General features: G+C 37.4%; 54 protein-coding genes, 9 tRNA genes, 3 rRNA genes and 2 riboswitches (2 of these 68 cut by a window edge). Of the genes, 12 read left to right on the top strand and 54 right to left on the bottom strand.

Annotated elements, in window-relative coordinates; all coding sequences use genetic code 11:
- From MKZ17_RS01765 to MKZ17_RS01750, 4 genes are all read left to right on the top strand, one after another.
- Positions 1–96, top strand: partial view of a hypothetical protein gene (locus tag MKZ17_RS01765; protein WP_340722099.1) — the 3' end only. It extends 219 nt beyond the left edge of the window; 96 of the gene's 315 nt are visible here — the last part of the coding sequence; its start codon lies beyond the left edge, outside the window; the stop codon is at positions 94–96.
- A 156-nt stretch (positions 97–252) separates the two neighbouring features.
- Complete coding sequence (locus MKZ17_RS01760) at positions 253–2,721, top strand: hypothetical protein (protein ID WP_340722098.1); 2,469 nt, start codon at positions 253–255, stop codon at positions 2,719–2,721.
- Positions 2,721–3,587 (top strand): ABC transporter ATP-binding protein, encoded by an 867-nt coding sequence (locus MKZ17_RS01755; protein WP_340722097.1) that lies wholly within the window; start codon positions 2,721–2,723, stop codon positions 3,585–3,587. The genes MKZ17_RS01760 and MKZ17_RS01755 overlap by 1 nt, the downstream gene beginning before the upstream one ends.
- A 96-nt stretch (positions 3,588–3,683) precedes the next feature.
- A riboswitch (TPP riboswitch) is annotated at positions 3,684–3,781 on the top strand.
- A 61-nt stretch (positions 3,782–3,842) separates the two neighbouring features.
- Positions 3,843–3,941: riboswitch (TPP riboswitch) on the top strand.
- Positions 3,942–4,100: 159 nt separating this feature from the next.
- Positions 4,101–4,862 (top strand): 3-oxoacyl-ACP reductase, encoded by a 762-nt coding sequence (locus MKZ17_RS01750; protein ID WP_340722096.1) that lies wholly within the window; start codon positions 4,101–4,103, stop codon positions 4,860–4,862.
- Positions 4,863–5,253: 391 nt separating this feature from the next.
- Here the strand turns inward: MKZ17_RS01750 and MKZ17_RS01745 are convergent, their stop codons facing one another.
- The 3 genes from MKZ17_RS01745 to groES form a co-directional block, all read right to left on the bottom strand.
- Positions 5,254–5,403: a hypothetical protein gene (locus MKZ17_RS01745; RefSeq protein ID WP_340722095.1), complete on the bottom strand. Its 150-nt coding sequence runs from the start codon at positions 5,401–5,403 to the stop codon at positions 5,254–5,256.
- Between the two features lie 297 nt (positions 5,404–5,700).
- Positions 5,701–7,332 (bottom strand): chaperonin GroEL, encoded by a 1,632-nt coding sequence (gene groL / locus MKZ17_RS01740; RefSeq protein WP_340722094.1) that lies wholly within the window; start codon positions 7,330–7,332, stop codon positions 5,701–5,703.
- A 116-nt stretch (positions 7,333–7,448) separates the two neighbouring features.
- A complete protein-coding gene (gene groES / locus MKZ17_RS01735) occupies positions 7,449–7,733 on the bottom strand; it encodes a co-chaperone GroES (RefSeq protein WP_340722093.1) in 285 nt (94 codons plus the stop codon).
- A gap of 190 nt (positions 7,734–7,923) precedes the next feature.
- On the opposite strand from groES, the gene MKZ17_RS01730 reads away from it, so the two are divergent.
- A complete protein-coding gene (locus tag MKZ17_RS01730; RefSeq protein ID WP_340722092.1) occupies positions 7,924–8,649 on the top strand; it encodes a CPBP family intramembrane glutamic endopeptidase in 726 nt (241 codons plus the stop codon).
- A 48-nt stretch (positions 8,650–8,697) separates the two neighbouring features.
- On the opposite strand, the gene tatC is transcribed toward MKZ17_RS01730, so the two are convergent.
- The 3 genes from tatC to MKZ17_RS01715 form a co-directional block, all read right to left on the bottom strand.
- Complete coding sequence (gene tatC, locus MKZ17_RS01725) at positions 8,698–9,519, bottom strand: twin-arginine translocase subunit TatC (RefSeq protein ID WP_340722091.1); 822 nt, start codon at positions 9,517–9,519, stop codon at positions 8,698–8,700.
- 17 nt (positions 9,520–9,536) lie between these two features.
- Complete coding sequence (gene tatA / locus MKZ17_RS01720) at positions 9,537–9,758, bottom strand: twin-arginine translocase TatA/TatE family subunit (RefSeq protein ID WP_340722090.1); 222 nt, start codon at positions 9,756–9,758, stop codon at positions 9,537–9,539.
- An 83-nt stretch (positions 9,759–9,841) separates the two neighbouring features.
- Positions 9,842–10,474 carry a redox-sensing transcriptional repressor Rex gene (locus MKZ17_RS01715; protein WP_340722089.1) on the bottom strand — a complete coding sequence of 211 codons (633 nt, stop codon included), beginning with the start codon at positions 10,472–10,474 and terminating at the stop codon, positions 9,842–9,844.
- Positions 10,475–10,603: 129 nt separating this feature from the next.
- Here MKZ17_RS01715 and MKZ17_RS01710 point away from each other — a divergent pair, with 129 nt between their 5' ends.
- Positions 10,604–12,541 (top strand): ABC-F family ATP-binding cassette domain-containing protein, encoded by a 1,938-nt coding sequence (locus MKZ17_RS01710; RefSeq protein WP_340722088.1) that lies wholly within the window; start codon positions 10,604–10,606, stop codon positions 12,539–12,541.
- Positions 12,542–12,584: 43 nt separating this feature from the next.
- On the opposite strand, the gene MKZ17_RS01705 is transcribed toward MKZ17_RS01710, so the two are convergent.
- The 30 genes from MKZ17_RS01705 to acpS all read right to left on the bottom strand — a co-directional run bounded on the left by MKZ17_RS01705 (position 12,585) and on the right by acpS (position 32,884).
- On the bottom strand, positions 12,585–12,965 hold the full coding sequence (locus tag MKZ17_RS01705; protein ID WP_340722087.1) for a hypothetical protein: 381 nt from the start codon (positions 12,963–12,965) through the stop codon (positions 12,585–12,587).
- 556 nt (positions 12,966–13,521) lie between these two features.
- Positions 13,522–14,535, bottom strand: coding sequence for a tRNA (adenosine(37)-N6)-threonylcarbamoyltransferase complex transferase subunit TsaD (gene tsaD / locus MKZ17_RS01700; protein ID WP_340722086.1), 1,014 nt, complete (start codon positions 14,533–14,535; stop codon positions 13,522–13,524).
- The gene (rimI, locus tag MKZ17_RS01695; protein WP_340722085.1) at positions 14,535–14,978 is read right to left on the bottom strand and encodes a ribosomal protein S18-alanine N-acetyltransferase; all 444 of its coding nucleotides are present in this window, start codon (positions 14,976–14,978) and stop codon (positions 14,535–14,537) included. Before rimI ends, tsaD begins: the two co-directional genes overlap by 1 nt.
- Positions 14,978–15,682 (bottom strand): tRNA (adenosine(37)-N6)-threonylcarbamoyltransferase complex dimerization subunit type 1 TsaB, encoded by a 705-nt coding sequence (gene tsaB / locus MKZ17_RS01690; RefSeq protein ID WP_340722084.1) that lies wholly within the window; start codon positions 15,680–15,682, stop codon positions 14,978–14,980. The genes rimI and tsaB overlap by 1 nt, the downstream gene beginning before the upstream one ends.
- On the bottom strand, positions 15,679–16,131 hold the full coding sequence (tsaE, locus tag MKZ17_RS01685) for a tRNA (adenosine(37)-N6)-threonylcarbamoyltransferase complex ATPase subunit type 1 TsaE (RefSeq protein ID WP_340722083.1): 453 nt from the start codon (positions 16,129–16,131) through the stop codon (positions 15,679–15,681). The genes tsaB and tsaE overlap by 4 nt, the downstream gene beginning before the upstream one ends.
- Positions 16,132–16,307: 176 nt before the next feature.
- A complete protein-coding gene (locus MKZ17_RS01680; protein WP_340722082.1) occupies positions 16,308–16,646 on the bottom strand; it encodes a hypothetical protein in 339 nt (112 codons plus the stop codon).
- A gap of 175 nt (positions 16,647–16,821) precedes the next feature.
- Positions 16,822–16,897: transfer RNA gene (locus MKZ17_RS01675), tRNA-Asp, on the bottom strand.
- Positions 16,898–17,159: 262 nt separating this feature from the next.
- A 5S ribosomal RNA gene (gene rrf / locus MKZ17_RS01670) occupies positions 17,160–17,275 on the bottom strand.
- 59 nt (positions 17,276–17,334) lie between these two features.
- Positions 17,335–20,262 (bottom strand): 23S ribosomal RNA (locus MKZ17_RS01665).
- Between the two features lie 349 nt (positions 20,263–20,611).
- A 16S ribosomal RNA gene (locus tag MKZ17_RS01660) occupies positions 20,612–22,163 on the bottom strand.
- The 16S, 23S and 5S rRNA genes sit together here with 9 tRNA genes alongside, the layout of an rRNA operon.
- Positions 22,164–22,358: 195 nt before the next feature.
- Positions 22,359–22,432, bottom strand: a tRNA-Gly gene (locus tag MKZ17_RS01655).
- A gap of 20 nt (positions 22,433–22,452) precedes the next feature.
- Positions 22,453–22,529 (bottom strand) — tRNA-Arg (locus MKZ17_RS01650).
- 13 nt (positions 22,530–22,542) lie between these two features.
- Positions 22,543–22,628, bottom strand: a tRNA-Leu gene (locus MKZ17_RS01645).
- Positions 22,629–22,681: 53 nt separating this feature from the next.
- A tRNA-Lys gene (locus MKZ17_RS01640) sits at positions 22,682–22,757 on the bottom strand.
- A gap of 5 nt (positions 22,758–22,762) precedes the next feature.
- Positions 22,763–22,837: transfer RNA gene (locus tag MKZ17_RS01635), tRNA-Gln, on the bottom strand.
- Positions 22,838–22,841: 4 nt separating this feature from the next.
- Positions 22,842–22,917 (bottom strand) — tRNA-Asp (locus MKZ17_RS01630).
- 32 nt (positions 22,918–22,949) lie between these two features.
- Positions 22,950–23,024: transfer RNA gene (locus MKZ17_RS01625), tRNA-Glu, on the bottom strand.
- Between the two features lie 2 nt (positions 23,025–23,026).
- Positions 23,027–23,101, bottom strand: a tRNA-Asn gene (locus MKZ17_RS01620).
- Between the two features lie 148 nt (positions 23,102–23,249).
- Complete coding sequence (locus MKZ17_RS01615; RefSeq protein WP_340722081.1) at positions 23,250–23,720, bottom strand: SprT family protein; 471 nt, start codon at positions 23,718–23,720, stop codon at positions 23,250–23,252.
- Positions 23,721–23,813: 93 nt separating this feature from the next.
- Positions 23,814–25,985, bottom strand: coding sequence for a Tex family protein (locus MKZ17_RS01610; RefSeq protein WP_340722080.1), 2,172 nt, complete (start codon positions 25,983–25,985; stop codon positions 23,814–23,816).
- 123 nt (positions 25,986–26,108) lie between these two features.
- On the bottom strand, positions 26,109–26,894 hold the full coding sequence (sigB, locus tag MKZ17_RS01605) for an RNA polymerase sigma factor SigB (RefSeq protein WP_340722079.1): 786 nt from the start codon (positions 26,892–26,894) through the stop codon (positions 26,109–26,111).
- Positions 26,872–27,342, bottom strand: a complete 471-nt coding sequence (rsbW, locus tag MKZ17_RS01600; protein ID WP_340722078.1) for an anti-sigma B factor RsbW — start codon at positions 27,340–27,342, stop codon at positions 26,872–26,874. Before rsbW ends, sigB begins: the two co-directional genes overlap by 23 nt.
- Positions 27,342–27,674, bottom strand: a complete 333-nt coding sequence (locus MKZ17_RS01595) for an STAS domain-containing protein (protein WP_340722077.1) — start codon at positions 27,672–27,674, stop codon at positions 27,342–27,344. The genes rsbW and MKZ17_RS01595 overlap by 1 nt, the downstream gene beginning before the upstream one ends.
- A gap of 70 nt (positions 27,675–27,744) precedes the next feature.
- Complete coding sequence (locus MKZ17_RS01590) at positions 27,745–28,740, bottom strand: PP2C family protein-serine/threonine phosphatase (protein ID WP_340722076.1); 996 nt, start codon at positions 28,738–28,740, stop codon at positions 27,745–27,747.
- A 15-nt stretch (positions 28,741–28,755) separates the two neighbouring features.
- Positions 28,756–29,154, bottom strand: coding sequence for an anti-sigma regulatory factor (locus tag MKZ17_RS01585; protein ID WP_340722075.1), 399 nt, complete (start codon positions 29,152–29,154; stop codon positions 28,756–28,758).
- Between the two features lie 324 nt (positions 29,155–29,478).
- A complete protein-coding gene (locus tag MKZ17_RS01580; RefSeq protein ID WP_340722074.1) occupies positions 29,479–29,829 on the bottom strand; it encodes a type II toxin-antitoxin system PemK/MazF family toxin in 351 nt (116 codons plus the stop codon).
- A 4-nt stretch (positions 29,830–29,833) separates the two neighbouring features.
- The gene (locus MKZ17_RS01575) at positions 29,834–30,121 is read right to left on the bottom strand and encodes a transcriptional regulator (protein ID WP_340722073.1); all 288 of its coding nucleotides are present in this window, start codon (positions 30,119–30,121) and stop codon (positions 29,834–29,836) included.
- Between the two features lie 172 nt (positions 30,122–30,293).
- Positions 30,294–31,415, bottom strand: a complete 1,122-nt coding sequence (alr, locus tag MKZ17_RS01570) for an alanine racemase (protein ID WP_340722072.1) — start codon at positions 31,413–31,415, stop codon at positions 30,294–30,296.
- Between the two features lie 46 nt (positions 31,416–31,461).
- A complete protein-coding gene (locus MKZ17_RS01565) occupies positions 31,462–32,460 on the bottom strand; it encodes a LolA family protein (RefSeq protein ID WP_340722071.1) in 999 nt (332 codons plus the stop codon).
- 70 nt (positions 32,461–32,530) lie between these two features.
- Entirely contained in the window at positions 32,531–32,884 is a 354-nt protein-coding gene (gene acpS / locus MKZ17_RS01560; protein ID WP_340722070.1) for a holo-ACP synthase, read from the bottom strand.
- Between the two features lie 95 nt (positions 32,885–32,979).
- On the opposite strand from acpS, the gene MKZ17_RS01555 reads away from it, so the two are divergent.
- Positions 32,980–33,603: a rhomboid family intramembrane serine protease gene (locus MKZ17_RS01555; RefSeq protein WP_340722069.1), complete on the top strand. Its 624-nt coding sequence runs from the start codon at positions 32,980–32,982 to the stop codon at positions 33,601–33,603.
- 64 nt (positions 33,604–33,667) lie between these two features.
- On the opposite strand, the gene MKZ17_RS01550 is transcribed toward MKZ17_RS01555, so the two are convergent.
- The 7 genes from MKZ17_RS01550 to MKZ17_RS01520 form a co-directional block, all read right to left on the bottom strand.
- The gene (locus tag MKZ17_RS01550; protein ID WP_340722068.1) at positions 33,668–35,152 is read right to left on the bottom strand and encodes a PH domain-containing protein; all 1,485 of its coding nucleotides are present in this window, start codon (positions 35,150–35,152) and stop codon (positions 33,668–33,670) included.
- Positions 35,145–35,624, bottom strand: a complete 480-nt coding sequence (locus tag MKZ17_RS01545) for a PH domain-containing protein (RefSeq protein ID WP_340722067.1) — start codon at positions 35,622–35,624, stop codon at positions 35,145–35,147. The genes MKZ17_RS01550 and MKZ17_RS01545 overlap by 8 nt, the downstream gene beginning before the upstream one ends.
- 130 nt (positions 35,625–35,754) lie before the next feature.
- Positions 35,755–37,296, bottom strand: a complete 1,542-nt coding sequence (locus tag MKZ17_RS01540) for a DEAD/DEAH box helicase (protein WP_340722066.1) — start codon at positions 37,294–37,296, stop codon at positions 35,755–35,757.
- A gap of 358 nt (positions 37,297–37,654) precedes the next feature.
- Complete coding sequence (locus MKZ17_RS01535; protein ID WP_340722065.1) at positions 37,655–38,353, bottom strand: alpha/beta hydrolase; 699 nt, start codon at positions 38,351–38,353, stop codon at positions 37,655–37,657.
- Between the two features lie 60 nt (positions 38,354–38,413).
- Positions 38,414–39,784 (bottom strand): UDP-N-acetylmuramoyl-tripeptide--D-alanyl-D-alanine ligase, encoded by a 1,371-nt coding sequence (locus MKZ17_RS01530; protein ID WP_340722064.1) that lies wholly within the window; start codon positions 39,782–39,784, stop codon positions 38,414–38,416.
- 12 nt (positions 39,785–39,796) lie between these two features.
- Positions 39,797–40,870 carry a D-alanine--D-alanine ligase gene (locus tag MKZ17_RS01525; protein WP_340722063.1) on the bottom strand — a complete coding sequence of 358 codons (1,074 nt, stop codon included), beginning with the start codon at positions 40,868–40,870 and terminating at the stop codon, positions 39,797–39,799.
- 137 nt (positions 40,871–41,007) lie between these two features.
- Positions 41,008–41,757, bottom strand: coding sequence for a hypothetical protein (locus tag MKZ17_RS01520; protein ID WP_340722062.1), 750 nt, complete (start codon positions 41,755–41,757; stop codon positions 41,008–41,010).
- Positions 41,758–41,972: 215 nt separating this feature from the next.
- On the opposite strand from MKZ17_RS01520, the gene MKZ17_RS01515 reads away from it, so the two are divergent.
- Positions 41,973–43,163, top strand: coding sequence for an FtsW/RodA/SpoVE family cell cycle protein (locus MKZ17_RS01515; RefSeq protein WP_340722061.1), 1,191 nt, complete (start codon positions 41,973–41,975; stop codon positions 43,161–43,163).
- Between the two features lie 47 nt (positions 43,164–43,210).
- On the opposite strand, the gene MKZ17_RS01510 is transcribed toward MKZ17_RS01515, so the two are convergent.
- The gene (locus MKZ17_RS01510; RefSeq protein ID WP_176141992.1) at positions 43,211–43,348 is read right to left on the bottom strand and encodes an Lmo0850 family protein; all 138 of its coding nucleotides are present in this window, start codon (positions 43,346–43,348) and stop codon (positions 43,211–43,213) included.
- 487 nt (positions 43,349–43,835) lie between these two features.
- On the opposite strand from MKZ17_RS01510, the gene MKZ17_RS01505 reads away from it, so the two are divergent.
- Both MKZ17_RS01505 and cls read left to right on the top strand, forming a co-directional pair.
- Positions 43,836–44,636 carry a YwqG family protein gene (locus tag MKZ17_RS01505; RefSeq protein WP_340722060.1) on the top strand — a complete coding sequence of 267 codons (801 nt, stop codon included), beginning with the start codon at positions 43,836–43,838 and terminating at the stop codon, positions 44,634–44,636.
- A gap of 88 nt (positions 44,637–44,724) precedes the next feature.
- A complete protein-coding gene (gene cls / locus MKZ17_RS01500; protein WP_340722059.1) occupies positions 44,725–46,191 on the top strand; it encodes a cardiolipin synthase in 1,467 nt (488 codons plus the stop codon).
- Between the two features lie 254 nt (positions 46,192–46,445).
- Here cls and MKZ17_RS01495 read toward each other — a convergent pair whose 3' ends face one another.
- The 3 genes from MKZ17_RS01495 to MKZ17_RS01485 all read right to left on the bottom strand — a co-directional run bounded on the left by MKZ17_RS01495 (position 46,446) and on the right by MKZ17_RS01485 (position 48,619).
- The gene (locus MKZ17_RS01495; RefSeq protein WP_340722058.1) at positions 46,446–47,261 is read right to left on the bottom strand and encodes a M15 family metallopeptidase; all 816 of its coding nucleotides are present in this window, start codon (positions 47,259–47,261) and stop codon (positions 46,446–46,448) included.
- Between the two features lie 47 nt (positions 47,262–47,308).
- Positions 47,309–47,563, bottom strand: coding sequence for a hypothetical protein (locus MKZ17_RS01490; protein ID WP_340722057.1), 255 nt, complete (start codon positions 47,561–47,563; stop codon positions 47,309–47,311).
- Between the two features lie 261 nt (positions 47,564–47,824).
- Complete coding sequence (locus MKZ17_RS01485; RefSeq protein WP_340722056.1) at positions 47,825–48,619, bottom strand: helix-turn-helix transcriptional regulator; 795 nt, start codon at positions 48,617–48,619, stop codon at positions 47,825–47,827.
- A 550-nt stretch (positions 48,620–49,169) separates the two neighbouring features.
- On the opposite strand from MKZ17_RS01485, the gene MKZ17_RS01480 reads away from it, so the two are divergent.
- Positions 49,170–49,820 (top strand): LytTR family DNA-binding domain-containing protein, encoded by a 651-nt coding sequence (locus MKZ17_RS01480; protein WP_340722055.1) that lies wholly within the window; start codon positions 49,170–49,172, stop codon positions 49,818–49,820.
- A gap of 341 nt (positions 49,821–50,161) precedes the next feature.
- Entirely contained in the window at positions 50,162–51,682 is a 1,521-nt protein-coding gene (locus tag MKZ17_RS01475; RefSeq protein ID WP_340722054.1) for a succinate CoA transferase, read from the top strand.
- A 56-nt stretch (positions 51,683–51,738) separates the two neighbouring features.
- On the opposite strand, the gene MKZ17_RS01470 is transcribed toward MKZ17_RS01475, so the two are convergent.
- The 7 genes from MKZ17_RS01470 to MKZ17_RS01440 form a co-directional block, all read right to left on the bottom strand.
- Positions 51,739–52,065, bottom strand: coding sequence for a 3-oxoacyl-ACP reductase (locus tag MKZ17_RS01470; protein ID WP_340722053.1), 327 nt, complete (start codon positions 52,063–52,065; stop codon positions 51,739–51,741).
- Between the two features lie 325 nt (positions 52,066–52,390).
- A complete protein-coding gene (locus MKZ17_RS01465) occupies positions 52,391–52,672 on the bottom strand; it encodes a GNAT family N-acetyltransferase (RefSeq protein WP_340722052.1) in 282 nt (93 codons plus the stop codon).
- A 92-nt stretch (positions 52,673–52,764) separates the two neighbouring features.
- Positions 52,765–53,685 carry a DUF1002 domain-containing protein gene (locus tag MKZ17_RS01460; RefSeq protein WP_340722051.1) on the bottom strand — a complete coding sequence of 307 codons (921 nt, stop codon included), beginning with the start codon at positions 53,683–53,685 and terminating at the stop codon, positions 52,765–52,767.
- Between the two features lie 159 nt (positions 53,686–53,844).
- Entirely contained in the window at positions 53,845–54,702 is an 858-nt protein-coding gene (locus MKZ17_RS01455) for a CvfB family protein (RefSeq protein ID WP_340722050.1), read from the bottom strand.
- A 26-nt stretch (positions 54,703–54,728) separates the two neighbouring features.
- Positions 54,729–55,148: a transcriptional regulator MntR gene (gene mntR / locus MKZ17_RS01450; RefSeq protein ID WP_340722049.1), complete on the bottom strand. Its 420-nt coding sequence runs from the start codon at positions 55,146–55,148 to the stop codon at positions 54,729–54,731.
- A gap of 184 nt (positions 55,149–55,332) precedes the next feature.
- Positions 55,333–55,611 carry a late competence development ComFB family protein gene (locus MKZ17_RS01445; protein WP_340722048.1) on the bottom strand — a complete coding sequence of 93 codons (279 nt, stop codon included), beginning with the start codon at positions 55,609–55,611 and terminating at the stop codon, positions 55,333–55,335.
- A 161-nt stretch (positions 55,612–55,772) separates the two neighbouring features.
- Positions 55,773–57,671 carry the 3' portion of a heavy metal translocating P-type ATPase gene (locus MKZ17_RS01440; protein WP_340722047.1) on the bottom strand. Its footprint extends 219 nt past the window's final position, so the window shows 1,899 of its 2,118 coding nt (coding positions 220–2,118); its start codon lies off the right edge, out of view; the stop codon is at positions 55,773–55,775.

Raw genomic sequence — 57,671 nt, 5'->3', positions numbered from 1 at the left:
AATCGCGGTTTTGGTGTTGATAATGTAAATTACTCTTTCTTCTCTGGCACTCTTAGAGTAGGCCCGTATGCCCCAACTAATGTTGAGCACGAATAATTTATAAATTGCAAATCGAATAATTTATAACGCCTCTTTGAGTAGACTGTGAATTTCATAGTGTCGTAAAAATCTACTCAAAGAGGCGCTTATGACAATATTGCACCATCTAATAAAGCGCTTTACTAAACATCCTAACGTATTGGAGGGAAACGATTGAAGGAAGTTATCCGTTTTCTTATGAAGGGTTGGTTAAAAAGTAAATATATTTTATTAGTACCGTTTGTGCTCATTCTTCTCGTTGTCACCCTGCTAATCATTAATAGCACACAATCTGGCGCTACACAACAAGAGCTACAGGAAACATTCGATAATCGAAAAGAAACCGTTCAACTTTTAATTGATCGGTATTTAATTAGAGAACAAATGATTGGCCTTTCACCTGAAGAACGACAAGCATTGGAAAGCCTTTTATTAAAGGAACAATACGTTAAAGAAATTTTAAAAAAATTAAATGATGGAAATTTACAGATAGCAGCTGAAAAGCTTGCCTATCTAAAGGAATACGAAAAATTTATAACTTTCGTTCCTATTCCTTATCTTGGTAAAAATACAGTAAACATTGAGAAACATAAAGCGGAAGCGCTCCTCGAACATAATTTATCTTTTTCAGAACAAATCACACCTTATAAAACTGCCTTATTTACAAAGCAATTATTCCAACTATTATTCAATCCAATTACTGCATTTCTCATGTTACTTATTTTTTGCTATAAGTATATATCAGATAGGGAAAATCGAACATTTGACTTCTTTAAAATAAATTCATTGTCAAATGGAGCAATTTATTATGGCTATATTGTTCCTTTAATATTAATAGTACTTTTATACATATTCATTGCATGCTTCTTGGCGTTATTACCTCCATTATTAACTGGGAATATCAACACAATTTTCTATCCACTGGAAGTAGCTGTGAACACCGAAATCACATTGGTGCCTGTATGGAAGTGGCTCGTCTTTATTCCGATCGGCTGGGGAATTTTTATCTCACTCCTGTTACTTTTAATCATTTGCTTATTCAAGCAGCAAGCTACTTTAGGTTTACTACTCTCACTTATTAGTACGCCAGTCTTATTTGGTTACATCATTTCATTAAAAGTTGGATTTCAAATGGCAAATCCGATTCACTTAATCTCCGCCTATGAAACCCACTTATTACCTACAAATCGTTTTGTAATTTATTTGTTCGTCATGCTATTCTTACTTATTCTTTGTTTCATCATTTCTTATATAGTCATTCGAACAAAAAGTATTAGACTCAAACTTCCTGAATTTAATACAATCAAAAAACAGTATCAATTGACAGGGAAATTAAAGCTTCTCCAGTTTGAGCATGTAAAAAAGAAGCGTAAAGGTCATATCCTTTTTACCTTCCTTCTTTTATTCGGAAGTATTGGAGGTACTGTTGCAGTAGTGAATCAACAGTTCCAAACCATTCCTACAACTGCATTAAAAATAATTGAACGTAATCAAACTACAACGCTCGAACTCCGAACACATTGGGAACTACTCGCAGCTGAATTTGAATTGGAAAAAGAATTGCAACGACTAAATGATGGGATAGAGGTAGATGATGGCAACCTTCATGCAAATACAATTAAACAATTGGACAAACGATATGATGTATTAGAAAGCTTAAAGGATGAAATTCATTCCCCAGACTTCTCTGAAACATTTAGAAAAACAATGAAGTCGTTAGAGCCCGGGTCATATAAAGAGCTGAATAGCACACTTTGGACAGTTACAGAAATGGCATCGGAAGAGCAACAAAACCTTTTAGACGACAAAGGAATCACATCATGGCCACTTGGGCATAAATTGGTTTCTAATTTTGATAACCCTAGTAATGCGATTAATAACGAGCATTATGAAATATTAAGTCTGTTCCAAGAAAGTAATACAAAATATGACAACAGCAGCTTGTTTACTATTTACAAATATTTAGATTGGAACGTAATGTTTATCGTATTACTGCTCTTTGTTTTCTTTCTATGGACAACAATATCCGAGGAGCACAGACCAACGCCAACAATAAATTTTTTAGTAACGAAGCCGATTCTTTACACATCAATTTATATAACAAAATGGGCTTATAATTTAGCGATAGCCTATAGTTTATTGCTTATAAGTGGTGGGCTCATTTTCCTTATTGCTACACTGATTGGTGGCTTAGGTGACGCGAAGTATCCGATGTTAATTTATGCAATGGATCAGCTAGAGGATCACTATTTCTTATCATCCGCCAATAATGCTTATTTTTATTTCGAAAATTTAGCAACGCTTATTGTTAAAAACGGTATTCTAATTTTCGTTCAAATTTTCTTTTTGAATAGCTTGTTTAGCTTCGTTGGGACATTTATGAAAAACCATTATGCAGCCATTGTTGTTACACTCATCATATCAATTCTTGGTTATTCTTTTGGAAACCATTTTATCGAAATCAATACTATGTATTTCAATCCATTTGTTTATTTCGATACATGGAATATTATCGATGGGTGGAAATCAGTTGAAGCAAATGATGGGAAAGTGAATTTCCTAAATGGAACTGTCATTTTATTAATTAGTGGTAGCCTATTGTTCTTTATAGGGCTTTTATTTAGAAGGAAGGTGACATCATAATGGTATTACAAGTAAATAAACTCACAAAAAGGTATAAAAATAAAGCGGTCCTTCAAAATATCTCCCTTTCTATCGATGTAGGAGAGATTATTGGTCTTGTCGGGCCAAATGGCGCTGGAAAATCGACTTTAATGCGCTCTATATTAGGGTTAGAAGAAATTGAAAGCGGCACTATTCACTTGAAGGATATTTCTCATAACGATCCTGAATTTTTTAAATATATTTCATTTTTGCCAAGTGATAATTACTTGTATATGCAGTTAACTGGTTATGATCATCTCTCCTTTGTAGCGAATATTTATAATTTATCGCTTAAAGAAATAGACGATGTTATTGATTTAATCGGTATTCGCTCGTATGTTAATCAGCCTGTTAAATCCTATTCTTACGGGATGCGCCAGCATTTATTTATTGCTTTAAGTATATTAACAAAACCACTTATCATTTTAATGGATGAACCTTTTAATGGATTAGATCCAACGAGTACCATTGAATTAAAACAATTAATTCATACGCTCCATGCGCAAGGAATTAGTATTGTTATTTCAACACATAACTTAGATATATTAGAGGATTTGACAAATACAATTTGGTTTATTAAAGACGGTACACTATTCACAAATAATCTTGTAGCAAATATGAATGTACCATATGAAATAATGTACTTCTATAATGGGGATCTCACTCAATTAATGGGTGAGAGTCATCTTCCTTTCCAAATAAACGAAAATCGTATAATTACAGAGGCAACATACGCGATCGAAAAATATCTTCAATGGTTAATAGAAAATGATGTTCAAATTCAATCAGTGAACCCTATTAAACGAAATTTAGAAGAACTATATCGTGATTTTTATAATGTGTAACATCTATGAATTAAAGAGTGATGCTAGATAGTAGTTTTTGTGAAGATTTATGAGCTTGTTAAAGTAATTTTGTTTTGTTACACTCAAGGTAATTAAATGCATTTGCAGGGGGACACATTTGTGTTGAGAAGGTAAAACCTGACCCTTAGAACCTGACCGTTAATACGGACGTAGGGAGCAAAGTACATACTTATTATTTATTTGTACTTACTAAGGCTCCACGTTTTTTTACGTGGAGCCTTTCTTATGCAAATACTTTAATTGCGGGGGGACACATTTGTGTTGAGAAGGTTAAAACCTGACCCTTAGAACCTGACAGTTAACACTGACGTAGGGAGCAATTATAGGTGTAATCTACACTTTTTTGGCGTCTCTATTTATAGGGACGTCTTTTTTTGCGCTTACGTCCACCAACAGAGGGGGACAACCTATAGGATTTTTTGAAAAAGTGGAAAGAGTAATTGAAGGTGCGGATATAAAAATAAATAAAATTGAGTGAAGGAAGTGTTGAAAATGGACTTAAGTAAACAAACCGTTTTAATTACAGGTGCAAGCAGAGGTGTAGGTTCAGAACTTGCAAAAGCATTTTCAAAAGAAGGTGCTAACGTAATTATTAATTATAATAACAGCAAAGAAAAAGCAGAAAGATTGGCTAAAGACTTGGGAAGTAATGTAATTGCTTTAAAAGCAGATGTACGTAACAAACATGAAGTCGTAGAAATGATTAAAGTAGCAAAGGATTATTTTAATACGCCCGTTACAACAGTTGTTAATAATGCATTAATAGATTTTGAGTTTAATCCACTTACTCAAAAAAATGCCTTTGAATTAAACTGGGACAGTTTTAATAAACAATTTGAAGGAACAATTAGAGGTGCATTGAATTGTATTCAATCTGTTCTTGATGATATGAAAGAATTAGAGTTTGGTCGTATTATTAATATCGGCACAAACTTATTTCAAAATCCCGTTGTAGCCTACCATGAATATACGACAGCTAAAGCAGCTTTACTTGGTTTTACTCGTAATATGGCTAAAGAACTTGGCGGGTACGGTATCACTGTGAATATGATATCCGGAGGTCTTTTAAAACAAACAGATGCTAGTAAAGTTACTACACCAGAAGTATTTCAGATTATTGAAGATTCCACACCATTAAAAAAAGTAACAACACCGAGAGAATTAGCAGATACCGCCTTATTTTTTGCTTCCCCATGGGGACGTGCAGTTACAGGACAAAATTTAGTAGTCGATGGCGGGCTTGTAATGGATTAAAAGGCGATATGTACGGAAGTATCACTTCAGGACCTTAAGCTGTAGTGGGGTCCCGGCGAGGGTTCCACCTACAGTTTTACTTATTATCATTTACTGCACAACTCCTTTCATCTTGGGAAAATTTAATGACAGACTTATAAATATTTGAGGCGAGCAAGTAGAGCACCTAAATGAATTATGATGGACTTGGCCATTCAGATGATCAAATTACTATAAATTATTATCTCCATATTACGTAAGAAGCGGAAAAAAGCGCCCATAAGTTTACATAACTCACGAGGCACTTCGCTACTTAATTAATTTGTTAGCATTTCACTATCTTCAATTGAAAAATGAACTTCGAACAAGAAAAATATAGGGTGGTTTTAGTATACCTATGTTTTCATCCATATTATTTCTCTGTTTTTTCTTGCTTCTTTTTCAAATACTCCGCACGTATTTTTTCAAGTTGCTGCTTTTTATCAAATTTGGCAGGCTTGTTTTTTTCATGATACTTTGTCACTGCTACCTTACCTTTAGTATCCAATTGATATTTTCCCACTTTGTTCACCTACTTTTTTCGTCTTAAAGAGAATCTATTCAACAAATATAATATACCTTATTTTACTGAAGTAAACCTTATTCATGTACCGCTACCTTTGCGTACATCAATAAAAACATTAAAAGCTTCGTAAAATAAATCAAAAAAACCACCTCCCAAGAAGTTACTCTTGGGAAATGGTAATTGGGTTTCATTTAAATTGTGAGTTACACCATTTCAGAAAAAGTGGCTCACAGGAACAAAGGCACCGTTCGCGGCGTCCTGTCGCAACACCTTTGCCCCACATCCTTGTGAATGTTACATCATTCCTGGCATGCCACCCATACCAGACATATCTGGCATACCGCCGCCTGCTTCTGGGATGTCTGCTACTACTGCTTCCGTTGTTAAGAATAATGAAGCAACTGATGCAGCGTTTTGTAGTGCTGAACGTGTTACTTTTGCAGGGTCAACTACACCTGATTCGATCATGTTTACCCATTCGCCTGTTGCCGCATTGAAGCCAATGCCAACATCTTCACGTTTTAAACGATCTACAATAATTGAACCTTCAAGCCCTGCATTTTCAGCAATTTGACGTACTGGCTCTTCTAATGCACGTAAGATGATGCGTACACCTGTTGCAACGTCACCTTCTACTTCTTCAAGCACTTTTTCTACTGCGCCGTAAACGTTAAGAAGTGCTGTACCACCACCTGCTACGATACCTTCTTCTACAGCCGCGCGAGTAGAGTTTAATGCATCCTCGATACGTAATTTACGCTCTTTTAATTCTGTTTCTGTTGCTGCACCGACTTTAATGACAGCAACACCACCAGCTAATTTTGCTAGGCGCTCTTGTAATTTCTCTTTATCAAACTCTGAAGTAGTTTCAGCTAGTTGAGCACGGATTTGGTTGACACGACCTGCTACTGCATCTGTATTACCTGCACCTTCAACGATTGTTGTATTGTCTTTAGATACGATTACTTTTGCAGCGCGCCCTAATGATGTTAAGTCTGCTGTTTTTAAGTCTAAACCAAGATCTTGTGTAATAACTTGTCCACCTGTAAGAATTGCAATATCTTCTAACATTGCTTTACGGCGGTCACCGAAGCCTGGCGCTTTTACAGCTACCGCATTGAATGTACCACGTAATTTGTTTACAACAAGTGTTGCAAGTGCTTCCCCTTCTACATCTTCAGCAATGATTAAGATTGGACGACCTTGTTGAACAACTTGCTCTAATACAGGTAAAATTTCTTGGATATTCGAGATTTTCTTATCTGTAATTAAAATGAATGGGTTATCCAGCACTGCTTCCATCTTGTCTGTATCTGTTACCATGTAGTGAGATGCATAACCACGGTCAAATTGCATACCTTCTACGACATCTAATTCAGTTGTGAAGCCTTTAGACTCTTCAATTGTAATAACACCGTCGTTTCCAACTCGTTCCATCGCATCTGCAATGTATTGACCGATTTCTTCATCTGCTGAAGAAATTGCTGCTACTTGTGCAATTGATTCCTTGTTTTCAACTGGACGTGAAATTGTTTGAAGCTCTGTTAAAGCAGCTGCAACTGCCTTGTCCATCCCTTTACGAATGCCTACAGGGTTTGCACCAGCTGTTACGTTTTTTAACCCTTCACGAATCATTGCTTGTGCTAAAACTGTTGCAGTTGTTGTCCCATCACCAGCGATTTCATTTGTTTTAGAAGCAACTTCTGCTACTAATTTTGCACCCATGTTTTCAAATGCGTTTTCTAATTCAATTTCTTTTGCAATGGATACACCATCATTTGTAATTAATGGTGAACCGAATTTTTTCTCAAGTACTACGTTGCGTCCTTTTGGCCCAAGCGTTACTTTTACTGCGTTTGCTAATTTATCTACACCCGCTGCCATAAGAGAGCGAGCTTCTTCTGAGAATTTAATATCTTTTGCCATACTTTATATTCCTCCTAATATTCATTAATCTATACTTTATGGGTTTATTGTTATTAGATGTGCAGCTAGCTAAGTACTCTATGTAAATACTAGCTGCAATGAATTTTCGTTTATTCTTAGCCAATAATCGCAAGTACATCACTTTCACGTAAAATTAAATATTCTACGCCGTCGTACTTCACTTCTGTACCAGAGAATTTTGAGAAGATAATTTCGTCGCCTACTTTTACGTCAAGCTCAACACGAGTGCCGTTGTCAAGAACACGACCCGTACCTACTGCCACGACTTTACCAGTTTGCGGCTTTTCCTTAGCTGAGTCAGGTAGAACAATACCGAAAGCAGTTTTCTCCTCTACCTCAACAAGTTCAATAATGATTCGATCTCCTAATGGTCTTAACAAGTGAAACAACCTCCTAAAAAATGATATCTTTTAGCACTCTATCAATAAGAGTGCTAACACAATTATTAGTTTAATGAATTCCCTATTTTTTTGCAAGTCAGAACACTAAAAAATTTTGTTTTTTAGCAAATTCATCTACAATAAAGTAAATACGTTTTTTATTGCCAATATAGAAAGAAGGTTTTTCACTTTGACATCAACTACATCGCCAAAATTTAAAACACAAAAAACCGCATTTTATGTGTTACTCACTTATATAATTTGTCAGCTTTCTGTGTTTATCCTTGTATTTATTCCAGATTTTAAAGAATACTTATTACAGTTTATTTCTGCACCATCTAAACAAGAACAATTAATTAAGCTTTCTGCCTGGTGGACGACAGTTTCTTTTGCCATTGCATTTCTCGTAAGCTTTTTCCTAATCCAACGAAATAAGCAATTTTGGAATGTCTTTAAAGGAGAAAAAGCGTCACTTGGTGTATCGATTGGCTGGGGTGTAATTGGCTTCTTCCTAGTATTTTTAGGGCAAACAATTGGGGCCTATATTGAACTTGCATTAGGAATTGAGATGGGTTCAGAAAATACGCAGCAAATTATGGATGTTACAAAAATTGCACCGATTATGATAATTGCCACAGTATTTTTAGGTCCGATTTTAGAGGAGCTTGTTTTCCGCCGTGTTATTTTCGGTTCGATTATTCAAAACTATAATTTCTGGGTTGCAAGCATTATTAGTGCGATTGTATTTGCAGCGATTCATTTAGATTTCACACATATTTTACTTTATACCATTTGCGGCATGATCTTTGCGTTTCTTTATCATCACACGAAGCGTTTAATCACACCTATTATAGCGCACGTTTTATTGAATGGATTTGTAACATTTCTACAAATGAATGCGGATAAGTTTCAGTAGTATGTTGTGACGAAAAAACGCTATCTTCCAACCGGAGATAGCGTTTTTTTATTGATTCATTTGTTCCATTTGGCGCCGTTGTTGTTCAAGTAATTCCTCTACTTGTAACTCACGCCCGCGTTCTTCCTCTTCCTTCATACGCACCGATTCGGCCTCTTCATATTTTTTATAGCCAACTCGAGAAATGACGATACTTATCTCATATAAAATAAAGAGAGGAATTGCAATTATAATGTTCGACACTAAATCTGGCGGTGCCAATAATACCGAAATGACGATTAATACAAAATACGCATATTTACGGAATTTCACCATTAAAGCTGGATTAAGAATCCCAAGGCGTGCTACAAAAAGAGTCACAACAGGGAGCTGAAACAACAACCCAAACGGAATGACTAATTTAAATAAAAATGAAAAATACTCATTTATCCCAATTGTTTGCGTAATGTTTAAGTCATCGGCTAAGCCAATCATAAAACGCATAACAAATGGAAACAAAATATAGTATGCAAAAACCATGCCACCAATACCTAGCAAAAAGGCATAGGGTATGTATTTCAACGTCGCTTTACGCTCCGCTTCATGTAAACCAGGCGTAATAAATGCCCATAATTGATAGAGTAATAACGGCGAAACAATTACAGCTGCCACAATAAATGTTACCTGTAAATAAACCGTTAACGGATCAGAAACACTAAACGCATTCATCGTAATATTTTTAGCATTATCACTAAATTGAATATGACGAATAATAGGCTTTGCTGAATAAAACCCAGCAAATAGAGCAATTACAAAGAATATTGCCACAAAAAAGAGGCGCTTTCTTAGCTCTTCCATATGTTCTACTACAGTTAATTCTCTTGGATTCATGTTAAGACATCCTTAATCTACTTAACGTCGTTTTTGTCGTTATCTTTATGCTCAATCACGTTTTTTTTAATATCCTCATCGTCATCTGTTAAGCCTTTTGTTGCACTTCGGAACTCACGTAACGTAGTCCCCATAGCACGACCTAGTGATGGCAATTTTTTAGGTCCGAAAATTAATAAGGCGATAAGTCCGATGATAATTAGGCTTGTTGGTCCTATGGCATTTAAATGCACAACCATTTCAGCCACCTCCTCTATTATTATGTACATTTTACAGTAATTAACGTAATTTTGCCATTTTTAGTAATGTGAACAATTTGTTACTAATCTGAATTTCGTACTAAATAAATAAGAGCTTGTAATTCCACTGATAAATCAATGTTCATCACCTTTAATGAATCTGGAACAGATAAACGTACAGGCGTGAAGTTTAATATGCCTTTTGCATTCATTTTTACAAGGCGATCCGTCATCATTTGTGCGGAACGAGATGGTACTGTTAAAATTGCTAGCTCCGCGCTAAAGGCCTCATACATTTCCTCTAATCGGTCCGGGTGAAATACCGGAATATCACTAATAACGGTTCCTTCAAGTGGCGCCTTCGTATCAAATGCCACAACAATGCGCGTATTGTGATTTTTTTGGAAGTTGTATTTTAATAATCCATTTCCTAAGTTTCCGACACCAATTAATGCAACATTCATCGCTTCATCCTGATCTAATGTCTGACGGAAAAATTCAAGTAAATATTGCACGTCATAGCCGTACCCTTTTTTGCCGAGTGCGCCAAAATAAGAAAAATCACGGCGAATTGTTGCGGAATCTATCTTCATTGCATCACTTAATTCTTGTGATGAAATTCGTTTTTTACCTTCATTTGCGAAGTTCTTCAAAAATCGATAATACAGAGGAAGTCTTTTCGTTGTTGCTTGTGGAATTTTTGTTTCTGGTTTCACACATTCTCCTCCTATATACAAATGGAAATCGTTTTAATCTTACTAAACAAGTAGCAACAAGTAAAGTATCCATCGTTGCGTACACCCACCCCATCCTTTAAACTGAAAGGAGGAAATTGAGGTGTAAAAATGATTGTATTACAAGTAAATCAATTATATAAATCTTTTGTTACCGATGAAATATTAAGCGGTGTTAAATTAGAAGTACAACATCGCGATCGCGTTGCATTAGTAGGGCGTAACGGTGCAGGGAAGTCAACTTTACTGAAAATAATTGCAGGTCAAATGAGTTATGATTCTGGTGAAATTATTATTCCTAAAGATATTCGCGTAGGCTATTTGGAACAACATGCTGGCATCGATTCATCTTTATCCATTTGGGACGAAATGATGACAATTTTTAGCTCGATTCAAAATCAAGAAAAAAAACTACGCTTTTTAGAACAACAAATGGCCGATCCTGAAATTTACGAAAATAGTGAGCAATACGCACGTGTGATGGCGGAATATGACCAATTACAGCATGATTTCAAAGAAGCTGGTGGTTATCAATATGAAGCAGATACACGTTCTGTATTACATGGAATGCAGTTTTTCCCTGAAGATTATACGAAGCCGATTCAATCGTTATCAGGTGGTCAGCGTACGCGCCTAGCACTAGCAAAGCTATTACTTTCGAAGCCTGATTTATTAATTTTGGACGAGCCAACCAATCATTTAGATATTGAAACACTGTCTTGGCTAGAAGGGTATTTAAAGGGCTATGAGGGCGCCATTTTAATCGTATCTCATGACCGCTACTTCTTAGATCAGATTGTTTCCATTGTTTATGAGGTTTCTCGTACGAAAGTATCAAAGTATGTGGGAAATTACAGTGCTTATTTAGATGACAAGGCGAAAAACTATGAGCGTGACTTAAAAATGTACGAGCGTCAAATGGATGAAAAAGCAAAACTCGAAACATTTATTCAAAAAAACTTAGCACGTGCATCTACTACGAAAATGGCGCAATCACGTCGTAAAGTGCTTGAAAAAACTAGTTGGATGGAATCTCCTGATGGGGACGAGAAAAGCGCAAACTTCGGCTTCACGATTGATCGTCAAAGTGGCAATGACGTACTTTCAATTGATCAGCTTACAGTTGGCTATCCTAATAAAGCTATCTCACACAATATTAACATGCGTATTTTCCGTGAAGATCGCATTGCTTTAGTTGGTCCTAATGGGGTTGGGAAATCAACACTCCTAAAAACAGTTGTAAAGGATTTAGAAGCACTTTCTGGGGATATCCGCTATGGTACAAATGTTCAGATTGGTTACTATGATCAGGAGCAAGCGAAGCTAAGTTCAAACAAGCCCGTATTAAATGAATTGTGGGATGAATGGCCCTTAATGAATGAAAAAGATATTCGAAACATTTTAGGTCGTTTCTTATTTAGTGGGGATGACGTTTCAAAAACGGTAAATTCCTTATCTGGTGGAGAAAAAGCACGGCTTGCTCTTGCTAAATTGATGATGCAAAAGTCAAATTTCCTCGTACTCGATGAGCCAACTAACCACCTAGACCTAGATAGTAAGGAAATTTTAGAAAACGCACTTATTGACTATCCGGGAACATTGTTATTTGTATCCCATGATCGTTATTTCATTAACCGTATTGCAACAAAAGTCGTGGAGCTATCTGGAACTGGCTCATTTGAGTATTTAGGCGACTACGATTACTATACAGAAAAAAAACAAGAGCTTGAGGAACTAGCTGCAATGGCCGCAGCTTCAGTGGAAGCAAAATCAGTAGAAGTTTCCCATGCAAAATCCACTTCGATGATTGACAAAGATGCGAAAAAGCGCGAGCGACAAATTCACCGAGCAATTGAAGACATTGAACAAAAAATGAACGCTTTAAATGAAACGATTGCCATATTCGAAGAACAGCTCTGTGATCCAGCAATTTTTTCAGATCATGAAAAAACTTTCAACATCCAATCGGAATTAAACGAAGCAAAGGAACAGCATGAACTCCTTGAAATGGAATGGCTTGAATTAAATGAAGAACTAGATCACCTATAATTAAAGGAGAACGTATGCAATTTGCAACGTTCTCCTTTTCTTTTTAATGAAAACTTTTTATCATTTGTAATTTTTGATAGGCCATATGCGTACCATATATCCAACCGAGGAAAATAAGTGTGAATAATGCAATGATCCAGTTGAATAGTGCAAATAGTGGTTTCCAAGGGGAATTTATCTTTTTCACTCGAAAAGGTTGACGGTCACCCATACGAATACTATGGAAAATATCTATCATTTGTCCACGTCCATACACAATAGCTAGTGGATAACAAATTAATGCAAATATAATAAACAATCCGCTAAACGATGCGAAATAATACCAACGTCCAATAGAAAAAAAGAAAAATAAAATACTGATTGTCAAAATAAGTCCCACTACTAGTAATAACAACATCTTGTTACGTTCTATTAAGTATTGCATTCATACACTCCTTCTTTGTCATTGCTACCATCCTTATGAAAAAAATTATCTATAAATTACTATTCCATAAAATCAATCCCTTTAAACGACTTTCGACTATTTTCGTCATATATATTGGTCAATATACAAATTTCACTAATAAAACTCCACAATTTTATTCACATTTAAAATGCAGTAATATCAACATATCAACAGTGTTTTCCACATTATCCACATTTAAAAATTAATTTACACACAATACTATGTGTAAAACACACTACTATATATAGATAAATCACATGTTTTCCACAGGTTATTCACAATTTGTGAATAAGTACGCATGTTCGCACATTTTTTTGTGGGCATTTCACATTTTCTGTGGATAATTTTTCAGAAAACTTTTTCTTTAAATAAAAAATTGTTATAAATAAGTTTTTTTTAATATTAAATACTTATTTCGACCTTTTTTATTATTTCAGTAAATTAATTTCATTAAGATTTAGCGGATTAATCAATTAAAAAAAACATGAATCAATGACAATACTTCCATCATTGACTCATGCTTTATATTCCAATATTATTTCCAGCTAGTAAGCTCCATGCCTGGTCGACCATTCATTGCTAAATTTCCACGTACGCCAGCCTCGTACATTTGATAAGCAGCTGCACCAATCATTGCTGCATTATCTGTACAAAGTTTGAGTGGTGGGACATAAAATGGAATGCCTTCCTCGTTAAATGCGCTCTCTAGTGATGTACGTAAACCTTTATTTGCTGATACTCCGCCTGCTGCAATGACTTGCTTCACGCCAAATTCACGTGCTGCACGAACTGTTTTTGCTGTTAATACTTCCACTACACTATCTTGGAAGCCCTTAGCCACATGCTCTGGAATAATTTCCTCACCACGTTGATCCATATTATGCTTATAGTTAATGACCGCCGATTTTAATCCACTAAAGCTAAAGTCATACGATCCTTCTTCTAACCAAACGCGTGGAAAAGATACCGCCTCTGTCGTTTCATGTGCTAGGCGATCAATATGTGGCCCACCTGGATAGGGCATATTCAATACACGTGCGACTTTATCGTACGCTTCTCCTGCTGCATCGTCACGTGTCTCCCCAATGACTTCAAATGAACCGTGCTCACGCATTAATACAAGCTCTGTATGTCCACCTGATACAACTAGCGCTAATAACGGAAACTCCATCGGCTGTACTAAGTTATTCGCATAAATATGCCCCGCGATATGATGTGTGCCAATCAAAGGTAGTCCGTGAACGAATGCAAACGCCTTCGCTGCATTAATACCGATTAATAGTGCACCTACTAACCCAGGTCCTTCTGTTACGGCAACAGCCGTTAATTCTTTTGGTGTCATATTGGCTTGCTTTAAAGCTTCTTCTAATACAATTGTCATTTGCTCAACATGATGACGAGAAGCAATTTCTGGTACTACGCCACCAAATCGTTTATGACTTTCAATTTGCGATGACACAACATTAGAAATTATTTCAGTACCATTTTTAATAATTGCTACAGCCGTTTCATCACAGCTTGTTTCAATTGCTAATATATAGTTTTCCATTATAAATTCACCCACATTACTAACGCATCTTCTTGGTTGTCCGTATAATAGCCTTTGCGAATGCCACCATCCTGGAACCCAAGTTTACGATATAAATTTTGTGCAACAGTATTTGTCACACGTACCTCCAAGCTCATAACGTCCATATTGGCTTCTTTTGAAATGCGAATCGCCTCACGCATAAGTGCTTCCCCAATACCTTGCCCACGCACAGATTCTATCACTGCAACATTGGTGATTTGCGCTGCATCAATGACAAGCCATATTCCACAAAAGCCAATTATCTTCCCACTTTCATCTTCGGCTACCAAATAATGCGAAAATTGATTTTCCGTCATTTCATAATAAAAAGAATCCAGCGTCCAAGGTGTTGGGAATGTGGCGAGCTCAATTGCATAAACAGCCTCTACATCACCGATTTCCATTTTTCGATAACGCACCATTATAATTGCCCCTTTTTTTGTTCCTTAATCCAATTCGCCTCAGCTTCTGCAATACGACGATATTGTGGAACAAAAGTATGAACAGCTTCAACTGCAGGTAAATTTCGTTCTTGTGCAATTGCAATGAGCTCTGAAGCACGTGGTAAGTCTAATGTAAATGGTGCACGTATAGCATTATCCCCTAATATTTCTTTTATTTTTTCAAAATACATTGTAACATCCGTACCAACAAATAAGATCGGTAGGTTGAAGGCTTTTAATTTTTCTAACAAGCCGTCAATATGGTCATGATAATCTTCAACTATCGTATTTAATGAACCACCTTCATACACACCTGCATATACATTTTGTCGACGCGCATCAAATAATGCGCAAATTAAGCCACTTGCCATACGTGCGTTAGCAGCAAGTGCCTTCAAACTTGAAACGCCTACTAATGGCTTTTGTAAAGACCATGCCAGTGTCTTAGCTAATGTAACACCAATACGGACACCTGTATAGGAACCAGGACCTTCTGATACGGCTACAGCATCAATTTGTGTTGCAGCAATCCCAGCCTTTTTCACTACCTCTTCTACTGCAGGCATCGCTCCTACTGAGTGTGTTAATTTAATATTTTGTACAACTTCTGCAATTACTTTGCCATCACGTACAATGGCAACTGAAAGCGGTGCATTCGCTGTTTCTATTCCTAACCAAATCATTTTAATAACTCCTCACAAAGACGGACATACTGTGTGCCCATTGGTTTTAATACAAATTTACGTGCCTGCTCATCGATTCGTGTAATTTCGATTGCCAAACGTTCTTCCGGTAAATCTTCTTCAATTAAATGTGCCCATTCTACAACTGTTACCGCATCTCCAAAAAAAATCTCTTCCCAACCTAAGTCCTCATCGCTATCTGCAAGACGATATACATCTAAGTGATTGAGAGGCAATCGTCCTTCATACTGCTTCATAATTGTAAAAGTTGGGCTATTCACAGTTCGTTGGATACCTAGCCCCTTAGCAAAGCTTTGTGTAAACGTTGTCTTCCCTGCGCCTAAATCTCCTTCAAGCGTTATCGTCATCTGAGGTTCTACAAGTTGTGCTAAATTCTGTGCCAACTCCTGTGTCTCTTGTAAAGAGAATATTTGTTTTTCAAATATCATATTGTTGCTTCCTTCCCGAAAAAAATCCATTACTTCTAGTTTACTTGAACTGAGCCAATTGTTCAAAATGTATCACTTTAAATTGAAAGAGCTATTACTTGGCACTAAAATTTCTTTACATACAAAAAGTGTTATCTCTCCAGATTGAGAAATAACACTTCTTCGTTTTAATTACTTTATCTGTTTGAATTACCTTTTTTCGTTACAACTTCTTTTTCATTTAATTGTCCCTTTTCAAAAGTAATTCGATATCCTCTAGTAAATAGTAGCTCATCATTCCACTCAAATACATTTGGAGCTACTTCCTTGCCGGCTCCTCCTGCAACACGAACAACTTCCATATATGACATTCCTATTTCTAATTGTCCATACTCTTCTTCATTCATAAATTTTTGCCAACTATACGTATTCTTTTCTTCTATTTCAAGTACTTCATCTTTACATGATGTGCTGCTCAATAAAAGGAAAACGACTAAACAAACTAAAAGATATATACTGAATGCTTTTTTGCTCATCGATATTCCCCCCCAGGAAACTTTCCCCTTCAGGAGTTTGATCAAACATTTCTGTTATCTCGAAACTTATAATATGTTGTTTTAAATTAACATATTAGTAAAAATTTTATTTTTTCATTTAAACGTAAAAAAACACAATTCGTTGATTACGAACTGCGTGAGAATTAAATTTAAATGGCGGTCCCGACCGGGATCGAACCGGCGATCTCCTGCGTGACAGGCAGGCATGTTAACCGCTACACCACGGGACCATTTATAGAATCCTTACAGGACAAATATTATTATAACTAGAGATATTAGAAATTACTAGTCTTTTTTAGAAAAAACATATATTTTTATAGAGAATTTTTATTTGAGTATATTATATTCAAAAAATAATATTATTTACTACAGCGCAGATTTGTATAGAAGATGACATAACGCTATTTGATACCAGCGGATGATGTTCGAGTAGACTTATAAATTTTCTTTAAATATTAAAAAAACCACTGAAATCTCAGTGGTTTTTACGTTGCAAAGCGACGTCCTACTCTCACAGGGGGAAGCCCCCAACTACCATCGGCGCTAAAGAGCTTAACTTCCGTGTTCGGTATGGGAACGGGTGTGACCTCTTTGCCATCATCACTTCACTATGAAAGTTTGTTCTTTCAAAACTGGATAAACGTTTCATTGAATTATGCAATAAAATGTGGTTAAGTCCTCGACCGATTAGTATTCGTCAGCTCCATACGTCACCGCACTTCCACCTCGAACCTATCTACCTGATCGTCTTTCAGGGGTCTTACTTACTTGCGTAATGGGAAATCTCATCTTGAGGGGGGCTTCATGCTTAGATGCTTTCAGCACTTATCCCGTCCACACATAGCTACCCAGCGATGCCTTTGGCAAGACAACTGGTACACCAGCGGTGTGTCCATCCCGGTCCTCTCGTACTAAGGACAGCTCCTCTCAAATTTCCTACGCCCACGACGGATAGGGACCGAACTGTCTCACGACGTTCTGAACCCAGCTCGCGTACCGCTTTAATGGGCGAACAGCCCAACCCTTGGGACCGACTACAGCCCCAGGATGCGATGAGCCGACATCGAGGTGCCAAACCTCCCCGTCGATGTGGACTCTTGGGGGAGATAAGCCTGTTATCCCCGGGGTAGCTTTTATCCGTTGAGCGATGGCCCTTCCATGCGGAACCACCGGATCACTAAGCCCGTCTTTCGACCCTGCTCGACTTGTAGGTCTCGCAGTCAAGCTCCCTTATGCCTTTACACTCTTCGAATGATTTCCAACCATTCTGAGGGAACCTTTGGGCGCCTCCGTTACCTTTTAGGAGGCGACCGCCCCAGTCAAACTGTCCGCCTGACACTGTCTCCTACCCCGCTAAGGGGCATGGGTTAGAAGTTCAATACAACCAGGGTAGTATCCCACCGACGCCTCCTTCGAAGCTGGCGCTCCGAGATCTCTGGCTCCTACCTATCCTGTACAAGTTGTACCAAAATTCAATATCAGGCTACAGTAAAGCTCCACGGGGTCTTTCCGTCCTGTCGCGGGTAACCTGCATCTTCACAGGTACTATAATTTCACCGAGTCTCTCGTTGAGACAGTGCCCAGATCGTTACGCCTTTCGTGCGGGTCGGAACTTACCCGACAAGGAATTTCGCTACCTTAGGACCGTTATAGTTACGGCCGCCGTTTACTGGGGCTTCAATTCGCAGCTTCGCTTGCGCTAACCACTCCTCTTAACCTTCCAGCACCGGGCAGGCGTCAGCCCCTATACGTCACCTTACGGTTTTGCAGAGACCTGTGTTTTTGCTAAACAGTCGCCTGGGCCTATTCACTGCGGCTCTCATGCGCTTGCACGCTCAAGAGCACCCCTTCTCCCGAAGTTACGGGGTCATTTTGCCGAGTTCCTTAACGAGAGTTCTCTCGCACACCTTAGGATTCTCTCCTCGACTACCTGTGTCGGTTTGCGGTACGGGCACCTCTCACCTCGATAGAGGCTTTTCTTGGCAGTGTGAAATCAGGAACTTCGCTCATACGAGCTCGTCATCACAGCTCAACGTTATAGTGTGCGGATTTGCCTACACACACGCCTTACTGCTTGAACAGAGACAACCAACGCTCTGCTTACCCTATCCTACTGCGTCCCCCCATTTCTCAAACGGTGAGGAGGTGGTACAGGAATATCAACCTGTTGTCCATCGCCTACGCCTATCGGCCTCGGCTTAGGTCCCGACTAACCCTGAGCGGACGAGCCTTCCTCAGGAAACCTTAGTCATACGGTGGACGGGATTCTCACCCGTCTTTCGCTACTCATACCGGCATTCTCACTTCTAAGCGCTCCACCAGTCCTTCCGGTCTGACTTCAACGCACTTAGAACGCTCTCCTACCACGCATACCAACGGTATGCATCCACAGCTTCGGTGAATCGTTTAGCCCCGATACATTTTCGGCGCAGCGTCACTCGACCAGTGAGCTATTACGCACTCTTTAAATGATGGCTGCTTCTAAGCCAACATCCTGGTTGTCTAAGCAACGCCACATCCTTTTCCACTTAACGATTACTTTGGGACCTTAGCTGGTGGTCTGGGCTGTTTCCCTTTTGACTACGGATCTTATCACTCGCAGTCTGACTCCCGTGTATAAATATCCGGCATTCGGAGTTTGTCTGAATTCGGTAAAGCGAGATGCCCCCCTAGTCCAAACAGTGCTCTACCTCCGGTATTCTCAATCACGAGGCTAGCCCTAAAGCTATTTCGGAGAGAACCAGCTATCTCCAGGTTCGATTGGAATTTCTCCGCTACCCACACCTCATCCCCGCACTTTTCAACGTGCGTGGGTTCGGGCCTCCAGTAAGTGTTACCTCACCTTCACCCTGGACATGGGTAGATCACCTGGTTTCGGGTCTACGACCACGTACTAATTCGCCCTATTCAGACTCGCTTTCGCTGCGGCTCCGTCTTCTCAACTTAACCTCGCACGTAATCGTAACTCGCCGGTTCATTCTACAAAAGGCACGCTATCACCCATTAACGGGCTCTAACTACTTGTAGGCACACGGTTTCAGGATCTATTTCACTCCCCTCCCGGGGTGCTTTTCACCTTTCCCTCACGGTACTGGTTCACTATCGGTCACTAGGTAGTATTTAGCCTTGGGAGATGGTCCTCCCGGATTCCGACGGAATTTCACGTGTTCCGCCGTACTCAGGATACACTCAAGAGGGAATGACTTTTTGACTACAGGGCTTTTACCTTGTTTCGCGGACCTTTCCAAGTCGCTTCATCTAAATCATTCTTTTGTAACTCCGTATAGAGTGTCCTACAACCCCAAAGAGCAAGCTCTTTGGTTTGGGCTCTTCCCGTTTCGCTCGCCGCTACTCAGGGAATCGAATTTTCTTTCTGTTCCTGCAGGTACTTAGATGTTTCAGTTCCCTGCGTCTGTCCTCATCACGCTATGTATTCACGTGTAGATACTATCCGATTAAAGATAGTGGGTTCCCCCATTCGGAAATCCCCGGATCAAAGCTTACTTACAGCTCCCCGAGGCATATCGGTGTTAGTGCCGTCCTTCATCGACTCCTAGTGCCAAGGCATCCACCGTGCGCCCTTATTAACTTAACCAAAAGTTAACACTTAAAGCATTCGCTTTAAGATTTGAGTTACACGTCAATGTTACTTGACTTGTTCAATATCTATAAAATAGAAATTTGATTTATTGCTTTCAATGTCGTTTTATCCAGTTTTCAAAGAACAAAGCTACTGACTTCATTCACTTCGTGAATACCTTCCCTGAATTTACTACATGCAGCTTTGCGACGAAAGCGCTAGCGACAGGAGCAAGTACAGTTTGGATTCAATTAAATAAAGCAGTAATTTGAAGTATTCCATTCATTTAAGAATGAACCTTCAAAACTGAACAGCAAACGTTAATGTTTCATTCCCCAAGGGAATGATTCCGAAAAATCCTTAGAAAGGAGGTGATCCAGCCGCACCTTCCGATACGGCTACCTTGTTACGACTTCACCCCAATCATCTATCCCACCTTCGGCGGCTGGCTCCAAAAGGTTACCTCACCGACTTCGGGTGTTACAAACTCTCGTGGTGTGACGGGCGGTGTGTACAAGGCCCGGGAACGTATTCACCGCGGCATGCTGATCCGCGATTACTAGCGATTCCGGCTTCATGTAGGCGAGTTGCAGCCTACAATCCGAACTGAGAACGGTTTTATCGGATTAGCTCCCCCTCGCGGGTTGGCAACCGTTTGTACCGTCCATTGTAGCACGTGTGTAGCCCAGGTCATAAGGGGCATGATGATTTGACGTCATCCCCACCTTCCTCCGGTTTATCACCGGCAGTCTCCTTAGAGTGCCCAACTGAATGATGGCAACTAAGAATAAGGGTTGCGCTCGTTGCGGGACTTAACCCAACATCTCACGACACGAGCTGACGACAACCATGCACCACCTGTCACCGTTGCCCCCGAAGGGGAAACTATGTCTCCATAGTGGTCACCGGGATGTCAAGACCTGGTAAGGTTCTTCGCGTTGCTTCGAATTAAACCACATGCTCCACCGCTTGTGCGGGCCCCCGTCAATTCCTTTGAGTTTCAGTCTTGCGACCGTACTCCCCAGGCGGAGTGCTTAATGCGTTAGCTGCAGCACTGAGGGGCGGAAACCCCCCAACACTTAGCACTCATCGTTTACGGCGTGGACTACCAGGGTATCTAATCCTGTTTGCTCCCCACGCTTTCGCGCCTCAGTGTCAGTTACAGACCAGAAAGTCGCCTTCGCCACTGGTGTTCCTCCAAATCTCTACGCATTTCACCGCTACACTTGGAATTCCACTTTCCTCTTCTGCACTCAAGTTCCCCAGTTTCCAATGACCCTCCACGGTTGAGCCGTGGGCTTTCACATCAGACTTAAGGAACCACCTGCGCGCGCTTTACGCCCAATAATTCCGGACAACGCTTGCCACCTACGTATTACCGCGGCTGCTGGCACGTAGTTAGCCGTGGCTTTCTAACAAGGTACCGTCAAGGTAGCGCCAGTTACTACGCTACTTGTTCTTCCCTTGCAACAGAGTTTTACGAACCGAAATCCTTCTTCACTCACGCGGCGTTGCTCCATCAGGCTTTCGCCCATTGTGGAAGATTCCCTACTGCTGCCTCCCGTAGGAGTCTGGGCCGTGTCTCAGTCCCAGTGTGGCCGATCACCCTCTCAGGTCGGCTACGCATCGTTGCCTTGGTGAGCCGTTACCTCACCAACTAGCTAATGCGCCGCGGGTCCATCTTATAGTGACAGCCGAAACCGTCTTTCAACTAACTGACATGTGTCAAAAAGTATTATTCGGTATTAGCTCCGGTTTCCCGAAGTTATCCCAATCTATAAGGCAGGTTACCCACGTGTTACTCACCCGTCCGCCGCTAACATCATTGGAGCAAGCTCCAAATCAATTCGCTCGACTTGCATGTATTAGGCACGCCGCCAGCGTTCGTCCTGAGCCAGGATCAAACTCTCCATAAAAGTAGTTTGAAAGCTCATTTGCTTTGCTAGCGATTCAACAATTAAGTTGAAATCATTTTTGCTTCATTTAAGAAGCTTGTTATCATTAACGTTGCTTGTTCAGTTTTCAAGGTTCATGTTGTTGTCGTGTTAGCGACTCTTAAAATATTACTACGTTAAGTCCGTTATGTCAACAACTTTTTTAAAATATTTTTTTGGAGCGGGTGATGAGAATCGAACTCACGACATCAGCTTGGAAGGCTGAGGTTTTACCATTAAACTACACCCGCATTATACTATTTTTAAATTGTGGCGCGCCCGACAGGAGTCGAACCCATAACCTTCTGATCCGTAGTCAGACGCTCTATCCAATTGAGCTACGGGCGCAAGGTATGTTACTTGGTGCGGCCGAGAGGACTTGAACCTCCACGGGGTTGCCCCCACTAGGCCCTCAACCTAGCGCGTCTGCCATTCCGCCACGACCGCTTCATCCGACTTTTCTCATTATACACCTTTGAGAAGAATTGTCAATATGAAACTGGTGAGCCATGAAGGACTCGAACCTTCGACCCTCTGATTAAAAGTCAGATGCTCTACCAACTGAGCTAATGGCTCGAAAATGGCTGGGGTACTAGGATTCGAACCTAGGCATGACGGAATCAAAATCCGTTGCCTTACCGCTTGGCTATACCCCAAAAATGGCGGTCCCGACCGGGATCGAACCGGCGATCTCCTGCGTGACAGGCAGGCATGTTAACCGCTACACCACGGGACCAAAGTAAACATTATTTTATTAAAAGGATTAAGTGGTGACCCGTACGGGATTCGAACCCGTGTTACCGCCGTGAAAGGGCGGTGTCTTAACCACTTGACCAACGGGCCAATGGCTCCGAAGGTAGGACTCGAACCTACGACCAACCGGTTAACAGCCGGTTGCTCTACCACTGAGCTACTTCGGAATAACATTCATTTCATCGTCAACATCTTGTCGACTTTTATTATTATAGCCACCTAATATAGGTTCGTCAACACTTTTTTATAACTTTTTTATAAAAAGTAGGATTTCCATCAAAATAATACAATGTTGCACTATTGTCCAAGTACTATTTATACTTTTCCATTATGTTTAAACGTAATTTTACCTCCACAGATACTACAGCAGTATTTTTTTTCATCCATCCGTCTTTTTCTCCTATATTCTTGCCCACAATCGATACATTGATAAACATAAATTATTTTTTTTATTTCATTTTTGATCGGTTGATCGATTCGCGCACAAAATCTAGGAGCGCCGACTTGTTTCAATAACTTTCTAAAATCAGCATCACGGTGTTTATACCCCATCCCTAATAAGTGTAGATGATAATGACAAAGCTCATGCAAAATAATGCCGCGCAATTCTTCAATACCAAAATGTTCATACAATGTTTTATTTAATTGTATATCGTGATTGTTTAGCATATAACGACCACCAGTTGTTTTTAAACGATTGTTAAAATATGCTTTATGTTGAAATGGTCGATTAAAATATTGCATTGAGAGTTCTTCTACTAATTTTTGCACTTGCTCATCTGTCATATTCATCCCACCTTTACTTAAAAACTTTCTAGTTATGTAAAAAACACATGGGCTAAGCCATGTGCTTTTTATTATAGAGGAAACCTATTTTCTTTACACGCTTTCTTGTTGCGAAGGGGGTAACATAGTTAAAGAAATACGACCTTTATTTACTTCCACCTTTTCCACCCATACTGTTACAATATCCCCTAAAGAAATCACATCAAGCGGATGCTTTACGCGACCTTTTTGTAATTTTGAAATATGCACAAGACCATCTTGCTTTACACCTATATCAACAAAGGCACCGAAGTCAACTACGTTTCGTACAGTTCCCTGCAACTCCATCCCGACTTGTAAATCTTCCATTTGTAATACATCTGTTTTTAGGAGAGGCTGTGGAAACGCATCTCGCGGGTCCCGTGAAGGCTTCATTAATGTTTCTACGATATCCTTTAATGTTACTTCTCCAACCTCTAGACTTTTACTTAAGTCTGACAAACTTAATTGGCTAATCGCCTGTTCAGCTTTTACTGTACCTACGTCTTTTTTCGTAACATGAGCAAATTCTAAAATTGCTTCTGCTAGCTTATAGCTTTCTGGGTGAATCCCTGTTGCATCTAATGGATTTTTCGCTTCGGGAATACGTAAAAATCCAATTGACTGTTCATATGTTTTTGCACCTAAGCGAGGAATTTTCTTTAATTGTGAACGTGAAGTAAATTGACCATTTTCACTACGCATTGCAACGATATTATCTGCTACAGTTTTTGATAACCCAGAAACATATTGTAATAATGACGCGGATGCTGTATTCACATTTACACCAACTTGGTTAACTGCTGTTTCAACAATGAATGTCAAAGATTCTGCTAGTTGTTTCTGTGATACATCATGTTGATATTGCCCTACACCAACTGCTTTTGGTTCTATCTTCACTAATTCCGATAGCGGGTCTTGTAATCGACGTGCAATAGAAACCGCACTTCGTTGTTCAACTTGTAAATCCGGAAATTCCGAACGAGCTGTTTCTGATGCAGAATATACAGATGCGCCTGCTTCATTCACAATAACATATGCGATTTGTTGATCAACTTCCTTTAAAAGCTCGGCGATAAACTGTTCTGTCTCACGAGAAGCTGTACCATTTCCAATCGCAATAATACTAATTGGATATTTTTTCAACAATCCTTTTACTGTTGCTTTTGCCTTTGATGTGTCTGATGTTGTATGCGGATAAATGACACCAACTTCAAGCATTTTCCCTAGCTCATCAACTACTGCCAATTTACAGCCTGTACGATATGCTGGATCCACTCCTAGTACGACTTTTCCGCGCATTGGTGGCTGTAATAATAAATTACGTAGATTTTCTGAAAAAATGTGAATCGCTTGAGTTTCAGCTTTTGCTGTTAATTCCGAACGAAGCTCATTTTCAATCGATGGCTTAATTAAGCGTTTATAGCTATCTACTATTGAAACCTTCACTTCTTCGACAGATGGTCCTACAAAATTTCTTGGAATAAAGTGATTTTCCATTAGAACTGTCGCTTTTTCCAATGGTACATCAATTGCTACCCGTAAAATATCTTCTTTTTCTCCACGGTTTACTGCCAATATACGGTGCGGTGCCATTCGATGTACCGGCTCCTCATATTCGTAATACATTTCAAACACTTGCTTTGCATCTTTTTCAGCATTTTTCACGATTGTTACAAGTTTTCCTTCTCGCCAAGAAAGTGTGCGTAGCTTTTCACGAACTGCTGCATCATCCGCAAAACGTTCGGCGATAATATCTCTTGCGCCTATCAAAGCTTCTTCAATAGTAGAAACACCTTTTTCATCATCTAAAAATGGCGTTGCTAATGATTTGATTGCTTCCTTAGTAAATTGCATAATCTGATTTGCTAACGGTTCTAACCCTCGTTCCTTTGCGATTGTGGCTTTTGTACGCCGTTTTTGCTTATATGGGCGATATAAATCTTCTAGTCGTTGCAATACTGTTGCTGCCTGGATTGCTACTGTTAGGTCTTCTGTTAGTTTCCCTTGCTCTTCAATTAAACGCAGCACTTCTTCTTTTCTTGTTTCAAGCTGCTGTATGTAATGATAGCGGTCTTCTACAGCCTTAATTTGCACTTCATCAAGTGAGCCTGTTGCTTCTTTTCGATAACGTGCAATAAATGGTACAGTATTACCCTCTTCTAAAAGTTGAATAACTGCTTCTGCTTGCTTCGGTTGTACATTCGCATCTTTTGCAATCATTTGTAGCATTTTCTTTTGTTCCATTGTGCCACTCCTTTTATTAAACTTCCTTTAGTTTACCATTTTCTATTTTGAGATTCTTTTCAAATTGTATACTTTTAAAAGACAAAAAAAGAGTCTACTTAATTTAGCAGACTCAAAAAACATTTAGAGAGATACGCCCCCGCTTGATATAATCGCTTCCTGTAATTTTTTAATTGCTTTTCGTTGAATTCGAGAAACATGCATTTGTGATATGCCGAGTCGTTCACCCGCTTCCTTCTGACTTAATTGTTCTAGATAAGTAAGATGTATAATTTGGCGCTCACGTTCATTTAATACATCCATCGCATCTGCAACAATTAGGCGACGATTCGTTACCTCATAACCATCATCTTCTCTTCCGACAACATCTAATAATGTCACAGTACTACCATCTGAATCAGACTCAATCGAATGGTCCATCGATAATGCTTGATAACTACGCCCCATCTCCATTGCTTCTAATACTTCTTCATCTTTAACTTCAAGATGACTAGCAATCTCATCAATTGAAGGAGAACGTTGTAATTCTGTCGTTAAAAATTCAACAGCAGCCTTAATTCTTGGACCTAATTCTTTTATACGTCTTGGAACATGGACATCCCAAGTTTTATCCCTTAAAAAACGCTTAATCTCACCAACAATTGTTGGAACAGCAAACGCCTCAAAGCTTCTCCCAAAAGAAGGGTCAAATCGACGAATCGCACCTAATAATCCAAGCATTCCTACTTGTACAATATCATCATAATAAGACTTACCATGAGAGTATTTCCGAGCAATAGACTCAACTAAATATTGATAGTGTAACACTAAATTAGTTTGTGCCTCTTCGCTTTCATGCTCTTGATACTCTGCGATCCAGTTTAACACTTCTTCTTTTGATGAATTTTTAGGTAGTGATTCTTTCGACATTCCCTTTCACCTGCTCTCTCGAGACATACTTTGTCATGAAAACAGTGACACCGCCCTCATTATTTAATTTCACTTCATCCATTAATGTTTCCATTAAATAAATGCCAAGTCCACCTTCCCGTAAAAGTGCCACGTTCTCGTCTTCATGGTATGGACCAATTTTGGATTTAACTTCTTCAAAATTAAAGCTTACGCCATAATCCGCTACCATTATTTCAATCTTATCTTTAAACAAAGCGCATCCAATGACCACTTCGCCATCATCATTTCCTTTATAAGCATGATGCACAACATTTGTAACTGCTTCACTCGTTGCAATTTTTAAATCTTCAATCTCATCATAAGTAAAGCCGAGTCGTACTGCTAACCCTGAAATTGTTAAACGAATTACACTTACATATTGTGGCTTTGCGGGCACTCGAATTTCAATGTAATCAAATGCTTTCATTATTTCAACTCCAACTCCTCATCGGTCTCGATACTCATTAACTCACTTAATCCTGTAATCTCAAAAAGTCTCACTAAACGATTCGATAGCCCAACTAACTTGAATGGCGCATTTTCACGTGTCACCTTCTTATAAAAGGCTACAAAAACACCTAAACCTGTACTGTCCATATAATTTACTTTCGATAAATCTAGTTCGATCAATCGTCCTGCTACAATCTGAACTGCGTCTAACTCTTCACGCAAAATTGGCGCAGTGAATGTATCGATTTCACCTTCAATATAGCCACGCAATACATTTTCGTCTTCTCTAAATTGAACATTTACATTCATTTAAGACACCTCCATCTATAAATAACTATTAATCCCCTAATATGCGGATTTTTAAACCTATTTTTAAAAATTATTTTTTAAAAACAACAACCGTAAAATCATCCTCTAAATCAAATTCAGGAAGCGCCTTTAAATTTGTATACATTTCTTCACACATTTTTTGCGCACTCAAATAACGATAGTATAATGATAGATTTTTTATAACATCGCGCGGATCTAAATTTCCTTGCTTTCGGAAATCCGTAACCCCATCTGTAATCATTAAAATAAAATCATTTTCTTGTAGCTCAATTTCATATTGAGGATATTTAACCTCTGGCATTACGCCTAAAAGTAATCCTTTAGACTCTAAATCATAAAATCTATTTTCTCTCGCACAATAATATAACGCAGGTTCATGGCCTGCAGATCCGTATGTAAACAAACTTTTAGCAATATCATACGTTCCATAGAACATGGAAACAAACATACTGTCATCCACGCTTTTTTCAATAATTCGATTCAATACTCTCAATACATAAGACGGGTTATTATTTGGGTATTCTATCGTATCTAAACCATACTTCACCATGGACATACATAGCGCTGCAGGTACCCCTTTACCAACAACATCGGTAACCGCAACACTTACATGCTGCTCTTCGTCATGTAGAAAATGTACATAATCCCCGTTCATTTTTCGAATTGGAATAGATACCATTCCGACATCAACTTGGTCTACTTCTGGTATTGCCGTTTTTAGTAACATGTTTTGAATTTTCGTTGCGACATTCATTTCAGATCGTAATTCTTCTTGTTGCTCTAATAAACATTGATGTTCTTTAACTGTCAATCCAAAATGCACCATAATTTCAATTAAAAAGTCATATCCGTATAAAATTTCTTCCGGTGCATCGGGATAAATTTGCTCTATTGCATATTTATGAATACTTATAACTTCTTCAGGTGTAACATTTTTTTGAATTAATTGACGAATAAAATTTTGACCGATATACAAATTTTTTTCAGTTTGGTTTTCTAAATAGTCGGATAAAATTTTTTTATATTGAATTTGTAGTTCTTTCAATTCTCCCACTTCCTACTAAATCCATTTTTCAACGATAACAATTGTCCCTTGTCCAACTGTGGATTGGATATCCATGTTATCCATAAGTCTCTTGACACCTGGTAAACCTGCACCAAGTCCGCCAGAAGTCGAGAACCCATCCTCCATAACTTTTTTTAAATTATCTATCCCAGGACCTTTATCTGTTGCAGTAATACGTATACCAACTTTTCCGTCTTTATAAACTCGCTCTATCGTTACTTCACCAGCCCGTGCATACAAATAAATATTTCGAGCAAGTTCACTAATTGCCGTAGTAATTCTAGCTTGATCTACTGCCCCAAAGCCAATAGCCTTCGCCTCATTACGTCCAAGTTGGCGCGCAGCAACAATATCCCATTCCGTGATAACTTCTACGGTAGATTTAGTGTTCATTAAAGCGCCCCCAATACCATCTTCAGTTCTATATAAACGACTGACCTTTATTCGCTTTTAATTTTAGTATAATCGAGTAAAACTTATCTCGAATTCGATATTTTAAATTGTCACTAAATTATAATATAAAACATGTAAAAATCTCTACAATTTGTAAATAAAATAGTTATTCAAATTAATTTTACCTTCTCCTATACTTCCCACCATAACCTACTAAATATATATTACTATACATTATTCAATTAAATTTTCAGTTCACCTCCCTATTTTTTTCTAAATACGAAAAAACACCGAAACAATTTGTTCCGATGTTTTTTCTATGTATTAAAATTTTACAAGTCCTAAACTAATGCCAAGTGCAATATCGACCTCTTGCATCAATTTATCGTCCAACTGTGTAATCCGATCTGTTAATCGTGATTTATCAATAGTACGCAATTGTTCAAGCAAAATTACCGAATCACGCTCAAATCCATATTTTTTAGCATTGATTTCGACATGAGTTGGCAACTTTGCTTTTTGTATTTGCGCAGTAATTGCAGCAATTATGACTGTCGGACTAAAACGATTTCCAATATCATTTTGAATAATAAGAACAGGTCTTGTGCCACCTTGCTCAGACCCTATTACAGGTGAAAGGTCAGCAAAGAAAACGTCTCCACGTTTTACAATCAAATTGTCATCCCCCGCTTACGAGACGCTCCACCATATGTTCCGCTTCATATTCTGCATGCAAGCACTCACTGCAAATTGTCAGATTAATTTGCGACATTTCCACATAGCCTTTTATTAAAGCTTCCCGTATTTGATTTGGTTGCATATGCTTTATATACTCACGAGTAGCTAAATACGTAATCGCTTCGTTGCTTTCTGTATTCGCCTTAAACGTTCTTTCAAACTGTGCGATTAGTTCGCTCGGTATTTCGATAATTACTTCGTCTATTTCGTCTATTTCTTTTGCGTACAATACAAGCACCTCCACGGAACATCCCATTTCCATTTCATTTTAGCATTGAAACAGTATAATGAAAAGACACGAAAGTATAAAAACTGACAATTCTCGCGATAAAATGAGAATATTGTAGGATCACTTGTAAATTTAGCAAATATTACTACATAGAAATGAACATCATGATTAATTATTTTATATATATTCTTGGAACTCTAGAAGTAATCACACAAGGTACCTCATAATTAATTGTATCTAATTTGAAAGCCCAGTCATCCAATGTAATTTGGTCTTCATGTTGTCGACCAATTAGTGTTACTCGTTCTCCTACAGTATATGCTTTCGGAAGTAAAATCATACTCTGATCCATACAAATTCTTCCGATAATTTTTGCTCGCTCTCCACCGATTAATACATCTTGACCACTCAGCTTTCGAATCATACCGTCTGCATAGCCAATTGGAATGGTGCCGATGAAACAATCATGCTCTGCAGTAAAAGCCGCACCATATCCGACAGATTGTCCAGCTTTTAATTGTTTTACATGTATTAACTCAGTTTCTAAAGCGAACGCGGGCTTTAAAGGAAACGGTAAAATTCCCTCTACATATGATGATGGTACTAACCCATACATCGATATCCCGAAACGTACGGCATCATATTGTAAGGAAGGGTCTTTTACTAATGCGGTCGCTGTATTTGCAACATGAACTAGTCTCGGCTTTTTCGGCAATACCTCTAGAAGTTCCTTGAATATATATACTTGCTTGTCAAAGTACAATGTATCTTCTTCATCCGCTGTAGCAAAATGTGTAAAAATCCCATCCACAATAAATTGATCACTATTGGATACGATTTCGGACACAGCGAGTAATTCTTCCTTACTCGCCATACCGATACGACCCATTCCCGAATCTATTTTTAGATGTATTTTTACATTTCTCGACAGCGGTATAAGTGGCTGGGCTTGTTCTAGCCACTCAGTTGAGAAAACAGTAAGAGTAATATTTCCCTCTGAAGCGTAAGGAATAAATGAAGTGGGTGTTGCTCCTAACACTAAAATGTCAATTTCTTTAAAATGTGCTCTCATATGTACAGCTTCATCTGGAGTAGCAACAGCTAGCATTGTCGCGCCTGCCTGAATAGCTGCCTTCGCTACTTCGATATCACCATGTCCATATGCATTCGCTTTTACGACTGCAATAATTGTTACGTGTGGTTGAAGATAATGTTTTAGTGAAGTGATATTATGTTTGATTGCTTGTAAATCGATTACGGCTTTAGTAGGTCGATAGTTCGTCTGATTTCCCATATTTGATATACCCTCTTCTTTAAAGTTTAAAACCTTTTTTAAAAAATTATTTCATACTTCCTTCTTTTACACTTGCAGCAACTTCAATTAGCTCTTCTCTTGTTAAATTCGTCGATGCAACAAAGAATGACATTCCATCTTGATTCCATTGAATAGAATTTTCTGTCATCGCCCCGATTGTAAATCCTAAATCAGCAGGATCTCCCGGTGAAAACACAGGTAAAGTTACATCATCATACGTAATAGGTTGTTGCATAAATGTAAATGGCTTCTCACCATCAAATGTTAAAATAACACGTGTTGTCCCATCTTCTTGTACTTCATACTCATCAATCAGTTTCGTATGTGCCCAATTAATCATCGGATAATGAACACGGAACTCTGTGTTTTCTATATCGGCATTTGTCGCTTGTTTTTCTTCACTATCAGAAAACTTTTCTACAGCGTATTCTTCTGCTTTATGTTGGACACCTAATTTAATATCCTTGAAGGTAATAATAATTTGCTCATTTAACGACTCATCTAAAACACTAACCTTTGTTGGTAACATTGTCTTTTTATTAATTGCAATTTGTTGAACTGGCAACGCTGTTCTTTCGACATTTCTTGTTGCTAATTCAAATGTGTAACTATCATCATCCTCTGACATAACCGCCGTATTATCCGCTAATAGATCCTCTGCTAATGCACCAATTAAATATGCTTGGCTATTTTGTTTTGGCCAATCACTTTGGAACTTATGTGTTTTTCGAAGAGTTGGCGTTACAACAAATACGCCTTCTTCATTGCGGACGATCATTTGTTTCTCATCATCACCTTGTGCATTCACAGTAACCCGATAATAATCAGGTTTCGTATGCCAAACATTCACATCATACATCCGTGGCTCCATTCCAGTACGTACTTCCATTGTAGCATTTAATTCGTAGCCCTTTGCCTCATTCCACTTCTTATTCACATCTTCAATGACCTCTTCTTGCGTCGCTTTTCCGCAGGCAGCTAACAAGAAACAACAAGCAACTACCGCTAAAATTCGGAATTTCAACGTTTCACCCTTTCTCCCATCTGCTCCGATAAATCAACATATGAAAGAAATTCGACATGTATGTATTGAATCAACTTATTAATATAACTTGTGCAGCTGCTGTTGTGCGAGTATGGGTAATCGAGATAAAACCATTCACAACAACACCATCGAAATAAAGTACAGGTTTTCCGTTAGCCGCTTTTAAAATTTCAATTTGATGTAATTCACAGCCTTCACCAATCCCTGTTCCATTTGCTTTAGAATAGGCCTCCTTTGCAGCGAAGCGTCCTGCCAAAAACTCTACTTTCCGTGATTCGGAAAGGGTATCGAAAATACTTAACTCCCGTTGCGTCAAAACTCGTTGCTGAAATTTTTCTGAGCGCTTCATCATCTTTTCAATTCGCTCTAATTCTACTAAATCAAGTCCAATTCCTTTAATCAATTAGTGTCTCCTCCTTTCAATTGATCATTATTCCAATGTATAATGAAATTCATACAATATACGTTTTTTTTATACTGACTTAAACGAGGTGGAGCATGTTCATTCGTAGAGAAAATTTTAAACAATACATTACTTTATATCCTGTTGTGTCGTCAATTATTGCGATTAATCTTATTATTTTTATTTTAACATTAGTGCCTGGGTTTGGAACGAAGTTGCTTTACGCCGGCATGAGTGTAAATGGCTTAATTGCGGCAGGAGAATGGTGGCGCATCGTTACATCAATGTTTATCCACGCTGGATTCACCCATGTGCTATTTAATATGTTCTCACTCTTTTTATTTGGCCCTGAATTAGAAAAAATCGCAGGGAAAATGCGCTTTTTGACAATTTACTTTTTAGCTGGTATTTTCGGCATTGCTGCCACATACATTGCTGAAGATTTAACCTATGCAAGTGTTGGCGCGAGTGGTGCAATTTATGGTATTTTCGGTGCCTTTGCTGCACTTGTTTATTACACACGTAACTTATTCCCACAGCTAAAGCAAATCATTTTACCATTAATCGTCATTAGTATAATTATGACGTTTGTCACACCAAATATAAACATCGCTGCTCATATAGGTGGGTTAGTATCCGGTTTTATTTTAGGTTTTGTTTATTTCAATCCTAAAAATATGATGCGTTGGCGCAAAAATAATATTAAACGTGTGAAATAAAAAAGGGCTGTACAATAAGTTTAAAAACTTTTTGTACAGCCTTTTTATTGCTCCCAATACTTTATTAGCTCTCATACCACGTCAAAATCTTTTCTACTTCTTCATGCTCAATATGACGAACTATTGCCGAGGCGCCTGTCATTCCAGACATAACAACAATTTTTGCTGAGCCAATACGCTTACGCTTTTGGAAATATGATTGACTACTTTCTGTTACTTGAATTCGCTTTTTCTTCGCAAAAAATGTCACACGACTAATAAAGCGCGATACAATTGTGATTTGTTGATTTCCTATCGTATATCCTGTCGTTTTAAATTGCCATCTTCCTAATATAATGATTGGAACAATAAGCAAAAGTGATAGTAAGCCATACGGGTAGAAGAAATACGATACAGCTCCAATTGTCGGTATAAGCCATAAAAAGTCTATTCGATAGAAAAATGACTGTGCTCTTTTAGGCGGTTTAACTGCTGGCCTCATCGTGAAATCATATTCCGGAAACAGCTCAAGTAATGGCTCTAATGCTTCCTTTTTTGCAATTAGTGGAAATAAGATAATTTTTTTATCCGCTTCACCACTAAATCCACCGCCAGCACTTTCAACAGCAATAGAAGCTAAACCAAGAATTTGTTGAAATGGATTTTCAACAATTTTAATTGCCTGTACACGGTTTATCGGTATTGTAACTCGCTTTTTTTCAATCAGGCCACGCGTTATTATTAGACGATTGCTTTGCTTTGTTACTGTAAAATCATAATAATTTAAAAATGTCAGACCTACTGAAATAATCCATGTTAATAATAAAGCCATGGCAATGAGGATTGCCACTGCAATAAAACTATACTTCCACAAGAAAGCTACTTCATCAAAAATAAAATCAAAAGGAATGAACTCCGCAAATTGTGAAACGACCGCAAATACCCCAGCTAATACTACACCTACTCCGCTCGAAGTGGTTGCTAATAATATTAACTCCGGAACTTTCATTTTGTGAACTATTGTCGAAGGGTCCTCCTCAACTTCAATAGAAACTTCTTGTGTCGTTTCATCTATTTCGATTAAAGTTTCCTTTTGTTTTGCACGCTTCATTCTAAGTTCAATTTCATCCGCGGCTTCTCGTGTCACTGCCGTTAGTTCTGCTTCTGGCTTCCCATTTTTACTTCCTGCTGTTTCCACTTGTACTTGAACTAACTTAAAAATGCGGTGAAAAATACCCTCTTTGTAATTTAAATTTTGAATGCGCTCAAACGGAATATATCGCTTCTTTTTTACAAGTAAACCATATTCTACACGAAGTTCACTGTCTTCAAACCAATACGTAAAAGTAGCCCACTTAATTAGCCCATTAATCATCGTCCAAACAACGATAACAACAAGGAAAATGAGCGGTACCATTTCACCAAAAAATTTTTCGTCGCGGTAATCAAAATTCAAATTAAAACCATTGGCTAATAAAATAATTGCAATCGGAATGAGTAAATCTTTAAGCGCCTTTACAACATTAATAATTGCGGTAACTGGATGAAGTTTATACTTTTCATTAGACATCTTCTTCCGCCACCCTTGCAAGTTCCGATATTTTCGTTCTTAGCATATCTGCATCCTCTACTTCTAACATTGGAATTGTATGTACAGTTGCTGCTGAGGATATAGAGATATTGGCCAGATTGTATTTTTTTAAAATTGGACCTTGCTCTGTATCTACGTGCTGAACGCGGATCATTGGAATAAGGGTACGTTTTACAACGAATAAGCCACTTTGAATTTCGATTTCTTGCTCACGTACCTCATAGCGCCAAATTTTCCAACGAATGCTTGGGAAAAGAATCGTCGAACAAGTAATTGATAGCAATACAATGATAATCGCTACCCACAAAATCCACATTGGCCAATGATACTTCCATGTTAAAAAGCCCACTCCTCCCGTTACTAGCGCTAGCACAACTGTTTGAATGAACCCATATAAATGCCATACGGTTTGTGCTTTTTTAGGTAGTTGATATTTTGGTTGTTCTCTCAAAGACTACACCTCTTTTTTTGTATAAATTATAGTACGGTTTCATTATGTAAATTGTTTCACTTTTCTTTCATAACTGCAATATAAAAATACACACCAGCACAATGTGCTGGTGTGTATTAAACTTTTATAATTAATCTTCGCGACGTTGACGTGGACGACGATCACGGTTTCCGCCTTCGCGACGGCCTCCATCACGACGTTCACCGCCGCCACCACTTCGACGTTCACTGCTTCGACCATCACGACGACGATCTCCACCACCGCGACGATCTCCGCCTCGTGCTCCGCGTCCACGATCGTTTCCACCACGGCCACGGCCACCGCCGCCACCTTGAGAACGCTCACGACGCATTGGTAATGGTCGCTCTTCTGTTAATGTAACAGGCGTTGCATCTGGCTCTTTTGTAATTGATTTAAGGGCAGCAGCTACTAAATCTAACGCTTCGTTATTTTCTAATAACTGAGCAGCTAATTCACGGTAGTTCCCTAAATCGTTGTTTTGAACTAATTCCACTAACTGTTGCATAGCTCCTTCTTGTAAGCCTGCTAATGCTTCCTCTGATGTCGGTGGACGTAAAGGAGTCATACGTTTTTTCGTAGTTTCTTCTACAATACGTAAGTAACCCATTTCACGTGGTGTTACAAATGTTACAGCGATACCTGATTTACCAGCACGACCAGTACGACCAATACGGTGAACATAAGACTCTGGATCTTGAGGAATATCGAAGTTGTAAACGTGTGTTACACCTGAAATATCTAAACCACGAGCAGCTACGTCTGTTGCGATTAAGATGTCAATTTTATTTTCTTTGAATTGACGTAATACAGAAAGACGTTTCGCTTGAGATAAATCGCCGTGGATACCTTCCGCTAAGAAACCACGTAAACCTAATGCTTGTGATAATTCATCAACACGGCGTTTTGTACGACCGAAGATGATTGCTAATTCTGGTTTTTGAACATCTAATAAACGAGATAATGCTTCGAATTTTTCACGCTCAGTTGCTTTTACGAAGTATTGCTCAATGTTCTCCATTGTTAATTCTTTCGCTTTAATTTTAACGATTTCAGGATCTTTCATGAATGTCTCTGCAATTTTACGGATTGCTGGAGGCATTGTCGCTGAGAATAATAAAGTTTGGCGATTAGATGGAACGTTCTCTAAAATCGCATTAATATCATCGATGAAGCCCATGTTTAACATTTCATCTGCTTCGTCTAATACAAGCGTTTGTACTTCGTCTAATTTTAATGTACGACGGTTAATATGGTCTTGAATACGACCCGGTGTACCTACGATAATTTGTGGACGGTTTTTAAGCGCACGGATTTGACGACCGATTTCTTGACCACCGTAAACTGATAATAATTTTACGCGTTTGTCGTAACCTAATTTATAAAGTTCTTCTGAAACTTGGATAGCTAATTCACGAGTTGGAGCAATAACTAATGCTTGAATATTCGGGTTTTTTGGATCGATTTTTTCGATTAACGGAATACCGAATGCAGCTGTTTTACCAGTACCTGTTTGCGCTTGACCTAATACGTCACGGCCAGCCATTGCAAACGTAATTGTACCTTCTTGGATTGGTGTTGCTTCTTCAAATCCCATACGGCTAATAGAACGTAATGTAGATTCACTAATGTTTAATTCTGAAAAATTTGTCAAACTCTTCAATCTCCTTTTTCCTTTTAAGTTGACAAATGGTTACATTTTCAGATGAAATGGCGGCAAATTCGAGCCATTGTATGTGGAACGTTTCCGTTACTTAAAAAATTATATCCGCTTCTAAGCGGAATCTCTTATATGAAAGGAAAGCCCGGTCATTGCCGAGCGGTTCAATTCTACAGTTGTCATTAAAAATTAATTATATTAAAAAATAGAATAAAACCGTTATCAAAAAAAAGCACTCTTCACCATAAAGTCTGAAGAGTCTTCGCACAAAATGTATCCATTGCTTTCACTAGTCTAACACGGGTTGTGTCGGTATGCAACGATATTGCTTGAGTTGGAATAGTCTGATATTTCATTCCTTATATAAAAATTGAAACGTCTTTTCAAACCAGAGTTCGCAATCTTCACTAAAACAAATATGATGTTTTCCATATTCGGACATATAGATTTCCTTTTCAATTGATCGAATGCGGTCGAATAGAAACTGTCCAGTAGCGCTTGGTACTACTCCATCTAACAAACCTTGAACAATAAATGTTGGGCAGTTTACATTTTGGATATATGGTTCCGTTTTTCGTACCACTTTCATAAATTGAATCGTTGCACTAAGTGGTACATTTTTAAATTTAAATTTATAACGCTGAAACAATTCATTTTCTTCCAATTTTTTATGCATTGCATCTTGGGCCATGAAACGAATATCCTTTACTAGCTGTGTCGGACTCACATACTTTGCCGCAGCACTTAAAAGAACTAATTTTTTCACTTTATATCGTATAGCTAAATACATCGCAATTACACCACCCATTGAAAAACCAACAACAATAATCTCATCCACTTGTTTTGCCAATCGGCGATATGCTAATTCTGCATCCATCATCCAATGTTGTGCTTCGTAGCCTTTCATTGCCAAATCCTCTGCTTCACCATGTCCAGAAAACGTCGGAATGCTAATCGTCCAATCCGTTCGTTCCTTTATATAATCTGCGAATGGTTGAATTTCATACGGACCTCCGGAAAATCCATGTAAAAAAAGTACTCCTGTTTTCACATCATCACCTATTTCTCCTATGCTTCTTACCATTATTTCAAAAAAGGCATCAAGCCAGTATTAAACTGACTCGACACCTGTAATTATTTTCTCTAATTGCATACCGCGCGAACCTTTTACTAAAAGAATTGATTGCTCGCTTGCATTGTTTTTAATTTTTTCGATGATTGGTGCATAGTCTTGTTCTGAATATACAAGATGCTGGGCATCAAATGTTGATTGTAGCTTATTGTATAGCCACTTCATACGTGGACCGTATAAACAAACCGTTTGGATGTTTGCTGGATCAATATGCTGGGCTATTTCCTCATGGAATCGTCGCTCATCTTCCCCAAGTTCCAACATATCGCCTAGAACTAACCATTTTTCAGAGCGAATCGTCGTTTGCTCTACAAACTGAATAGCTGCATGCATTGACGTTGGCGCCGCATTATAGGCATCGTTAATAAATAACAAATCTCCTAGAGGAATTAGTTGCATCCGCATATCCGTTAAAACAACTTGCTTTAACGCTTTACGAATTTGCTCATCTGTTAAACGCAGGGCCTTACCAACTAACATTGCATTCAATGTATTTTTCACTTGGTGTTCACCTAACACCGAAATGAAGTAATCTCCCTCCATAATGCCTTCTACATGAAAGCTACTACCTTGGGCTGTTGTCACTATGTTTGAGGCGATTAAATCTTGGCCAGCTGTAAAACCAAATGACTGTGTTTTAAGTGACGGGTTTTGCGCTACTAAATATTGCAGAAGAGGCTCATCACCGTCGTAGAATAACATGCCATCCTCAGCTAATCCCTTTACGATTTCAAATTTTGCCTGTGCGATTCCTTCTCGAGAACCTAAATCTTGCATATGTGCTTCTCCGATATTTGTAATAATCGCATAATGGGGACGTGCAAGCTTTGTTAAAAATTCAATTTCCCCAAAGCCACTCATACCCATTTCAAGTACAGACACTTCAGTATCCTCATCTAATTGTAAAATCGTTATTGGTAATCCTAGTTGGTTATTAAAGTTACCAATTGTTTTTTGTACTTTAAAATACGGTGACAGTGTACCCGCCAAAATATCCTTTGATGAAGTTTTCCCGTTAGATCCTGTAATGCCAATAAACGTTGCTTTATGCTCATTACGATATGCGATAGCCATTTGCTGAAGTGCTTCTTCCGGATCGTCAATAAAGATTAATGGTAAATGTTCAGGTGGATTGGGCTCATCTTTCATCCATAATGAGGCAGCGGCACCTTTTTCAAATGCTTGCTCCACAAAACGGTGACCATTTACTGCTTCGCCACGAAACGGGACAAACAAATCCCCCTGTTGAATTGTACGTGTATCAATTGAAATACCCGTAACAATGGTATCCTGAAATTTTTGATTTTCAATGTTTAACCAAGTTGCAAGTTGTTGTAAATTCTTTTTCACTAGTTATCCCACTCAATCTCTATTGTATTGAAGCTGTTGCTTTTCTGCATGGCGTTCCATCGCTAAATTCACTAACTTTTTAATTAGTTGCGGATATGGTAACTCTGTATGCTGCCATAATAAAGGATACATACTAACAGGTGTAAATCCTGGCATTGTATTTACTTCATTAATGTAAATTTCATTTGATGAAGTAACAAAAAAGTCTGCTCTTACAAGACCTGCGCCATCGATGGCCTTAAATGCTTTTATCGCCATCTCAACAAGATCCACATAAACTTTTTGTGGTAACTCCACAGGAATAATCAATACTGTAGAGCCATCCTTATATTTTGAATCATAATCATAAAACTCTGTCATCGGCTTAATTTCACCTGCAACTGACACTTTCGGATCATCATTCCCAAGAACACCTAGCTCAATTTCACGTGCTATAATCCCTTGTTCAACAACAATTTTACGGTCATATTGTAAGGCAAATTGAACAGCCTTCTCCAATTCCTGTGCATTCGTTGCTTTACTAATTCCAACACTTGAACCTAAGTTTGCTGGTTTAATAAACATCGGATACCCAAGCTTATCTTCACATTTTTCGATAAGACTTACTTTGTCTTTTTCCCATTCGCTTCGAATGAAATAAGCGTAAGGAACCTGTGGTAAGCCTGCCATTTCAAATAATTGCTTCATTACTACTTTATCCATACCGGCAGCTGAGCCTAAAACGCTATTACCTACATACGGAATATTTAAAACTTCTAAAAAACCTTGAACTGTACCATCTTCACCGTTTGTTCCGTGAAGTAATGGGAAAATCACATCAAATGGATTGTTCATGTGTGCTTCAATAAATTGTGTAATATTATTTTCAGTTTGCACTGTTGTTGATTCAAATTGTAATTGCTCAATTGTTGTTGCAGGTTGTGTTAATTGAGGGCCAACACGCCATTCTCCGTTTAACGTAATAAAAATCGGAAAGACGTCATATTCATTAAAATCTAAAGCTTGCGTCACTGCCTTAGCAGTCGATAGCGATACTTCATGCTCCGCAGACTTCCCTCCATACAATAAACCGATTCTTTGTTTCATTTTATTGACCTCCATTTTTTCACTATATTCAGTGTATCATGAATATCCTTAATCCAAAAATCGTACCCATGCCCTAAACCTGAATAGTTTCCTTGCTTATTGACCGAAAAACACCCACTGCTTTTGTGCTGTGAGTGTTAACTAATTTGTATTAATTCATCATAGCTTTGTTTTAATATTTCATCTAAGTCGTCCCAAACTTCATCTGGATAGTCATAGTCCGATAATGTACGCACTTCTATTCCATAATGACCGTTTGGCTTATCTAGCTTATACAGTGATAATAACGCGCCTTCCTTCACAAATGGTCTAAATAATCGTAATGTCGAAGGATCAATTATTGGCGAATTGTGTTTGTTTTTTCTCCGCCAAAAGCTTCCTGCGCCTTCTTTCTCCTTAATCATTTGATTAAATAAATTCGATACTAACGTTTCTGAATCTCCTATAAATCGGAAATATACTTTCGTCATTTTATCGGAGACAGAAGAATAGTACGCATAACGATTTTGCAATTTACTAAAAAAAGGTGTTGAAAGCGGCTCACGTTTATGACTGAAATATAATAACTCTGCCTGCTCTAACGATGTTAATGCATTGACATTTTTTTCAGACGTAAAATCAATCCAACATAAATCATGCTTTAAATCGCTTTCCTTTTTCAAAAAATCACGTGCATCCTCGCTACTAACAAAATCGAATTGGGTATGCATATTAAAAGAGCCTTCACTATAAGCGTGCTTCAAAAGTAAAATATTTTTCACAGGCTCCACTGAAGAAAGAAATTGCTTCAATGAAAGTCCGCTATAAATCACAAAGTGATCTACATCGTTCATATGTATATATAAATGATGGATATAATCCTCTGCCAATTTCATTTTTTTCGCCACGCCCTACACTCCCTTAATACGAATAATATGATTATTATATGACTTCTTGTGTATTTTTGAAACAATTTATGTGCGGTTTCGTCTCAACTTTTACTACAAGCTTACTACAGTATTTTTAGTAAGAGTATGATAAAGTAAAACATGCGAATAAATTCGCCTGTTAATATGCTTTATGCTAGTTTAATAGAAATTTTATGATAATAAGGTGAAATCGAATGGATACAAATAACTACAATTTTAACAAGCGCTTTGATTGGCCGCTTGCTATCATTTTATTCTTATTTTTAGGCGTTAGCTTATTAGCGATTGCATCCGCTCAAACATCTGGTCAATATGGCACAAATTTCGTACCATTACAAATTCGTGGATATGTCATTTTCGCTGTCATCGTTGCGTTTGTTATGTATTTTGATCCAGATCAGTATAAAAGATTAGCATGGCCACTTTATGGTTTTGGGATTTTGCTACTTATTGCACTCGTTGTAATTCCTACTACTACCGGGATTACTGTAGAACGTAACGGGGCGAAAAGTTGGTTCCAAACACCTATCGGTAATATTCAGCCTGCCGAGTTTATGAAAACCTTTTTCATATTAGCCGCTGCCTATTTAATTAGTAAGCATCACGAACGCTACCCAAATAAAACGATTAAAACGGATTTTATTTTACTAGCAAAAATCGGGGTTACACTAGTTGTTCCATTAGGCTTTATAATGCTGCAGCCCGACTTAGGTTCATCACTGGTATTTATAGCAATTACTGCTGCACTTATCATTGTTGCAGGTGTCTCTTGGAAAATTATATTACCTGTGTTCGTTGGTGTTGCCGCAATTGGTGGTTCCCTATTATGGATGGCGCTGTATATGCAGGATTTCTTAGAAAAAACTTTCGGCTTCCAGCCATATCAATTTGCACGAATTTATTCCTGGTTAGACCCATACTCATATGCAACTTCAGATGGCTACCACTTAATTACGTCACTAAACGCTATTGGGTCAGGGGAGATTTTTGGTAAAGGGTTTATGGACCGTGAAGTTTATGTTGCTGAAAATCACACCGATTTTATTTTTGCAGTCATTGGAGAAGAATGGGGTTTTATTGGGGCAAGCGCTGTTATTTGCTTATACTTTTTATTAATTTTCCATTTAACAAAAATGACGTTACTTTTAAAAGATCCTTTTTGCACATACGTTTGCGCAGGAATTATTGCAATGATTACGTTCCACGTATTTGAAAATATTGGCATGACAATTCAACTTTTACCGATTACCGGGATTCCATTACCATTCATAAGTTACGGTGGTAGTTCGTTAATGGGGAATGCACTTGCAATCGGACTCGTATTTAGTATGAAGTTCCACTACCGAACTTATATGTTCACAACGAATGATCCAGAAGATGAATAAAAAGAAAACGCCCGCTGTAAAGTTACAGTGGGCGTTTTGAATATTAGTTAATTTTGTGTTTGTGGAGTTTGTGTTGGTGGTGTTAAAACTTTTAAAAGCTCAAGACGCGATTTTGTAACTGTCGCTGTAACACCTAATTTCGATAAGTTTGTAACAATTCGCTTTAAATCAATCTCTTTCGCCATTCCCTACACCTCAAACTTTCCTTTTGTAATTATGTAAACGTGTTTAATTCAAAAAAGTTCCACAATTTTCAGATGTCAGACCTTCTACTTCTATATGTTACCACGAACCACTTTATGCATCCGTATCAATATTGTTACAAATATACGAACAATCTCTACATAATCATTTCCTATTTGCAACTAAAGTAAACTTGTTTTTTCGAATGCATAATAATTTTTTTTGAAATAAATATTGCATTGAAAAAATTATGATAAATTGATTTTTTTACCACAAAAAATCATTAAAAACACTATATTTAACACTTTATACTACACACATAGTATAAACGATTTTTCAACAAATTTTAAGTATGTTTAGCAAAAAATACAAGTGGAAATATTGTATTAACACACACCATTCACCAAAGAGTAATGATCCATCCCAAATTATTTTTACAATAACATTAATAAAATATATATGTTCAATACTTCAGAGGAGAGTAACTTAATGAATAATTTTGATAAAGTAATCTATATCCCAAAGGAGTTAACATGTTTCCACACATACTTAAAGGATTCTGCCGAACAAGTTGCTCTTTTAAAACCGATTCAATCACCTGCATTTTTACATGAAAGCAAATTTGCCGGTCTTCCATATTTAACTAATATTATGGAACATCCAAAAGATGTGCACAATCAATATATGTTATTTTTAGCACAAATCAATTTTTCGGAATTACAGTTATCCAATCCGTTCCCAAAGAGCGGAATTTTACAGTTTTATATATCCCAGCAGTGCCTTGAAAAAGTAAAACATCACTATGAACATTACCATTTTAAAGTGCAATACTTACCCCATAGGGAAAATTACAGCGATGCAATTCAAGATTTCACCTACTTAAAGGAAGTCAATCTAGAACAATTCCCAATAAAACATGAAATGAAACTTCAGGCGAAAACGCAATATGAGCCTGTATCCGCCATGGATTATCGTTTAGAGAATTATTTTAATCCTGAAATTATGAGTGCCTCCATTACTTTAGATGAACGCTCTTTCCAAGATGTATATTTAGAAAGCTATTTAGCTGCGGATCATAAAATTGGTGGCTACCCTTACTTTATAAATGAAGATTTTAGAAAGAATTCTAAATTTCTACAGCATTATGACACGTTACTTTTACAAATTGTATCAAATGATGCACATCAAATTATGTGGGGCGACAGTGGTATAATGAGCTTCTTTATTAACTCAAAAATGCTAGAGCAGCTAGACTTTTCAGATATTTACCTCCATTTAGAAGAATACTAAAACCTTACCGAAACACTTTTAACAAATTGTTCAGTGTTTCTTTTTATGCTTTCTTGCAATACACTAGAATAGAAAACAGTAAAAGTAGGTGAATTGCTTGAGTGCTTTTATTGAAAGTTACTTTATCTTCCCATTAATAATGTTTATCAATATTCTATTTGCTTTAACTGTCATTTTTTTAGAGCGTAGAAAACCATCCTCTACTTGGGCTTGGCTACTTGTACTTTTCTTCTTACCATTTGCCGGATTTATTCTTTATTTACTTTTAGGCAGACAACTTAGGAAAAAACATTTGTTTCGTTGGGAAGGGCAAAAGAATATAGGAATTGATAAGCTAATTAGCTATCAAATCGAGGCAATTGAAAAGGATCAGCTCGAGTTTCGTTCAGACCATATTAAAGAATACAACCATCTCATTTATATGAATTTGAAGACAAATAATGCGGTGTTAACTCAAGATAATGCAATTACAATCTTTGATGATGGTAGCGATAAATTTGAAGCTTTGATTCAAGATATTATGAATGCCAAAAACCATATTCATATTCAGTATTATATTTTTAAAATTGATAATTTAGGACAACGTATTTTAAATGCTTTAATTAAAAAAGCACATCAAGGGGTTAAAATTCGCATTTTGTATGACGAAATGGGCTCACGAGGCGTGCGAAAACGTCATTTTAAAGAACTATTAGATTTAGGCGGGGAGGTGGAGGTATTCTTCCCTTCAATTTTACCACTTATTAATCCTCGTCTAAACTTTCGAAATCACCGAAAGATTGTCGTTATAGATGGGCGGATTGGTTATATTGGTGGCTTTAACGTAGGTGATGAGTATTTAAGCTTATCGGATCGTTTCGGATATTGGCGCGATACACATTTACGAATTGAGGGAAGTGCCGTACACCCTCTGCAGACACGTTTTATTCTCGACTGGAATCAAGCAAGTGCACATCATGATATTAACTATGCCGAACACTTCTTCCCTGCCATCCCGCAAAAGGGGAATGCCGCACTTCAAATTATTTCGAGTGGACCGGATACAGAGTGGGAAGTAATTAAGAACAGTTATTTACGTTTAATTACGAATGCTAAAAAATACATCTATATCCAAACCCCTTATTTCATTCCAGATGAATCATTTTTTGATTCCATCCGTTTAGCCGCACTTTCAGGTGTGGATGTGCATATTATGATTCCAAACAAACCGGATCATATGTTTGTCTATTGGGCAACGTATTCTTATGTCGGACAGCTCGTACAGGCCGGAGCAAAAGTTTATCATTATGAAAAAGGCTTTATTCACGCTAAAATGATTGTGGTAGATGATGAAGTGGCCTCTGTTGGTACGGCAAATATTGATGTTCGTAGCTTTAGTTTAAATTTCGAAGTAAATGCGCTCATTTACAATCGTGAATACGCCCATCGTTTAGCCGAAATTTTTGAGCGAGATATTATTGATTGTTCTGAAATGACGAAAGAAATTTATGAAAATCGTTCAACTGTTATCAAATTCAAAGAATCAATTTCACGATTACTTTCTCCAATACTTTAAAAAGAAGAGGCTGGACAGAAGTGAAAATTTCTCTATTTACGGTAAAGTACAGCATTAAAAATTGGATACTTAATAAATTGGTTGTAGTTGAGGGGCAACTCCTGGGGAAATAGCGTGACGCCTGAGACTACAGGCTCAGGCCACGCCCCCGGAAAGCGTCCCCGCAACGAAAACCAATTACAAAAAAACATCATTTTTCTCACTCGAGAAAAATGATGTTTTTGTTTTGTCCCAGCCTCTTCTTTTATATGGCATTATTTAATACCTAAATATTCTTCTAACGTCACGCCAGCTTCATGAATTTTTTTAGCTGTATCTCCTTCTAAATAACGGAAATGCCACGATTCATACATGAAACCTGTAATATCTTCTTTTCCTTTTGGATAACGTAAAATAAAACCATACTGATGCGCATTGTTAACAAGCCATTGTCCTGCAGGTGATTCTCCAAATTCACTTGTTAACCATAAATCTTCGCGCCCTTTTTCTCCAATATCAAATGCTAGTCCAGTTTGATGCTCTGAATAGCCAGGACGAGCACTATAACGATCCGCGGCATCTTTACCATCGCGATTTACATAGCGATCATATAATGTTTGTTGATATTCGTATGAACGAAATCCACTAAATGCCACTAATTCAAAACCTTCTAGTTTTGCAGCAGCTGCCATTTTTTCAAAAGCGGCTTTGGCTGCAGGATCTTCTCCTTTATTGTACGTTGAAGGTAGTGGAATTTTTTTGTTTACTATAAGAATTCCATTTACATATGTAGGATCTACTGCAGGGTTTTGACCAACGATGTATCCATTAACGACTTCTTGAGGCGGATTTTCATTTGTTGCTGGTTTTTCAACCGGTGTTGTTGGAGTTGGCTCATTCAAATTAGGATCAGCTCCTTCATCACTTTCTGCATCTGTCCCTGATTTATTTGAATGATTTTCTACTGCCTGATTTTTTTCATCGACTACTTCATACTTGTAATAAATCGAACCTAAAATTGCTAGTAGTAACAATAACGAAATGGACGCTATTAGAACAATTGGACTTTTTCTATTCGTTCTTGTATTCATTTTACTTCGCCTTCTTCTATAGTTTTAATTCTGTCTAAATTATTCCGTTAACCCGCAATCATGACATACAACACAATAACAGATAAAACAGCAAAAGTAATTGCCATTTTTTTCATCCATTTCGATTCCTTTTCATGCCCTTTTTCTTTAAATGTACGCGATCTGAAAAAGTTTGTTAACGTAAACATAATTGTCATCGACAAAATGGCTGCTTCCATGTTTTGCTTAATAATAAAAAATAACGCCGAAAAACTTGCTGCTGCTACTAAGATTAGTGAAATTGGCTTTTCATATTTTTTCATCTCTATCTCCCTTTAATTTTTAAACTAGTTTGAAGTATATCGCACTTTTATAAAAACTAAAAATAGCACGCATCAAAATAATTGCATAATAATTTATACTAATTATTTACCTATGAAAAAACTCTACATTTATGATTTGTTGTTTGAATGCTAAAACCTTCTCAACAAATACTCAATGTAGAGTTGTATAAAATATTTTCAATTAATTCAGAAACTTTTAGTTAAAATTTTATATAAAAGTAAAAATCTTATAAAAGATTTTTATGCTTTTTCATACTCTACTTCTGTAATTTCGAAACGAAAGAACTCATGATGTAGCTCATCACGGAAATGCTTTGGTGTAACGCTTGTATATTTTTTGAAAATTCTCGTAAAGTAGCTTTGATTACAGAAATGGAATTGCTCAGAAATTGAGGTAATGCTTTTATTTGTATGTCGTAAATAATATTGAGATTCTTCAACTCGACGTACGTTTAAATATTCTACTAAAGTAATGCCTACGTGCTCACGGAAAATACGTGATAGATGGCTTGTACTAATGTGGAAATTTGCTGCAATACTTTCTACTGTTAAATCATTTTCCAATTCATCATTAATATACATAATAACTTTATTTACCGTTTGATGTCGGAAGGTTGGCTGTTTTCGATCAGCAATGAAGTACACATAAAAATCAATAAGGTCATCTGCAAATTGTAAAAATTCTGCATCTTTCATCTGGTTTTCTACCATGTCCGCACATGCTAAATTAAACGCAAATGCTTTTTTGGATGGTACTTGATTATCTAGTAATTTACGCGCAACAATAGAAGATAAAATAACAAAATAATTACGCACAACCTTAATCACTTGTTTTCCAAAACGAATCGATAAAATATCAATGATTTCATGAAGTGTCTTTTTTGCCTTTACAGCTTCCAAATGATATACCTCAAATAAAAGCTTAGACTCTAGGACAAAAAAGTCTTCAATCCCAGCATATTGATTGATATTATCGATTTCCTGAAAATATCGTTTAGAAATGGTTTCAGAGATTGAATGCTGATGTAGTTGCATAGATTACCCCATCTTTCTTCAGAATAGACATTCTGTTATTTAGTAGAAAGCACACGGATGTACTTCATTATGTCTATAGGGAAGTTATACTTTCCTGTAAACTTAATATTAATGTTCAAAATTGCTATAATTCTATAGTAATTAGTAGAGGTTCAATTATATATGTATTTTGAAAATTGAAGTGACTATTCATATTACAATACTATGTTTTGCATATATTTATTCGAATAATTAGTAACTATAGTGAATATTACCATATTTTATATTTTTCTTTCAACCTAATTTAAACAATTGGTATAGTACAAATATATCACTTATATTCCTTTTTTTGAAATATATAATGTAATTTAATTTATTTAAGTGACTTAAAATATACATTTTACGATGGGTTATAGTAATTTTTATCCTTTTTTTATTTTTATTACTTACCATTTTTAAACCCTATAAAATATACTCTAAAAATAAAAAAATCTTCTTCCCCCTAATTTCTTTAAATATGTAGTAAAATAGTTCATAATTGTATAAAATGCTTATAAAGAGGTGTAACAGAGTGGATCCAAAACAAATAGAAGAAATCATGGAAGTCATTAAAGAGTTTTTCCCTGAAAATACGTCAATTGCAATTTCAGATACGAGTGAGTATTTATACTACCAAGCAAGCAAAAAGGTAGATTTAAAAATCAAACCAGGTGACCCGATTAAGGAAGGGTCAGCTGCTTATAAAGCGCTTACTTATGGCCAAAAGATTAATTCGTATATCGAATCGGATGTTTTTGGAGTACCATACTATGGTATGAGTATCCCGTTGATTGAAGAAGGAGAAACAAAGGGAGCAATTACTGCTATTTTCCCACAAAAACCTTCACCATTTTTAACTAACTATATTACCGTTAAAATTGATGATTGCTGGTACCCAATTAAACACAATCAAGTTATTTATCTGGAGACACAATTACGTAAAACATTTGTCAAAACAATGCAACGTGAAGGGTATCACCGTTTAAACTTAAGTGATTTAGAGCTATTCCTGGCTCCTGACTCATTTATTCGATGCCACCGTTCATATATTGTTAACATTGACTTCATCGAAGAAATTCAACCAGATTCTCATTCAACATTTTTATTAATTATGAAAGACGGTACGCGCATTCCTGTAAGTCAACGTTATGCGAGCTATTTCCGCCGTTCTTTAGGATTCTAATCATGAACAATAAGCGATTTGCGCCTAGCAAATCGCTTTTTTCAATAGCTTGTAATTTGATATACCTTCTTTTTCCCTGTTTTTTTAATTAATATTGCACAAATTTGCTAGGTTAAAACGTAATTACTATATCCAAAATAACATTATTACCGTCGAATATTCATACATTTTCTCTTAAATGCAACTTTTAAGCGCTTTTATGCTGTATTCGGAGAAAATGTGACAATTTGATGATATTATTAGCGTAAATGCCGCTTTACAAGCTGGCGAAATAAACAGAAAATTACAAAATTTTCTAAATAGCTCTAAACCATCAAAATTTTTTAGGGGAGGATTTTATTATGGATCCACGAGTTGAAAAACGTTTAGGTTTAAAATCATTATCAGATAAAATTGTATCTGCTGCAGAAGCTGCCGCTTTAATCGAAGACGGCTCAGTAGTAGGGATGTCAGGATTTACACGCGCAGGGGACGCAAAGGTAGTTCCAATGGCATTAGTTGAACGTGCAAAAAATGAACAATTTAAAATTGATGTATATACAGGCGCTTCTTTAGGTCCTGAAGTAGATAACTATTTAGCAGCTGCTGGTGTTATCAACAAACGTGGTCCTTTCCAAGGCGATTCAGTAATGCGTGGAATGATCAACAAAGGCGAAATCAAATACGTAGATGCACACCTTTCTCACAATGCTGAGTTAGTACGTCAAGGCGTTATTGGACCAATCAAACATGCAATTATCGAAGCTGTAGCAATTACTGAAGACGGTTCTATTATCCCAACAACTTCTGTTGGTAACTCACCGATCTTTGCTGAATATGCTGAAAATATTATTATCGAGTTAAACATTGCTCACCCAGAGTCAATGATTGGTATTCACGACATTTATGTTCCAGCCGAACAAGGTAAACGTGAGCCATTACCAATTACTAACGCTGAACAACGTATCGGTACTGCTGGTATTAAAGTTGACCCAGCTAAAATTCAAGCAATCGTTATTTCTGAAGAGCCAGATGCGCCTTCATTAATCGTTCCTCCAGATGAAGAAACACAAAACATGGCAAACATTTTATTAGACTTCTTCCGCTCAGAAATTAAAGCGGGTCGTTTAACAAACGAATTAATGCCATTACAATCTGGTGTAGGTTCAGTAGCAAACGCTGTATTAGACGGCTTCGCTGATTCAGAATTCGAAAACTTAGTAGTATCTTCTGAAGTATTACAAGATGCAGTATTTAACTTAATTGATGCAGGTAAAGTACGTTTTGCTGCTGCAACTTCTATTACTTTAACAGAGGAACTACAAAAGAAAGTATACGGCAACTTAGAAAAGTATGCTGACAAAATTTTATTACGTCCACAAGAAATTTCTAACCACCCTGAGCTTATCCGTCGTTTGGGCTTAATCTCAATCAACACTGCTCTTGAATTAGATATTTACGGTAACGTAAACTCTACACACGTTTCAGGTACTAAAATGATGAACGGTATCGGCGGTTCTGGTGACTTCGCTCGTAACGCTCGTTTAGGTATCTTCGTAACGAAATCATACGCTAAAGGTGGCGCGATCTCTTCAATCGTACCAATGGTTTCACACGTAGACCACACTGAGCACGATGTAGATGTAATCGTAACAGAACAAGGTATTGCTGACTTACGTGGTCTTGCTCCAAAAGAGCGTGTTGAGTTAATTATTAAAAACTGTGCACACCCAGACTTCAAAGATCAGTTATGGGATTACTACAACCGTGCTGTTGAAGCAACAGGAAACGCGCAAACTCCTCACATCTTAGAGGAAGCTCTTTCTTGGCACGTAAACCTTGCGAAAAACAAAACAATGAAAAAAGAAATTACTAAAGCTTAATTTTTCTTTTTGATAACGAATGGGCTTGTCTAGAATTTTCTAGACAAGCCCTTTTTTTATTGTTGCTTATTATATTCAGCAATAGTACGCTGTGCGCCACCCTCAGATAAAAATTCATTTTCATTAATTGTTAATGTATTTGGACTTGCTGCAGCCTCAGCCACATCCCCAGCCACTTCTCCAACAGGCAACGTTTCTTCATTTGATCGATTTGTATTTGCTTGATAACTTTGTTTATGATCCGCCATCACTTGTGAAGCTTTTGTTTTTGCTTCGTTAAGAAAATCCATTGCTTTATCACGGTTTTCTTTTTTACTTAAAAATGAAGCTGCACCTGCTAATAATCCTGCTATTACTACACCTTTACCTTTTAATTTTGCCATTTAAATTACCTCCTAATATAAATGTCTTATGTGCATATATACCCCAAATTATTCTCCTTTAAAACATTTCATATAAAATGATTAGATTCTATATTAATTGGATAAATTAAAAATAGAATTATAAAATTCCAAATTTATCCTAAAGGAGTGCTTATTATGTTTCAAAATAAAGAAACTCGCTATGAATGGTCAGAGATTTTTGCACTTTTCGGTGTTGCCTCTGTCATCACTGCTATTATTTCCTTCTTTGTAGCTTTTTAACCTAAAATTAAAGCTGTGCGAAAAATTTCGCACAGCTTATTTTTTACGATTTAATTTGTTGCCTTTAGGCTTTCACATCGTCATATGCATCACTTTTGTCAAATGAAGCAACTACATAAGAACAAATTGCTTTCATTTTTAAATTATTTTCACGTGCATAGGCTGCCGCTGCATCAAGTAACTTCTTCGCCACCCCTTGGCCTCTTAATACATCCGACACATACGTATGATTCATATTCATGACACCATCACGTTCCACCCAAGTAATTTCTGCAACACGATTACCGTTTAATTCATACTCAAATGCACCCACATTATTTCCTTTGTTACGATACGTAAATTCCATATTACTCCCTCCTATTCTTGCTACCAATATAGCACAGATTTATTTGGCAAAAAAATAAAAGCTCCTCATAAAGAGGGAGCTTTCATTAATAATTATTCTTTAGAAAACCAAGAAGAAATTGTATCGATTAAATTATTGAAGAAATTTTTAACGCTTTGCCAGAAGCCTTCATCTTCTAAAATCGCACCAAATTTTTCTTCGAACTTCGCACTCAAATCTGATAATTGAGAAGAGAGTTTACTAAAATCAATATTTAAATTACTAATACGATCCATTAAATCTACAAGTAATTGTCGATCTGTATCACTTAAATTAATTTGCAATTTTTCTAACTGATCTTCTACAATTTGTTGTACTTCCTCTTTTGATGCTGGTTTATTTTCTGCAATTGCTTTTTTTATTTGCGTTAATAGCTCCGCCACTTGCTCATCGCTAATTCCTGCTGATTCTGCAAGGGATGTTGCTACTGATAATTCATCATTTGCAACATCGGTACGCTCTATATCTAATGTTTCTCCTGTTTTTACTTCATATGCTTTATAAATTCCTACTAATGCTGAGTGACCTGTTACTGGCTTTGGTGCTGCAATTTCCACAATTGCATCTTCTATGCCTGCTGTTAACATGGCACTCGCATACATTTCAGAAGTTACTTGTGTAATATTTTCTGGTGTTACAATACTTATTGTTAAGCCTTTTCCTACATCTTGACGTGTAATTTTGGCTGATGAGAACATACGTGAACTTGGGTTACTATCTTTAATATATTTTGCTAAATCTTGCCCTGAAATAGTAATTTCGTCAACTTCTGATTCATTGGCTACACGCAATGCCGTTTTCACTTTTTCTTTTTCATCTGCAGATAAGTTACTGCCGTAAACGACTATTGGTACACCAAGCTTTTCATTGATAGGATTTTTTTGCTCAGTAGTTGCTGCAGATGCGCCCATTGGTACAAGTACCGAAAAGATAAGAACTAATGCCGCAACAAGTGAAATCCACTTTTGTTTCATGTTAAAATACCCCCTTCGAAATGTACAACACTCTCTAATACCCAACTATTGTAAGATTCATGTACACTTATATTATAATACGAATAAAAAAAGTAAAAGGTTGCATTTCTATTGTTTCGCCCTTTACTTCTTTCTATATCGTTCATTTTTAATTGTTGATTATGCGATTTCTGTCCAACCGTCTTTTTGAGTGATCTTACGTGCTTTCATTAATGTACCTAAAGCACGTTTAAATGCACCTTTACTCATTTTAAACATTTCTTGGATTTCTTCCGGTGTTGATTTATCACCAAACGGCATCTTGCCACCTACACTTTCTAAGTAAGCAAGGATTTTTTCAGCATCTTCACCTAGACGCTCATGCTTTCGTGGAAGGAACGAACCGTTTAATGAGCCATCTTCCTTTACATCAATAATACGTACTTGTATATCTTGCCCTAAACGAGGCTCAGCCTTCATTTCTGATTGATGTACGAAAATACGGTAAGGTACTTCTACACCAAGTAAAAACGATCCTACTGGTAATAAACGATATGGGCGTGCTGTAATGTTTTTATTAAACATATCTTCAAGGGCACCTTCGTACATATCATTTACTTTTTCTTCTGTAATTAGGCGACCAAATAAATCCCCATTACGATCAGTACGTAATGTCATGTATAAGTGATCTCCAACCTCAGGCCATACATCGTTAATTGCCGGTAAATCTTCTGCTCGAACAAGTACTTCACGAGATGTACCGATATCACAATACGCCCCTTCTTTTGTCACCTTTAATACACGTGCCCAGCCATAGCTTGCCTCAGTAATGTGAGGTAATGCAGTTGTAGCCTGTAAATCCCCACGACGGTCTGCGTATAAAAATACATTTACTGTATCCCCAATTGCTAAGGATTCTGTCACATCCGAAGCATTTAATGGAATTTCTAATTCTCCATTTGTTAAAATATAACGCGATCCTTGCTCTTCTAAAACCGTTAAATGGACAACTTGTCCAGATTTAATTAATTGATTCATATTCGTCTCCTTTTTCTTGTCAATCATTACATACTATGATTTGTTTTCATTTCTTCTAGCTTCCTTGTTAGTTCAGGTTGTTCTTCTAAAAGCTGTACTAAATCAGCTATACGATCAATAGAATTCCAACTTAAATGATGTTCAATGCCTTCAACATCTTCATAAATCCGTTGTTCATCGACCCCTATTAAGCGTAAAAATTGCTCGAGTAACTCATGTCTCTGCACAAGCCGTTTCCCTAATTTTTGCCCTTTCGGTGTCAATGTTAAGCCTCTATATTTTTCATAGACTAAATAACCGTCTTTATCTAATTTCTGCACCATTTTCGTAACTGAGGAAGGTAGAACAGATAAGGCTTCCGCAATATCGGACACACGAGCATATCCTTTATTTTCAATTAATAAATAAATTTGTTCAATGTGATCCTCCATGCTAGGTGTTGGCATAGCTGTTCCCTCTCTTTCCAAACGCTATCTTAAGTTTACTACAATTAATGCAAAAAAGTTAACTGAAAACAGTATAGCTTTCAGAAAAGATTATTTATCCTTCTTTTTAATTTTCTCTATTATTTTTCTTATTATTCAAATAAAAAAGGCTACCCAAATTTTATGATTTTGGATAACCTTTTCGTTAATGCCTTGGATTTCGACTTACAATATGAAGCGCTCTAATAATTTGTTTATTAATTTCTTCAATATTTTCTGGTGTATTTAATTGTTTAAACACGGCGTCACGTGATCTTTCAGATGCTACGTATTTCGTAGGTAATGCATTCAGTGCGATTGCATTAACATCCATTTCACATTGTTCACAATGACAAAACGTCTGGTATTCAACACCATGTAACAAAAAACTAACAAGCCCTCGAACAATTTCTTCTGTCACGTTCACTAGCTTTGTATTCGTCATGTCTAACTTTCGCCTCATTTAACTTCTATATTATCTAATTAATAATAATACGATGTACTGAATAACTCAACATGACGAAAATAACATTTTTTCATGCTTTATAATTTTCTGTTATTATATTGGACAGGTTAAAAATAACTACACTACATATTTCCTATTTTTTATTCTCTAATTTTCAATAGTCTTAACGAATTAAAGATAACTAACAATGTTGCTCCCATATCTGCAAAGATTGCAATCCATAGTGTCAACCATCCTGGTATTACAAGTAAAAGAGCAATCAGCTTTAATCCTAAAGCAAAAATTATATTTTGTTTAATAATCATTAACGTTTTCTTGCTAAGCTTCATTGTATAAGGAAGCTTTGTTAAATCGTCACTCATAAATACAACTTGAGCGGTTTCTAACGCTGCATCAGTTCCTGCGCCCCCCATTGCAATCCCTATATTCGCCGCTGCTAATGCCGGTGCATCATTCACACCGTCACCAACCATTGCAACAGAACCATACTGTTGCTGTAATTCTTTCATTGCTTGAAGTTTATTTTCAGGTAATAGTTCTGCCCGAACATCCTCAATAGCTAACTGCTCAGCAATCTTACAAGCCGTTTGGGCTGAATCCCCTGTTAACATTACCGTATGCTTCCCTTGATTATCGTGTAGTGCTTTAATAACTGCCTGACTTTCTTGTCTTACTTGATCAGCAATCGCAAGTATTCCTAACACTTGCTCATCATTAGCAGCAACTATTACAGATTGCCCCTTTGAAGCTAGCTGTTTAATTTCTTCTATAATGTCTTGTTGAACTGGCACAATTGTTTTTATCCAACTTACGCTACCTACATATACTTTTAGTCCATCAACAGTCGCATAAGCACCTTTCCCAGTAATGGATTGGAAATCTTCTGTATTTTGAATATGAATTTTCACATCAAAAGCTTTTGCTAGGATGGCCCGAGCCAGCGGATGTTGTGATTTTTTTTCAACAGCTGCAACTTCTGCAAGTAACTGTTGTTCGGTTTTTGAGCTAAATGACTTGATAGACATTACTTCGGGTTGCCCCTTTGTTAATGTACCCGTTTTATCAAAAGCGACTGCTTGAATTCGGCTTAACTCTTCTAAGTAGGCACCGCCTTTAATGAGCACACCTTGACGGGCAGCATTCCCTACAGCTGTAACGATTGCTACAGGTGTAGAAATAACTAACGCACAAGGACACCCTACAACTAATACTGCTAATCCTTGATATATCCAGTGAACCCAATCTCCTGTAACGAATCCAGGAATGATTGCTACAAGTAACGCTACTAACATAATTGCTGGCGTATAAAACTTCGCAAAGCGATCAACAAATTTTTGAGAAGGTGCTTTTTCCGCCTGTGCTTCTTCAACTAAATGGATAATTTTTGCGATTGTTGTGTCTTCTACGCGTTTTGTTACTTTTACCTCAAGTGCACCCATTTCGTTGAGTGTCCCCGCAAATACATTTTCGCCAATCGTTCTCATTACTGGAATCGACTCTCCAGTAATGGCTGCTTGATTGACTGTAGACATCCCTTCAACAACAATACCATCCATCGCAATTTTTTGACCCGGCTTCACGATTATAATATCCCCAATTTGAATATCTTCCGTTGCGATTTCCATTTCATGAAAGTGTTCCCCATGCACTCGCTTAATCAAGGCTGTAGGTGGAGTTAAGTCCATTAACTGTGAAATGGATTGGCGTGCTTTATTCATCGAATACGCTTCTAATGCTTCACTAACAGCAAATAAGAAAACTACGATGGCAGCTTCTTGCCATTCACCAATAATCGCGGCACCAATAATCGCAATTGTTATTAATGTTTTCATATCAAATTCAAGTCGTAGCAAGTTTCGTATACCCGTTAGGAAAATGGAATAACCACCTACAATAATTGCACCTGCATAAAGCATTTTCACATAAAAATGATCTTCACCTAAGGAAAAACTACTAACTACCCCTACAATAACGAATAATAACGATAAAAAAGCTAATTGATTTTCTTTTCTTTTATAAAAGGGGATGCTCTTCAATAC

Origin of the sequence: Solibacillus sp. FSL R7-0682, assembly GCF_038005985.1 — a bacterium.
Lineage (GTDB): Bacteria > Bacillota > Bacilli > Bacillales_A > Planococcaceae > Solibacillus.
This window is presented reverse-complemented; position numbering and strand designations above follow the sequence as displayed.

Excerpts from the sequence above, each read along its gene's own strand:
- MKZ17_RS01755 (WP_340722097.1), top strand. The coding sequence starts at position 2,721 with ATGGTATTACAAGTAAATAAACTCACAAAAAGGTATAAAAATAAAGCG.
- MKZ17_RS01750 (WP_340722096.1), top strand. The coding sequence starts at position 4,101 with ATGGACTTAAGTAAACAAACCGTTTTAATTACAGGTGCAAGCAGAGGT.
- groL (WP_340722094.1), bottom strand. The coding sequence starts at position 7,332 with ATGGCAAAAGATATTAAATTCTCAGAAGAAGCTCGCTCTCTTATGGCA.
- tatC (WP_340722091.1), bottom strand. The coding sequence starts at position 9,519 with ATGAATCCAAGAGAATTAACTGTAGTAGAACATATGGAAGAGCTAAGA.
- tatA (WP_340722090.1), bottom strand. The coding sequence starts at position 9,758 with ATGGTTGTGCATTTAAATGCCATAGGACCAACAAGCCTAATTATCATC.
- MKZ17_RS01710 (WP_340722088.1), top strand. The coding sequence starts at position 10,604 with ATGATTGTATTACAAGTAAATCAATTATATAAATCTTTTGTTACCGAT.
- MKZ17_RS01705 (WP_340722087.1), bottom strand. The coding sequence starts at position 12,965 with ATGCAATACTTAATAGAACGTAACAAGATGTTGTTATTACTAGTAGTG.
- tsaD (WP_340722086.1), bottom strand. The coding sequence starts at position 14,535 with ATGGAAAACTATATATTAGCAATTGAAACAAGCTGTGATGAAACGGCT.
- rimI (WP_340722085.1), bottom strand. The coding sequence starts at position 14,978 with ATGGTGCGTTATCGAAAAATGGAAATCGGTGATGTAGAGGCTGTTTAT.
- tsaB (WP_340722084.1), bottom strand. The coding sequence starts at position 15,682 with ATGATTTGGTTAGGAATAGAAACAGCGAATGCACCGCTTTCAGTTGCC.
- tsaE (WP_340722083.1), bottom strand. The coding sequence starts at position 16,131 with ATGATATTTGAAAAACAAATATTCTCTTTACAAGAGACACAGGAGTTG.
- MKZ17_RS01680 (WP_340722082.1), bottom strand. The coding sequence starts at position 16,646 with ATGAGCAAAAAAGCATTCAGTATATATCTTTTAGTTTGTTTAGTCGTT.
- MKZ17_RS01615 (WP_340722081.1), bottom strand. The coding sequence starts at position 23,720 with ATGACAGATGAGCAAGTGCAAAAATTAGTAGAAGAACTCTCAATGCAA.
- MKZ17_RS01610 (WP_340722080.1), bottom strand. The coding sequence starts at position 25,985 with ATGGAACAAAAGAAAATGCTACAAATGATTGCAAAAGATGCGAATGTA.
- sigB (WP_340722079.1), bottom strand. The coding sequence starts at position 26,894 with ATGTCGAAAGAATCACTACCTAAAAATTCATCAAAAGAAGAAGTGTTA.
- rsbW (WP_340722078.1), bottom strand. The coding sequence starts at position 27,342 with ATGAAAGCATTTGATTACATTGAAATTCGAGTGCCCGCAAAGCCACAA.
- MKZ17_RS01595 (WP_340722077.1), bottom strand. The coding sequence starts at position 27,674 with ATGAATGTAAATGTTCAATTTAGAGAAGACGAAAATGTATTGCGTGGC.
- MKZ17_RS01585 (WP_340722075.1), bottom strand. The coding sequence starts at position 29,154 with ATGAACACTAAATCTACCGTAGAAGTTATCACGGAATGGGATATTGTT.
- alr (WP_340722072.1), bottom strand. The coding sequence starts at position 31,415 with ATGGGAAATCAGACGAACTATCGACCTACTAAAGCCGTAATCGATTTA.
- MKZ17_RS01555 (WP_340722069.1), top strand. The coding sequence starts at position 32,980 with ATGTTCATTCGTAGAGAAAATTTTAAACAATACATTACTTTATATCCT.
- MKZ17_RS01550 (WP_340722068.1), bottom strand. The coding sequence starts at position 35,152 with ATGTCTAATGAAAAGTATAAACTTCATCCAGTTACCGCAATTATTAAT.
- MKZ17_RS01525 (WP_340722063.1), bottom strand. The coding sequence starts at position 40,870 with ATGAAACAAAGAATCGGTTTATTGTATGGAGGGAAGTCTGCGGAGCAT.
- MKZ17_RS01515 (WP_340722061.1), top strand. The coding sequence starts at position 41,973 with ATGGATACAAATAACTACAATTTTAACAAGCGCTTTGATTGGCCGCTT.
- MKZ17_RS01510 (WP_176141992.1), bottom strand. The coding sequence starts at position 43,348 with ATGGCGAAAGAGATTGATTTAAAGCGAATTGTTACAAACTTATCGAAA.
- MKZ17_RS01505 (WP_340722060.1), top strand. The coding sequence starts at position 43,836 with ATGAATAATTTTGATAAAGTAATCTATATCCCAAAGGAGTTAACATGT.
- MKZ17_RS01495 (WP_340722058.1), bottom strand. The coding sequence starts at position 47,261 with ATGAATACAAGAACGAATAGAAAAAGTCCAATTGTTCTAATAGCGTCC.
- MKZ17_RS01490 (WP_340722057.1), bottom strand. The coding sequence starts at position 47,563 with ATGAAAAAATATGAAAAGCCAATTTCACTAATCTTAGTAGCAGCAGCA.
- MKZ17_RS01485 (WP_340722056.1), bottom strand. The coding sequence starts at position 48,619 with ATGCAACTACATCAGCATTCAATCTCTGAAACCATTTCTAAACGATAT.
- MKZ17_RS01475 (WP_340722054.1), top strand. The coding sequence starts at position 50,162 with ATGGATCCACGAGTTGAAAAACGTTTAGGTTTAAAATCATTATCAGAT.
- MKZ17_RS01470 (WP_340722053.1), bottom strand. The coding sequence starts at position 52,065 with ATGGCAAAATTAAAAGGTAAAGGTGTAGTAATAGCAGGATTATTAGCA.
- MKZ17_RS01465 (WP_340722052.1), bottom strand. The coding sequence starts at position 52,672 with ATGGAATTTACGTATCGTAACAAAGGAAATAATGTGGGTGCATTTGAG.
- MKZ17_RS01460 (WP_340722051.1), bottom strand. The coding sequence starts at position 53,685 with ATGAAACAAAAGTGGATTTCACTTGTTGCGGCATTAGTTCTTATCTTT.
- MKZ17_RS01455 (WP_340722050.1), bottom strand. The coding sequence starts at position 54,702 with ATGAATCAATTAATTAAATCTGGACAAGTTGTCCATTTAACGGTTTTA.
- mntR (WP_340722049.1), bottom strand. The coding sequence starts at position 55,148 with ATGCCAACACCTAGCATGGAGGATCACATTGAACAAATTTATTTATTA.
- MKZ17_RS01445 (WP_340722048.1), bottom strand. The coding sequence starts at position 55,611 with ATGACGAATACAAAGCTAGTGAACGTGACAGAAGAAATTGTTCGAGGG.